The organism is Enterobacter genomosp. O, assembly GCF_001022965.1.
GTDB classification, from domain to species: Bacteria; Pseudomonadota; Gammaproteobacteria; order Enterobacterales; family Enterobacteriaceae; genus Enterobacter; species Enterobacter cloacae_L.
Window position 1 is genome coordinate 1 of the sequence record NZ_LECZ01000024.1, and the last position, 57,499, is coordinate 57,499.

The window sequence follows — 57,499 nt, forward strand, 5'->3', positions numbered from 1 at the left end:
TGACATACGGATTAACAGTCCGCCGTTCTACCGACTGAACTACAGAGGAATCGTGTGAACGGGGCGCATATTATCGATGCTCCCCCATGATGTCAAAGGCAGAATGCATATTTCCGATCGTTTGCCGAATAATTCTCCATTTCGCGCAATTGTCAGGCATTTTTCCGCGGATATTTCCACAGCCAGCGCCCGCTAACCATACGCCAGTAGAACAGCGCGCCCCGCACGGCCCAGTCAAGGAACATCCCCAGCCAGACGCCGATAACGCCCCATCCGAGCATCACCCCGAGCGTATACCCCGCGATAACGCGACAACCCCACATGCCGAGCATCGATACCCACATCGCAAAGCGGGCATCGCGCGCGCCTTTCAGCCCGGCGGGCAGAACCCATGAGGCCGCCCAGATGGGCATAAAGGCCGCGTTGAGCCAGATGAGGATCTTAACGACCTCTTTAACATCATCTTCATGGGTATAGAACGAGGCCATCAGCCCGGCAAACGGCGCGGTGCCCCAGGCGATCAGGGTCAGCCCAATGGTCGACAGCCAGAACACGTGACGCAGCTGCCGCTCCGCCTGCCCTATTTGCCCTTTCCCGAGCCGTTTACCCGTGATGATGGTCGAAGCCGAACCCAGCGCGTTACCCGGCAGGTTAATCAGCGAGGCGATCGAAAAGGCGATAAAGTTACCGGCGATGACGTCAGTCCCCATCCCGGCGACAAACATCTGCGTGAGTAGCTTCCCGCCGTTAAACAGCACCGATTCAATGCTCGCGGGAATGCCGATCCCCATCACTTCCCAGATAATGGCGAAATTAAAGGGGCGGAAATAGCTTTTCAGCGTAAGACGCAGCGAAGGCGTGATCCCCGCCATCAGCACCCCGATGATGGCCACCGCGCCAATATAGCGTGAAATGGTTAACCCCAGTCCGGCACCGACGAACCCCAGCCCTTCCCAGGAGAACACGCCGTAGATCAGCACGCTGCTGATGATGATATTCAGGATATTCATCCCGCCGTTGATCAGCAGCGGGATTTTGGTGTTGCCTGCCCCGCGCAGCGCGCCGCTACCAATCAGCGCAATGGCCGCCGCCGGATAGCTTAAGACGGTCATTTCCAGGTAGGTCAGCGCCAGGTCTTTAACCTCGTTCGTGGCTTCCCCGGCGACAAAGTCGATAATCTCTTTACCGAAATAGTGGATCACCGCCGCCAGAACGATCGAAAAAATGGTCATGATCATCAGCGACTGACGGGCCGCCTCGCGCGCGCGCTTGGGGTCAAGCTTGCCGAGGCTAAAGGCCACCACCACCGTCGTTCCGAGGTCTATGGCGGCAAAGAACGAGATCACCACCATGTTAAAGCTGTCCGCCAGCCCGACCCCAGCCATCGCCTCTTTCCCCAGCCAGCTCACCAGGAAGGTGCTCAGGACCCCCATCAGCAGAACGCAGGTATTTTCCAGAAAGATAGGCACAGCAAGAGGGGTGATTTCACGCCAGAACAGAACACGATAGCTTTTACGTTTTGCATACCATGGCGTGCGCGTTATCGCCTGGCGTAAGGAGGCAGTGACGTTCAAAATGGACCTTAGAGAGAAAAGTTGAAACTACATTTCAAATGATGGGGGACAAATGCTCATCCTGCAAAGTATTTTCCAGAAAAAGATGTGTGGATTTACAACAAACTGACGACAGAATCAGCAATCGGTCGATTTTCTCTAAGATCAGGTTTGACAAAACTTTTTTCGCCGCTAAGATAAGCCTCCACAACGATTCCTCTGTAGTTCAGTCGGTAGAACGGCGGACTGTTAATCCGTATGTCACTGGTTCGAGTCCAGTCAGAGGAGCCAAATTTAAAAAGCCTGCTTTTAAAGCAGGCTTTTTGCTTTGCGGGTGAGGGAAAATGAACGCTCTGTTTGTCTACGGCACGCTGCGTCCGGGCCACTCTAATGCGCATATTCTTGAAAACATTGGCGGTGAATGGTTGGCTGGCTTCGTATCCGGCACGTTTTACGAGCGAGGTTGGGGTGCTGCGGCAGACTTCCCGGGGATTGTGCTCCACCCTGACGGACCCCGCGTTGAAGGCTATCTGTTTATCTCGGATAACCTTGCCGCACACTGGCAAATGCTGGATGAATTTGAAGACGGCTACGATCGGGTTGAGGTCACGGTAACCACCCTCGAAGGCAAACAGGTTAATGCCTGGATTTATCAGCTACAGCCGCGTTCTGAATCATAAAAAAAGGCTCTCTGTCACCAGAGAGCCTTTTTCACTATTCGCTGCGATTATTCGCTTTTTGCTTCGCCGTTCTTGATTTCGCCCATCACTTTCAGCTTCTTAGAGATGTCACGACGCTCTTTGGACAGCTCAGCGTTTTTGATGATGTAGTCATCAACGCGGTCTTCATAGTCGCTCTTCATGCTGGCGATGATGCCCTGAATAGCTTCAACGCTCATACCTGGCTTGATGTAGTCGCTCAGGTTGTCGAGCAGCAGAACACGCTTCTGGTTGTCACGGATCTTCTTCTCAACGTCCTGGATTTCACGCTGCAGTTTATTTTTGCGGCGGAACAGGCGGACGAATTCCAGAACATCCTGGAACGAAGGCTTGGTAGTTTCCATTTTTACACCCCTGATAATGTGAGATTCGGATTCGTTAAGGCAACCGTTGTAACAATAACCTTACTGACAGCGGCTGCGAATGACAATGAGTATATCGTTTAAAGCTATCATAACCCCAATTGCTGCTGAATCGAAGCAGCAGGCGTCACATACGCCTTTTATTTGCGCAGCGCCCGGCAAATAAGATGCGATAGCAGCTCAAGCTGACGCGCCAGTTCCATACTCAGCCAGACATAGCCGTGAATAGGCGTTTCTGCCACGTTATCGCTCTGACGTTCATTGATTAACTGCTTCAGCTCCGCAACGATCTCATTCAGCCGCTCGCTGTTCGCCAGTATCGGCTGCGGGTTACCTTCATAGAGCGCATGGGCGATGGTCAACAACGTTTGCTGCGTCATCTGCTGGGTCTCTTTGAGGGTCTGCGCGTTAAGCATCAGCAGATGGCTGGGGCGCGAGGCCCAGTGCGCGTTGATTTGCAGTTCAAGCATGCAGACCAGGTTGCGGCTTACCGTCTGGATGGCTTCGAAAATCGCTTTCTGAATATGGGTTTCTTTGCTGGCGGGCGTGATCAGGCCGCGCATTTTGACCACGTCGTTGAGGATCGTTTGCAGATGCTTTTCCAGCCGGGGACGCTCAACCAGGTTGGGGGAAAAACCGGCCTGATAGACGCGGTTAAACGCGGTGACGTAGTTGGCCATCTGAATGCGCCAGTGCAGAAAAGCGCGCTGCGGCCAGATACCGGTAAAGAGCATAGCCAGCAGTGACCCCAGAATGACATCCCCGCTTCGCCACAGCGCGGTGGTCATATCTCCGGCGGGCGCACCAACCACCACCGCGAGAGTAATCCCGATCAGCAGCGCCTGATACGGTCTTTTGCCCAATGCCAGCCAGCCGCACAGGAACATGGCGGCACCGCACCATGCCAGCATAACCGGAAACGAGATAAGCTCCAGCTTCAGGGCGATAAGCCCAAGTGCAGAGCCTAAAACGGTCCCGCCAATTCGCTCGAAGGCGCGCGGGACAACGTTTCCCCAAAACGAGATGGGCCCCATCACCACCACCAGCGTGATCAGCGGCCACGTCCCTTCCGGAACATCCAGCAAGCGGACCAGGACAAACGTCAACACGAACGCCAGCGCGATGCGACATCCATGCACCACGCGGTAGTGTTTGTACAAGCGAATTTCAAAAGGGGTTAATGATTTGTCGGGACGCACACCCGCTCTCCAGCTACACGGCAAATCACAATTGTACTGTGTTTTCAGCCGGGCGGATCGCTCCCGGCTGAAAAACCCTTCATTTAGCAGGCTTAAACCGCTTTGTGCTCTACTGCGATAAACATTTCGATATCCCAGTAGCCGTCCGCATTACCGTCATTGAGATAGCGCTCGAAGCAGGGTTTAAGCGCCATCTGGTATTTATTGTCCTGCAGGAGGGAATTAAAGAACTGATACCACGGCGTGGCGAAGTCGTAGTTTTCCACGCGCGCCGTCGCTACGGCATAATCACCGGCCGCGATTTCCGTCATCATGACGCCTTCGCTGTTTTCCGGGATAACGAAATCGTCCGGTACCGTGACGGCCGTATCGCAGCGCAGTTTTTCTGCCGGGACCTCATCCGGGTTATCGTAGTAGACCGCAACCCACTCCAGCGGCTCAATGTGACGCCCGTCGACCCACATCACCAGCTGTTCAAAGCCCTGTTTTACCGTTTGTTCCCACGGTCCGACCAAATGAAAACCGGCAATTTTACGTTTCTGTTGCTGCTTAATGCTGTAGTCCATGCTGCCTCCATTTATTACTGTATATTTATACACTATAAAGCGGATTCTGGCCGATCGGCAAACGTGAAGTGTTTATTATGTGAGCAGACTCGCAACCCTGCCAGTCTGCTCAGCAGCAGTTAAAGCGTGTGGTGCAGATAATCGCTCATGCGGGAGAACAGGCCGCCTTTATCAACGGCTTCCAGCGTCACCAGCGGCCAGTGGGCTACCACCTTGTCGCGGTCATAGAGCTGGATCTCCCCGACCCGCTGATGCGCGGCAATTGGCGCTTCCAGCTCTTTTTTATCCAGCACGTATTTGGCTTTGATATTCGGCACTTCCGCTTTCGGCAGGGCCAGCCAGAAGTCCTGGTCGGTACCCAGCTTCACCTGCTCCTTATCGCCGTACCAGATACGCTCGGTCCCCACTTTTTTACCGTTGTGCAGGATCTGCACCGTATCGAAATTCTGCTGCCCCCAGTGCAGCAGTTTCCGGGCCTGGTCCTCGCGCCCTTTCGGGCTGTCCGCTCCCATTACCACCGCAATCAAGCGACGCTGGCCGTCAACGGCGGACGCAATCAGGTTAAAGCCTGCCCCCGAGGTATGCCCCGTTTTAAGCCCATCCACGTTCATGGTTTTATCCCACAGCAGGCCGTTGCGGTTTTGCTGGGTGATCCCATTCCAGGTGAGGCTCTTTTCGCTGTACATATGGTAAAACTCAGGCTCGCCGTGGATGATGGCCCGGGAGAGTACGGCCAGGTCATAGGCAGAGCTGTGCTGGCCCGGCGCGTCGAGGCCGTGGACGGTTTCAAAGTGCGTATCGCGCAGGTTCAGCTTTTGCACGTAGTCGTTCATCATTTTCACAAACTGCGGCTGGCCGCCCGCCACGTGATCGGCCAGCGCCACGCAGGCATCGTTACCGGAATCGACAATCAGACCGCGGCTCAGATCGCGCACGGAAACGCGATCGCCCTCTTTCAGGAACATCAGCGACGAACCGTCAAAAACCGGGTTCCCTTTTGCCCAGGCATCACGTCCTACAGTGACAATGTCATCCGGCGTAATGCGATGGCTATCAATGGCCCGATCCACCACATAGCCCGTCATCAGCTTGGTAAGGCTCGCCGGATTGCGTTGTTGATGTTCGTTGCCCGCCGTTAAGATCTGACCAGTCGTGTAATCCATCAGCACCCAGGAGCCCGCCTGAATGGCCGGAGGCTGCGGCGAAAAATCCAGTGGTTCGGCCGCAAAAGCAGATGAGATACTCGAAGCGAGTAAAGAAACAGCAATAAACAGACGGCGTTTCAACGGTATATCCTCAGGTCATTAAAAATCGATGACCTTTTTACGGGAGTTCTGATGTCGTTACCTGGCTTAATTGCAAAAAAATGTGACAGGACGCAGATTTTCCGCTGAAGCTGGCGCGCAAATTTGTGTCACAACGGCGCTTTTTATTCGGTCTGACCCGCGCGATCGTTTACCATAGTGACGTCATTTTTTAACAGGATGGTATTACTGGTGTCTGACTCTGCCGCACGCCCGACTTTTTTGTTCCACGACTACGAAACCTTTGGCACTCACCCGGCGCTGGACCGACCGGCGCAATTTGCCGCCATCCGCACCGACGACGAATTCAACATCATTGGCGAGCCTGAGGTCTTCTACTGTAAGCCCGCTGATGACTACCTGCCGCAGCCGGGCGCGGTCATGGTCACCGGGATCACGCCGCAGGAAGCGCGGGAAAAAGGCGTTAGCGAGGCAGAATTCGCCCGCCGCATCCACGACCTGTTCACCGTTCCCCATACCTGCGTGGTCGGTTACAACAACATCCGTTTCGATGACGAAGTGACGCGCAACATCTTTTATCGCAACTTCTACGATCCCTACGCCTGGAGCTGGCAGAACCGCAATTCGCGCTGGGATTTACTCGACATCATGCGCGCCTGCTATGCCCTGCGTCCTGAAGGCATCAACTGGCCGGAGAATGAGGAAGGGCTGACGAGCTTCCGGCTGGAGCACCTGACGCGCGCCAACGGCATCGAGCACAGCAATGCCCACGACGCGATGGCCGACGTCTATGCCACCATTGCCATGGCGAGGCTGGTAAAAAGCGCGCAGCCAAGGCTGTTTGAGTATCTGCTGAGCCATCGCAGCAAGCAGAAATTAACCACGCTGATTGATGTGCCGCAGATGAAGCCGCTGGTGCATATTTCCGGTATGTTTGGCGCCTGGCGCGGCAATACCAGCTGGGTCGCGCCGCTGGCGTGGCATCCGGACAACCGTAATGCGGTCATCATGGTGGATTTAGCCGGCGACATTTCGCCTCTACTGGAGCTCGACAGCGATACCCTGCGCGAGCGGCTTTACACCCCGAAAAATGAACTCGGCGATCTGCCTGCGGTGCCGGTCAAACTGGTGCATATCAATAAATGCCCGGTACTGGCGCAGGCGAATACGCTGCGCCCGGAAGATGCCGACAGGCTGGGCATTAACCGCCAGCACTGCCTCGATAATCTGAAAGTGCTGCGGGAAAACCCGCAGGTGCGCGAAAAAGTGGTCGCCATCTTTGCTGAAGCCGAGCCGTTCGTGCCGTCAGAAAACGTGGATGCCCAGCTGTACAACGGTTTCTTCAGCGATGCCGATCGCGCTGCCATGAATATCGTTCTGCAAACCGAGCCGCGTAACCTGCCGGCGCTGGATATCACTTTCGCCGATAAGCGCATTGAAAAGCTGATATTTAACTACCGCGCGCGTAATTACCCCGGCACGCTGGATGAAGCGGAGCAGGAACGCTGGCTGCAGCATCGTCGCAACGTGTTTACGCCGGAGTATCTGCACAACTACGCACAGGAGCTGGAGATGCTTTACGGTCAATACGAAGGGAACGAAGAGAAGCAGGCGCTGCTCAAAGCGTTATTCAAGTACGCGCAAGAGATAGTCTGAGTGATGAGTATAAAAAAGCCGGAGGCGATGTCTCCGGCTTTTTTTGCCCCCTACGGGGTTTGTAGGTCGGGTAAGGCGTAGCCGCCACCCGACACAGTATTACGCGACGTCTTCGTACTGAGGTACCGGGTTACGGAAGCTCTTCGTGACGCAGGCCAGGTAAACCAGGCCGATAGCCGCCCAAATCAGACCAAGCACCATAGAGCTCTCTTCCAGGTTAACCCACAGCGCGCCCACGGTCAGGGCACCGCACATCGGCAGGAACAGATACTGGAAGTGATCTTTCAGCGTCTTGTTACGCTTTTCGCGGATCCAGAACTGAGAGATAACCGACAGGTTAACAAAGGTGAACGCCACCAGCGCACCGAAGTTAATCAGCGCCGTTGCCATCACCAGGTCAAAGTTAATCGCCAGAAGCGCAATTGCACCGACCAGGATGATGTTCATCGCCGGGGTACGCCATGTTGGGTGAACGTAACCGAAGAAGCTTTTCGGGAATACGCCATCACGGCCCATGACGTACATCAGACGCGCAACGCCTGCATGCGCAGCCATACCGGACGCCAGTACAGTGATGGTGGAGAAGATCAGCGCGCCAACCTGGAACGCTTTACCCGCCACATAGAGCATAATTTCCGGCTGAGACGCATCCGGATCCTTGAAGCGAGAGATATCCGGGAAGTACAGCTGCAGGAAATAGGTCGAGAAAATAAAGATCAGACCGCCAATCAGCGCCGTCAGGAAAATAGCACGCGGAATTACGCGCTCTGCATCCTTGGTTTCCTCAGACAGGTTGCTGATCCCGTCAAAACCGGTAAAGGAGAAGCAGAGAATGGTTGCCCCGGTAATCATCGGGATCACGTGTGCATCACCTGACCAGAACGGCTTGCTGCTCGCCAGGGTGCCAGCGCCTTCGCCGTGGAACACGCCGTAGATCACCATGCCAAGAATAACGGCAATCAGAACAACCTGAAGCACAACGATAACGGAGTTAAAGTTGGCAACGGACTTGATGCTGCGCAGGTTAAAGGCAGTCATAAAGGCCACCAGCGCCACGACGAACATCCAGGATGGAATCGACGGCACCAGCGCTTCAAAATAAATTTTTGCCAGCAGAATGTTGATCATCGGTGCGAACAGGTAGTCGAGCAGCGAAGACCAGCCCACCATAAAGCCAACTGTCGGGCTGATGGATTTCTGGGCATAGGTGTAGGCGGAACCGGCAGACGGATAGCGACGCACCAGTTTACCGTAGCTGAGCGCGGTAAATAGGATCGCAATCAGCGCGAAGGCGTAAGCCGTCGGCACATGACCGTCCGTGAGGCCTGATACGATACCGAATGTATCGAACAGCGTCATTGGTTGCATATAGGCCAGGCCCATCATAACAACCGGAATCAACGTAAGCGTTTTACGTAATTCCACGCGAGAGGTGTTTGGAGTTGCGTTATGCGACATAGTTATTCTCCTTTACGGTGATAACCGCCACGTAAGCGAAAAATTGCCCCATTTCTTTCTTCCTCAGCGACAACAACTGTCGGATTTTAGTAAATATCTATCCGGTACGAAGCCCGGCCTCTTGGTTTTTAGTTTCGTTTCGTACATGCAAAAAAAAATAACCGACGCCTTTTATATCGTCGATTATTCATTTGGTTGCAGCGCCGGCATTTTGCCCCACATCGGATACAAAAGGCAATACTTTGCAAAGCACGGGACAATTTTCTTTTTACTAACTGGCTGATTTCTGGACGTCGGGCTGAGAGTAAACGGCGGCGATAGCACTATTTGCTAAAATTTCGTCCCGCCACCAGGCGCTGGCCAGCCCGGCAGTTTGTTCATTCCAGCCGACCCACACCGATTCATTACTGCTTTGAGCAAGTACCTGTTTTTCAACAAGCGCACCGCTGTCAATAAACCGCTGCGCCAGATAGCGGGGTAAATAGCCGCAGCCCAGACCGCTTATTTGCAGCTCCAGCTTGGTTTTAAAGTCAAAAACGGTAATGGCTTCCTGCTCATCAAGCAGCTGCGAGGAAACCGCACACTCTGGACGAGAACTGTCCCCAACCACTATCGCGCGGTAGCTCTTAATTACGCGACGATTTAAGGGCTCTGGCTCCTGGGCCAGCGGATGATGGGGTGCCACAGCGAACACCTGCTCCAGCACGCCCAGACGGGCAAAGCCAAACTCGCTCAACTGGGGTGGTTCATGGAGTGCGCCGACAAAAATATCCGCCCTGCCCTGGGTTAAGGCATCCCAGGAGCCACCCAGCACGCCGTTGATAAAGATAAGCCGGGTCACGCTGTGATGTTGATAGAAGGCTTCAATGAGCGGCGTCAGGAGAGAAAACGGAAAGGTATCATCCACGCCAATAACAAGCTCATTTTCCCACCCCTGGTGGAGTTTGACGGCCTGTTTTTCCAGCTCGCGAACGGTATGGAGGACTTCACGTCCCTTTTCCAGCAGCATTTGCCCGGTACGGGTAAACCGCGCGCGGTGCCCGGAGCGATCGAGGATCTGGATATTGAGATCGCTTTCCAGTTTTTGAACGGTATAGCTCAGCGCCGAAGGGGTTTTAAAGAGCTTTGCCGACGCAGCCGCAAAGCTCCCCTCTTTTTCCAGTGCATCCAGAATAATAAGAACATCCAGCAGCGGTTTCATATTCGCCCCCTTCCGGTACGCGATCGTCTCCGCTGCGGGACTTATTCCATGGGCATCACCAGCGGATCGGGATACTGATACTCAAACCCCAGCTCATGACAAATGCGATTGCCATCAACAACTTTGCCTTTACTGTCATCCTTTGTCTCACCAAAAACCGGCGGGGCCAGACCCAGCTGACGCGCCATCAGCGGGTAAAACGTGCTGCGCGCGGGATGAGACGGTGCACATATATTATAGATGTGTCCACCTTTTGGAGCCTGTAAGAGGAGTTCGATCGCGCCAATAACATCGCCAAGATGCACCAGATTGACGACATGCTGGCCGTCTGGCGCAGATTTCCCGGCAAAAAAGCGTCCCGGATGACGCCCGGGGCCGACCAGTCCCGCCAGACGGACGATATCGACCTGCGTACCGGGAAGATTATGCAGCCAGTCTTCCAGCTCTTTCAGGACCTGACCGCTCGCGGTAACGGGACGGCGCTCGGACGTCTCTTTCACTACACCTTCAACCTCGCCGTAGACCGATGTCGAACTGGTAAAAATAATGCGAGGAACATGGTGCGCCAGCGCGCTGTCGACAATCTCCTGCATCGCCTGCAGGTAAAATGACTCGCCCGGCCCGCTGCGACGGGCGGGTAAGGTTATCACCAGCGCATCGACGTTCATCAGCGTGTCCAGATCGTCAGCATCACACACCAGCTGCGGCTCAAGGCGCAGCTCAACGCCGTCAATACCGCACATGCGCGCTGCCTCTACCCCATCCGCGGTGGTTTTGCTCCCGGTCACCTGCCAGCCTTTTGCGGCCAATGACATCGCCAGCGGCATTCCCAGCCATCCTAAACCGACAATCGCGACCTTTTTCATGCGAATTCTCCTGACTCTCACTCGTCTTTTATAAGGCTACGCCAGCCCGGCAGAACACACAATTCATAGCATCAATATGAAATGAATTAATGATCAAAAAAAGCCCTTGCAATATGTCGTACAACTGGTTTAGGTTAAAAGACATCAAATGAATAAGCATTCATCGAGAATTTATATGACACGCGTTCAATTTAAACACCACCATCATCACCATCATCCTGACTAGTCTTTCAGGCGATGTGTGCTGGAAGACGTTTGGATCTTCCAGTGGTGCATGAACGCATGAAAAAGCCCCCGGAAGATCTTCTTCCGGGGGCTTTTTTTTGGACCAAATTCAGACAGGTTAAAACAGGTTAATGAGGAATAAAGAATGTTAGATAACTCACGTTTACGCATAGCTATTCAAAAATCAGGCCGTTTGAGTGACGATTCACGCGAACTGCTGGCCCGCTGCGGGATTAAAATTAACCTGCACACCCAGCGCCTGATTGCTCTGGCTGAAAACATGCCCATCGATATTCTGCGCGTGCGTGATGACGATATTCCAGGCCTGGTCATGGATGGCGTCGTTGACCTCGGCATCATCGGTGAAAACGTGCTGGAAGAAGAGCTGCTGACCCGCCGCGCTCAGGGTGAAGACCCGCGTTATTTCACCCTGCGTCGCCTGGACTTCGGCGGCTGCCGCCTGTCGCTGGCAACGCCGGTTGATGAAGCCTGGGACGGCCCGGCCGCGCTGAACGGGAAACGTATCGCTACCTCCTACCCTCACCTGTTAAAACGTTACCTGGACCAGAAAGGCGTGCAGTTTAAATCCTGCCTGCTGAACGGCTCTGTTGAAGTTGCCCCGCGTGCGGGTCTCGCGGACGCCATCTGTGACCTGGTCTCGACCGGCGCCACGCTGGAAGCGAACGGCCTGCGCGAAGTGGAAGTGATCTACCGCTCCAAAGCGTGCCTGATTCAGCGCGATGGCGAGATGGCCGACGCTAAGCAGCAGCTGATCGATAAACTCCTGACCCGTATTCAGGGCGTGATCCAGGCTCGTGAATCCAAATACATCATGATGCACGCTCCGACCGAGCGTCTGGATGAAGTGATTGCCCTGCTGCCGGGCGCTGAGCGCCCAACCATCCTGCCGCTGGCGGGCGATCAGCAGCGCGTGGCGATGCACATGGTCAGCAGCGAAACCCTGTTCTGGGAAACCATGGAAAAACTGAAGGCGCTGGGGGCAAGCTCTATTCTGGTGCTGCCAATTGAGAAGATGATGGAGTAACGGCCATGGGTTTTAACACAATCATCGACTGGAATACGTGTAGCGAAGCGCAACAGCGCGAGCTGCTGATGCGCCCGGCGATTTCGGCTTCCGAAAGCATTTCACGCACCGTGGCAGAGATCCTTGATAACGTCAAAGCCCGCGGCGATGACGCGCTGCGTGAGTACAGCGCAAAGTTTGATAAGACGGACGTCGGCGCATTGAGGGTGACCGAGCAGGAAATCATCGATGCCAGCAATCGTCTGGGTGACGACATCAAGCAGGCGATGGCCGTCGCGGTGAAAAACATTGATACCTTCCACACCGCGCAAACGCTGCCGACCGTGGATGTCGAGACCCTGCCTGGCGTGCGCTGTCAGCAGGTGACGCGCCCGGTTGCGTCCGTCGGCCTCTATATTCCCGGCGGCTCTGCCCCGCTCTTCTCCACCGTATTGATGCTGGCGACTCCAGCGCGCATCGCCGGGTGCCAGAAAGTGGTGCTTTGCTCACCGCCACCGATTGCCGACGAGATTCTGTATGCGGCAAAGCTGTGCGGCGTGCAGGCGGTCTATAAAGTGGGCGGCGCGCAGGCGATTTCTGCCCTGGCGTTTGGCACCGAATCCATTCCTAAGGTCGACAAAATTTTTGGCCCGGGCAACGCCTTCGTGACTGAAGCCAAACGCCAGGTCAGCCAGCGTCTGGACGGTGCGGCAATTGACATGCCTGCCGGTCCGTCTGAAGTGCTGGTCATTGCCGACAGCGGCGCAACGCCGGATTTCGTGGCGTCCGACCTGCTTTCTCAGGCTGAACACGGCCCGGACTCGCAGGTGATCCTGCTAACTCCGGATGCAGATATGGCCACGCGCGTCGGCGAAGCCGTCGAGCGCCAGCTTGCCGACCTGCCCCGCGCCGAAACGGCACGTCAGGCGTTATCGGCCAGCCGCCTGATTGTGGCACGCGATCTGGCGCAGTGCATTGCTATCTCTAACCAGTACGGTCCGGAGCACCTGATTATTCAGACCCGCAACGCGCGCGATCTGGTTGACAGCATCACGAGCGCGGGCTCGGTGTTCCTCGGCGACTGGTCACCGGAGTCCGCGGGCGATTACGCCTCCGGCACCAACCACGTTCTGCCGACGTATGGCTACACCTCTACCTGTTCCAGCCTGGGGCTGGCGGATTTCCAGAAACGCATGACCGTGCAGGAACTCTCCCGTGAAGGGTTTGCCTCGCTGGCGTCCACCATTGAGACGCTGGCCGCCGCCGAGCGCCTGACCGCCCACAAAAATGCCGTTACGCTGCGCGTTGCAGCCCTGAAGGAGCAAGCATGAGCATTGAAGAGTTAGCCCGCGAAAATGTCCGTCGCCTGACGCCTTACCAGTCTGCTCGCCGTCTGGGCGGTAACGGTGACGTCTGGCTGAACGCCAATGAATTCCCGACGGCGGTGCAGTTTGAGCTGTCGCAGCAAACGCTGAACCGCTATCCGGAGTGTCAGCCGAAAGCGGTTATCGAAAACTACGCGCAGTACGCGGGCGTGAAGCCAGAGCAGGTGCTGGTCAGCCGCGGCGCAGATGAAGGCATTGAGCTGCTGATCCGCGCCTTCTGCGAGCCGGGCAAAGACGCGGTGATGTACTGCCAGCCGACCTACGGCATGTATAGCGTCAGCGCAGAAACCTTCGGCGTGGCGTGCCGCAACGTGCAGGCGCTGGACAACTGGCAGCTGGATCTTCAGGGTATTGCCGACAATCTCGAAGGCGTAAAAGTGGTGTTTGTTTGCAGCCCGAACAATCCGACCGGGCAGATTATCAACCCGCAGGATATCCGCACCCTGCTGGAGATGACGCGCGGCAAAGCCCTGGTGGTAGCCGACGAAGCCTATATCGAGTTCTGCCCGCAGGCGACGCTGGCAGGCTGGCTGGAAGAGTATCCGCATCTTGTGGTGCTGCGCACGCTGTCGAAGGCTTTCGCCCTCGCGGGTCTGCGCTGTGGATTCACCCTGGCGGATAAAGAGGTCATCGACCTGCTGCTGAAAGTGATCGCTCCATATCCACTTTCCACGCCCGTCGCTGATATTGCTGCCCAAGCGCTCACGCCTCAGGGCATTAATGCGATGCGCGAGCGCGTGGCGCAAATCCTCGTGGAACGTCAGTACCTGGTGACCGCGCTGAAGGACATTCCTTGCGTGGAGCAGGTGTTTGACTCTGAAACGAACTACATCCTGGTGCGCTTCACCGCCTCCAGTGCCGTATTTAAATCTTTGTGGGATCAGGGCATTATCTTACGAGACCAGAATAAACAACCCTCCCTGAGCGGCTGCCTGCGTATTACCGTAGGCACCCGTGCAGAGAGCCAGCGCGTGATTGACGCCCTGAAAGCGGAGAAAGTATGACCCAGAAGATCCTTTTCATCGATCGTGACGGCACCCTTATTTCGGAGCCACCAGCAGATTTTCAGGTCGATCGTTTCGACAAGCTGGCGTTTGAACCAGACGTCATTCCGGTGCTGCTCAAGCTGCAAAAGGCCGGCTTTAAGCTGGTAATGATCACCAATCAGGACGGTCTGGGCACCGACAGCTTCCCGCAGGCGGACTTTGACGGCCCGCATAATCTGATGATGCAGGTGCTGACCTCTCAGGGTGTTGTATTCGACGAGGTGCTGATTTGCCCGCACATGCCGGCCGATGAGTGTGACTGCCGTAAGCCGAAGGTGAAGCTGGTAGAGCATTATCTGGCGGAAGATGTGCTGGATAAGACCAACAGCTATGTCATTGGCGATCGCATCACCGATATTACGCTGGCGGAAAACATGGGCATCGCGGGGCTTCGCTACGACCGCAACAGCCTTAACTGGGCGAAGATTGGCGAGCAGCTAACAAAGCGTGACCGCTATTCCCACGTAGAGCGCAACACCAAAGAGACGCAGATAGACGTGAAGGCCTGGCTGGACCGTGAAGGCGGCAGCAAGATCCACACCGGCGTCGGTTTCTTCGACCATATGCTGGACCAGATTGCGACCCACGGCGGTTTCCGCATGGAGATTGCGGTGAAAGGCGACCTGTACATTGACGATCACCACACCGTGGAAGACACCGGCCTGGCGCTGGGCGAAGCCCTGAAGCTGGCGCTCGGCGATAAGCGCGGCATTAACCGTTTTGGCTTCGTTCTGCCGATGGACGAATGCCTTGCGCGCTGCGCCATGGACATCTCGGGTCGCCCGCACCTGGAATATAAAGCCGATTTCACCTACCAGCGCGTTGGCGACCTGAGCACCGAAATGGTGGAGCACTTCTTCCGTTCACTGTCCTACACCATGGGCCTGACGCTACACCTGAAGACCAAGGGCAAGAACGACCACCACCGCGTGGAGAGTCTCTTCAAGGCCTTCGGCCGTACCCTTCGCCAGGCGATTCGCGTGGAAGGTGACGCCCTGCCTTCATCGAAAGGAGTGCTGTAATGAATGTGGTGATTCTGGATACCGGATGCGCCAACCTGAACTCCGTAAAGTCTGCCATCGCGCGCCACGGCTATGAGCCCGTGGTCAGCCGCGACCCAGACGTGGTGCTGCGCGCTGACAAGCTATTCCTGCCGGGCGTTGGCACCGCGCAGGCGGCAATGGTTCAGATCCACGAGCGCGAGCTGGTTGAGCTTATCAAAGCCTGTACCCAGCCTGTGCTGGGCATTTGCCTGGGCATGCAGATCCTGGGCCGCCGGAGCGAAGAGAGTAACGGCGTCGATCTGCTGGGCATTATTGACGAAGACGTGCCGAAAATGGTCGACCACGGCCTGCCTCTGCCGCATATGGGCTGGAACCGCGTTTACGCAAAAGCGGGCGACCGCCTGTTTCGCGGCATTGAAGACGGCGCGTATTTTTACTTCGTGCACAGCTACGCCATGCCGGTGAACGCAAATACGATCGCCCAGTGCAATTACGGTGAGGCGTTTACGGCAGCCGTGCAGAAAGACAACTTCTTCGGCGTGCAGTTTCACCCGGAGCGCTCTGGCGCCGCGGGCGCGCAGCTGCTGAAAAACTTCCTGGAGATGTGATGATTATTCCCGCTTTAGATTTAATTGACGGCACGGTTGTTCGTCTCCACCAGGGCGACTACGGACAGCAGCGTGACTACGGGAACGACCCGCTGCCGCGCCTGCAGGAGTACGCCGCGCAGGGCGCGCAGGTCCTGCATCTCGTGGATTTGACCGGCGCGAAGGACCCGGCGAAACGTCAGATCTCCCTGCTTAAAGAACTGGTTGCCGGCGTTGACGTGCCCGTCCAGGTTGGCGGTGGCGTGCGTACTGAAGATGACGTGGCAGCGCTGCTGGACGCGGGCGTGGCGCGCGTGGTGGTCGGTTCAACCGCGGTGAAAGATCCTGAGACCGTCAAAGGCTGGTTTCGCCGCTTCGGCGCCGACGCGCTGGTGCTGGCGCTGGACGTGCGTATTGATGAACAGGGTAACAAGCAGGTGGCGGTCAGCGGCTGGCAGGAAAACTCCGGCGTGACGCTGGAAGCGCTGGTCGAGATGTATCTGCCCGTCGGCCTGAAGCACGTGCTGTGCACGGATATTTCCCGCGACGGCACGCTGGCGGGCTCGAACGTTTCTTTATATGAAGAAGTCTGCGCCCGTTATCCGCAGGTGGCCTTCCAGTCTTCGGGTGGAATTGGCGATCTGAATGATATCGCCGCGCTGCGCGGAACGGGCGTGCAGGGTGTGATTGTGGGCCGGGCCCTGCTGGAAGGAAAATTTACTGTGACGGAGGCGATTCAATGCTGGCAAAACGGATAATCCCTTGTCTTGACGTACGCGATGGTCAGGTTGTGAAAGGCGTGCAGTTCCGCAACCACGAGATCATCGGTGACATCGTCCCGCTGGCAAAACGCTATGCCGAGGAAGGCGCAGACGAGCTGGTGTTTTACGATATCACCGCCTCCAGCGACGGCCGTGTGGTTGATAAAAGCTGGGTTGCGCGCGTGGCGGAAGTGATTGATATCCCCTTCTGCGTGGCGGGCGGGATCAAATCCGCTGACGATGCGGCCAAAATTCTCTCCTTTGGTGCCGACAAGATTTCCATCAACTCCCCTGCCCTGGCCGACCCGGAGCTCATTACCCGACTCGCCGATCGTTTTGGCGTGCAGTGTATTGTTGTTGGGATCGACACCTGGTATGACGCCGCAACGGGCAAGTACCACGTCAACCAGTATACCGGCGATGAGAGCCGAACACGCGTGACGCAGTGGGAAACGCTCGACTGGGTGCAGGAAGTGCAGAAGCGTGGCGCGGGCGAAATCGTGTTGAACATGATGAACCAGGACGGCGTGCGTAACGGTTACGATCTCGAACAGCTTAAAAAAGTCCGTGCGGTCTGCCACGTGCCGCTGATCGCCTCCGGCGGCGCGGGCACCATGGAACATTTCCTGGAAGCCTTCCGCGACGTGAACGTTGACGGCGCGCTGGCCGCATCCGTGTTCCACAAACAGATTATTAATATTGGTGAGTTAAAAACGTACCTGGCCGGCCAGGGCGTGGAGATCAGGGTATGTTAACAGAGCAACAACAGGCGCAGCTGGACTGGGAAAAAACTGACGGATTACTGCCGGTGGTTGTGCAGCATGCGGTTTCAGGCGAAGTGCTGATGCTGGGGTATATGAACCAGGACGCGCTGGCAAAAACGCTCGACAGCGGCAAAGTCACGTTTTTCTCGCGCACGAAACAGCGTCTGTGGACCAAAGGCGAAACCTCAGGCCATTTCCTGAATGTAGTGAGCATTACGCCAGACTGCGATAACGACACCCTGCTGGTACTGGCAACCCCCATCGGCCCGACCTGCCACAAGGGCACCAGCAGTTGTTTCGGTGATGCAAGCCACCAGTGGTTGTTCCTGTACCAACTGGAACAGCTGCTGGCAGTGCGTAAAACCGCGGACCCTGAGAGCTCCTATACCGCGAAGCTGTACGCCAGCGGAACCAAGCGTATTGCGCAGAAGGTGGGGGAAGAAGGCGTTGAGACCGCGCTGGCCGCGACGGTGCATGACCGTGAGGAGCTGACCAATGAAGCGTCTGATTTGATGTATCACCTGCTGGTGCTGCTGCAGGATCAGGAGCTGGATTTGACGGCGGTGATAGAGAATCTTCGAAAGCGGCATAAATAAAAAAACCGGGGAATTTCCCCGGTTTTTTTATCTGAGGTGAATCAGGCTTTAGGTTTGTAGTTTCGCAGTGCGTTTCGACCCAGTACCACACCAGAACCGATAACCCCACCAAGCAAGACCGCCAGAATTAACGCAATGGCCTTTTTCGGGCTATCACGTCGGATAGGGAGATCCGGCTTCATGACGTAACGATAAACGTGGATGGTATCCGGCTTCACGTTCAACTTCTCAATATCTAGTAAGTTTTGTTTCGTCTGATAGTAAGCACCTGAGAAGACCAGCGGGCGAGACGCCTCGTTATCGATCATCGATTTCAGCGCTTCGCTTCCCAGTAAGAACATCGTTTCCTGAGTCACGTCCTGAGTTTGCTGGATCTGCGGAGTGGTAATTTTCGCTGCATCAGCGTTCTTAAGCGCTTCAGTGATCTGCTTGATACGCAGATCTTTCTGCTCCTGAGCAACCTTCTCCTGGTTTTCCAGAGAGTCATTTAGCGTGGTGATCTGCTGCTTAATGTTATCTTTGAGGTCGAGAGCAAGCTCCTTCGCCGTTTGCTCATCTACCTGCTGGATGTACTGTGCCAGCTGTTTTTGAGCAGCTTCCGCAGATTCACCGGTATAGGATACGCTTAACGGTAGCGGTTGGCCCTTAACTGTTGTATCGATGGTCAGCTTCTCAGATATTTCCTGGTTTTCGAGCGCCCGGGCTAAAGCAGAAAATGAGGAATTGAAACGGTTAATGGCCCGGTTTTGGATATCCGGCATTGAAGGTGCGGCGCTACCGTACAGGATATTCAGTGCATTGGCGTAAGTGGCAATTTGCGCCGCATCCGGCTGAGCAATGATCGCGGAAGAGGTCCATTTCTCTTTTGCTACAGTGATATAAATACCCGCCAGGACAATAAAAACAGCGACAAAAGCGCCAATTACCCACTTTCCACGCCACAGCTGTAGCGCTAAATCAAGTAAATCAATTTGCTCCGGAACATTACTGCTATTAACCGGAGTATTGTTGTTCTGCGTCATACAATCCCTAACAGATGAAAAAGGGCAAAAATAATCATGTTCACATAGTGTATCTGTTGCCAGCGATTTTTCTATCAGAATCCGATGAGTTATATCGGAAAGATGGGTTATATAACTCGCGGTCAACGCGCTATCATATAGCAATTCTGATGCCGCAGGCATCGACAAGATAGAAAAGTTAATGAGGGAAGTTATGAAATTTTTGGTTACGGGCGCGGCAGGGTTTATCGGTTCTCATGTCAGCAAACGCTTGTTGGATGCCGGGCACCAGGTCGTCGGGATTGATAATCTCAATGACTACTATGATGTGAACCTCAAGCTGGCACGTCTGGACTTGCTCCAATCCGGGAATTTCACTTTCCACAAGCTGGAGTTAGCCGATCGTGAAGGGATGGCGGCGTTATTTGCCCGCGAGAAGTTTGATCGCGTGATCCATCTGGCTGCACAGGCAGGTGTACGCTACTCTCTTGAAAACCCGCATGCCTATGCGGACGCCAACCTGGTGGGTCATCTTAATGTGCTGGAAGGTTGTCGTCATAACAAGGTGCAACACCTGCTGTATGCATCATCAAGCTCTGTTTACGGTCTGAACCGCAAGATGCCATTCTCTACAGACGACTCCGTAGACCACCCGGTGTCACTTTATGCGGCGACCAAAAAAGCCAATGAGCTGATGTCGCATACCTACTCCCATCTGTATAACCTGCCGACCACAGGTCTGCGCTTCTTTACCGTGTATGGTCCATGGGGCCGTCCAGATATGGCACTGTTTAAGTTCACCAAAGCGATGATTGAAGGCAAAAGCATCGACGTTTACAACTACGGCAAGATGAAGCGTGACTTCACTTACATTGACGACATCGCCGAAGCCATTATTCGTCTGCAGGACGTTATTCCTCAGGCCGATGCAGACTGGACCGTAGAGACCGGTTCACCGGCGACCAGCTCCGCGCCTTATCGTGTTTACAACATTGGTAACAGCTCTCCGGTCGAGCTAATGGATTACATTACGGCGCTGGAAGAAGCTCTCGGCAAAGAAGCAGAGAAAAACATGATGCCGATTCAGCCGGGTGACGTACTGGAGACCAGCGCGGATACGAAAGCGTTGTATGACGTTATTGGCTTTAAACCGCAGACCTCGGTCAAAGACGGGGTGAAAAACTTTGTCGACTGGTATCGCGCTTTCTATAAGGTCTGAAAATAAAAAAACCCGGCAACATGGCCGGGTTTTTTACGTGCCTTAAGAGTAATCAATCACTTCCGAACAGATCGCGGGTATAGACTTTATCCGCTACGTCCGCCAGCTCTTCCGCCATGCGGTTAGAGATGATCACGTCCGCTTCCTGCTTGAACGCATCCAGATCGCGAACCACGCGGGAGTGGAAGAACTCATCTTCCTGCATCGCTGGTTCATAAATAATAACCTGAACCCCTTTCGCCTTAATGCGCTTCATGATGCCCTGAATGGAAGAGGCACGGAAGTTATCTGAACCGCTCTTCATGATCAGACGATACACGCCCACAACTTTAGGCTGACGCGCAAGGATGGAGTCAGAGATGAAATCTTTACGGGTGCGGTTAGCGTCAACAATGGCTGAAATCAGGTTATTCGGTACTGCCTGATAGTTGGCCAGCAGCTGCTTAGTGTCTTTTGGCAGGCAGTAACCGCCGTAACCGAATGATGGATTGTTATAGTGATTGCCGATACGTGGATCAAGGCAGACACCTTCAATGATCTGACGGGTGTTCAGGCCGAGGCTTTCTGCATAGCTGTCCAGCTCGTTAAAGTACGCCACACGCATGGCAAGATAGGTGTTTGCGAAGAGCTTGATCGCTTCCGCTTCCGTAGAGTCGGTAAACAGTACCGCGATATCTTTCTTAACAGCACCTTCCTGAAGCAGTGCGGCAAAACGCTCGGCGCGTTCTGAACGCTCACCAATAACGATACGAGAAGGATGCAGGTTATCGTACAGCGCCCTTCCCTCACGCAGGAATTCTGGCGAGAAGAAGATATTATCAATACCAAACTTCTCTTTAACAGACCTGGTGAAACCTACCGGAATAGTTGATTTAATAACCATCACCGCCTTTGGATTAATCGCGATAACGTCTTTGATCACCGCTTCCACCGTAGAGGTGTTGAAGTAGTTGGTTTTTGGATCGTAGTCCGTTGGCGTCGCGATGATAACGTAATCCGCATCGCGATAGGCGTCATCTTTATCGGTGGTTGCACGGAAATTCAGCGGCTTGTTCGCCAGATACTCCTGGATCTCTTTATCGACAATCGGGGATTTCTTCTGGTTAAGCATGTCCACTTTGGCCTGCACAATATCCAGCGCGACTACTTCATGGTTCTGCGCAATCAGGATACCGTTTGAAAGGCCAACATAGCCTGTTCCGGAAATGGTTATTTTCATTCGTTTGGCTTCTTCAGTATGAGTTTCTGATGACATTCAAACAGTCACCACAATGATTAACTGGTGGTTTTTTATCGCTAACGCTATTTGACTGTCAAGGTTATCCCAGGGCGGATAAACGCACTTCCCCCTGACTGAGGGTTGCCTGAACAGCGCTCAAAGCGCCTTTCTTCCAGCAACATTGCGCTTTTTCACGATGCAGCAGACGTTATCACAAGCAGGTTCAAATCAGACTAATCCCTTAGTCAGATTTAGCAGGTATTGCCCATAGCCGGTCTTTTTCAAGGGCTCTGCAAGTGCACGAAGTTGTTCCGCATCGATAAAGCCTCTGCGAAATGCAATCTCTTCGGGACAAGACACTTTCAACCCCTGACGCTCTTCGATAGTGGCGATGAAATTACTTGCCTCAATCATGCTCTGGTGCGTCCCCGTATCCAGCCATGCATAACCGCGTCGCATCATCGCAACGGATAATCTTCCCTGCTGCATATAAAGCCGGTTGATATCGGTTATTTCCAGTTCGCCCCGCGCTGAAGGGCTTAAGCTCTTCGCCATCTCAATGACATCGTTATCGTAAAAATAGAGGCCCGTTATGGCGTAGTTACTTTTAGGCTGCTGAGGTTTTTCTTCAAGACCTATCGCTGTACCCTCTTTGTCGAACTCAACCACGCCGTAACGTTCTGGATCGCTGACATGATAGGCAAATACGGTCGCCCCATCTTCCTGGCTGGCGGCGCCCTCAAGCAATCGGGGGAGATCATGACCATAAAAAATATTATCCCCTAAAACCAGAGCACAGTTGTCCTCGCCGATAAACTCTTCGCCAAGGATGAACGCCTGAGCTAAACCGTCGGGGCTCGGCTGTATCTTATATTGGAGGCGCAGCCCCCACTGACTGCCATCACCCAGAAGTTGCTCAAAGCGAGGGGTATCCTGCGGTGTGCTGATGATAAGAATATCTTTAATTCCTGCGAGCATCAGCGTTGAAAGCGGATAGTAGATCATCGGCTTGTCATAAATGGGCAACAGCTGCTTACTCACCGCCATTGTTACGGGGTAAAGTCGAGTGCCCGAACCGCCCGCTAAGATAATACCTTTACGCTTTGTCATTACCTGCGCTCCCCATAATTCTGTTCAATCCAGCTTTTATAGGCACCACTTTTAACATTAGAAACCCATTCTGAATTGTTTAAATACCACTCAACCGTTTTACGTATACCGCTCTCAAAGGTTTCCTTGGGCGTCCAGCCCAGTTCACGACTAATTTTATGCGCATCGATAGCATAACGGCGGTCGTGGCCAGGACGATCTGTGACATAGGTTATCTGTTCGCGATATGATTTTTCTTTCGGAACGATTTCATCCAGCAAGTCGCAAATGGTGTGTACAACCTCAATATTTTTCTTCTCGTTGTGACCACCGATATTATACGTTTCGCCGGGTTTGCCTGTTGTCAGAACGGTATAAAGCGCGCGGGCGTGATCTTCCACGTACAGCCAGTCGCGTATTTGATCGCCCTTCCCGTAAATCGGTAAAGGCTTGTTCTCAATGGCATTAAGAATGACAAGCGGGATAAGTTTTTCCGGGAAGTGGAAAGGCCCATAATTGTTTGAGCAGTTAGTCACTATTGCCGGCAGGCCGTAAGTACGGACCCACGCCCGGACTAAATGATCGCTGGACGCTTTAGAGGCGGAATACGGGCTACTCGGTGCGTATGAGGTTGTTTCTGTGAAAAGCGGTAATGGCGTGGAAACAGCTTGCTCATCAGGATGCGGTAAATCACCATAAACTTCATCAGTCGATATATGATGAAAACGGAATGCTGCTTTTGCAGCATCATCCAGTGATGTCCAGTAAGCGCGGCAGGTTTCCAGCAGGACGTAAGTACCGACAATATTGGTTTCAATGAACGCCGCCGGCCCGGTAATAGAACGATCGACATGGCTTTCTGCCGCCAGGTGCATTACTGCATCCGGCTGATGAGTGGCAAAAATGCGCTCCATGGCCGCTTTGTCGCATATGTCAGCATGTTCGAATACGTAACGTGCGTTATCGCTGACTTCGCGCAATGATTCCAGGTTACCGGCATAGGTCAGTTTATCAACGTTAACAACGCTATCCCGAGTATTGCTAATAATGTGTCGGATAACTGCGGAGCCGATAAAACCGGCTCCGCCAGTAACAAGAATTTTCACGCAATCTATTCCGTTAAAAAGTGAGTGGATTGGGCGGGATAAAAAAACCCGGTATCGCTACCGGGCTTGATGGAATGGCAACAACTAAATCAGATTAATCGAGCCATTCGGTGTGGAACACACCTTCTTTATCAGTGCGTTTGTAGGTATGCGCACCGAAAAAGTCACGCTGCGCCTGGATCAGGTTGGCAGGCAGAACGGCAGCACGGTAGCTGTCGTAATAGGCCACTGCAGCGGAGAAGGTTGGAACCGGAATACCGTTCTGCACAGCGTAGGCAACCACGTCACGCAGCGCCTGCTGATATTCGTCCGCGATTTTCTTGAAGTACGGAGCCAGCAGCAGGTTCGCAATGCCCGCATTTTCAGCGTAGGCATCGGTGATTTTCTGCAGGAACTGGGCGCGAATGATGCAGCCCGCACGGAAAATCTTAGCGATTTCACCGTAGTTCAGATCCCAGTTATTTTCGTCTGAAGCAGCACGCAGCTGAGAGAAGCCCTGTGCGTAAGAAACGATTTTACCTAGGTACAGTGCACGGCGTACTTTCTCAACGAACTCAGCTTTGTCGCCTGCTGGTTTGGCCTGCGGGCCAGACAGCACTTTGGATGCCGCAACGCGCTGCTCTTTCAGAGAAGAGATGTAGCGAGCGAATACGGATTCAGTAATCAGAGACAACGGTTCGCCCAGATCCAGAGAGCTCTGGCTGGTCCATTTACCGGTACCCTTGTTTGCTGCTTCATCCAGAATCACATCAACCAGGTATTTACCGTCTCCATCTTTCTTGGTGAAGATATCTTTGGTGATGTCGATCAGGTAGCTGTTCAGCTCGCCTTTGTTCCACTCGCTAAAGGTCTCAGCAAGTTCTTCGTTGGAGAGGTTGAGGCCGCCCTTCAGCAGAGAATAGGCTTCTGCGATCAGCTGCATGTCACCGTATTCGATGCCGTTGTGAACCATCTTCACATAGTGACCTGCGCCATCCGCACCAATATAGGTTACGCACGGCTCGCCATCTTCAGCAACGGCTGCAATTTTGGTCAGGATAGGTGCGACCAGTTCGTACGCTTCTTTCTGGCCACCAGGCATAATGGATGGGCCTTTCAGAGCACCTTCCTCACCACCGGATACACCGGTACCGATGAAGTTGAAGCCTTCGGCAGACAGTTCACGGTTACGACGGATGGTGTCCTGGAAGAAGGTATTGCCGCCATCAATGATGATGTCGCCTTTATCCAGATAAGGTTTCAGGGAGTCGATTGCTGCATCTGTACCTGCGCCCGCTTTCACCATTAACAGGATACGACGAGGCGTTTCCAGGGACTCAACGAACTCTTTAACCGTATAGAAAGGAACCAGTTTCTTGCCTGGGTTTTCGGCAATCACTTCTTCAGTTTTTTCACGGGAGCGGTTGAAAACGGAGACGGTATAACCACGGCTTTCGATGTTGAGCGCCAGGTTGCGCCCCATCACTGCCATACCGACAACGCCGATCTGTTGCTTGGACATTACATACTCCTGTCAGGTGTGGTCGCCGCGACAACTGCGCGGCTTGAATGTGGCTTAGATGTTAACTCAGTATAGGCCCGAGTAGATAGCGGAAGATGCGATTCAGAGGGGCTCTAAATGAATGCCTTGGCAAAGGAGGGGTCAAATGGTCCCTCTTTTACTTCCATCATAAGAGCCCTTGGAGAGAGACACTCGACACTGTGTATGTCGCCAGGAGCAAACTCAACAACACTAATTTCGGTATTCTCACCAGCAACAAATTTCTTAATAACTTCACCATCCCTATTATAAAGGCAGATCTGAAGTTGCCCCTGCATAACAATAAACATTTCCCATTGATGAGAAAGTTCATGATAATGAGGTTCAACATAGCTCCCCATAACCAATGCAATGAGCAATCTTTGCACCTTATCCTGGTGCGAACTGTGCATTAGAAGGTGTGAACGCAGACGAACAGATCTGCCAGCCTGCTCGTATAAGGTTTCGAGTTGGTCAGTATCAATTAGTCGCATTGAATGCCTCTAATCTCATTTCTATAGTTTGAGCCGCAGACTCAACGGAGAACTGTTCTTTCAATAATGCACTCGCACCCAAACCTAATTTGTGGCGCGCAGCAATATCATGAAGCATTAACAGTGCGGACTCATAAAGTTTGTCGTCCTCACCATTGATATGAATTAATCCTGCCTTATTTTTATTAACGATATCGAGCAAATCGTTACCAGCATTCACACTGCCCAATATAGGTAAAGACTGAACCATATAACCTAGCAATTTACCTGGAAAATTGTGCGAAGAGTGTCTGGCAGAGAGCGAAAATAGTCCGATATCCATTTCCGACAGAATAAATTTAAATTCATCTTGATTGACAGAAGCTAGGTATGTGAAATTCGGCAGTGCCCACTCGGCAGCTAAAGAATTGATTAGTTCAACTTCATCGCCCTGACCTATAAACAGAAAATGGGCTTGTGGATGCCCTACCATGTTTCGGACAAGACGCATCAGATTTGCCATGTCCTGCGCATGCCCAATATTCCCTCCGTAGAAGAAAATAACCTTGTCTTCAAGACCAAGACGTTGACGCAATGGTACATAACCCTCAGGTAGAACTGTCGGCGCGAGGGATGCCCAGTTACGAAGGACTTCGCATGGATAACCCTTATTGGTCACACGAAAGACATCAAGATTCTTATCAGACATGAGACCAATACGGTTTGCCTGCCGATAAGACGATTTTTCAAAGAGACGGAAATAACGTTCAATGGGGGAACCTGCTTTTAACATGCCAGCGTCAATCACCCATTGAGGGAACATATCCCTCAAAATCAGATAGGCCGGACACTGGCAGCGGGTTTTAATTTTTTTAACTAAAGGCCCCCAAAATATGGAAGGTGAGTAATAAATCACCCCATCAAAAGTTTCTTTTTTTATCTGGCCTTTAATGGAGTTCCAGGCCCGATAGGAAAGAAGCGTTTCATTAATGGCACGTTGAATTTTACTCACGTCCTTGAGAGGCCCGCTTTTGAAACGCCATGTTTTGACCCCCTGGTAGGTGTCAAAAGACACATCTTCCTGGATATGGGTGTCAGGTGTAATGACCGTAACATCATGCCCACGGCGAATAAATTCCTGAGCCAACTCATGAAACATTTTTGCACCAACTCGTGTACTATTGGGCAGGTAATCATCTATGATTAAAGCAAGTTTCATCAGTATTCTTTCCAGACGACTCGCTTGACATAATCTGTATAAGAGTGAACGATTCTGACGACTTTATCCGACACATTAGGCATGCTGTAGTCACTGACTTGTCGTAAAAGACGGGTTTCGCCACGAGACTGTGTTGCCAGAATATCTAGTGCCTGTAGAACACGCCCACACTCAAGACCCACCATCATGACAGAGGCTTCTTCAAAGCCCTCTGGTCGCTCATGTGCTTCCCGAATATTTAACGCAGGAAAATTCATAATGGAAGATTCTTCAGTGATCGTACCGCTATCCGACAGCACAGCACGTGAGTTTTTCTGCAAATGGTTGTAATCATGGAAACCTAACGGTTTCAGCAAGTTAATATTTGGGTGGAATTCAATTCCTTGCTCGTTAATACGATTACGTGTCCGCGGATGAGTGGATACAATAACCGGCAAATCATATTTTTCAGCAATAGTATTGAGAATGGTCGCAAGCTTGACAAGCTGTTTTGGAGAATCAACATTCTCTTCACGATGCGCGCTGACGACGAAAAATTCGCCCGGACGCAAATTCAGACGCGACAGTACATCCGAATTATCGATTTGAGACATGTAATGCGTAAGTACCTCAAACATTGGGCTACCGGTTTTAATAATTCGGTCCGCTGGGAGGCCTTCAGCCAAGAGGTATTCACGTGCAATATCACTGTAGGTCATATTAATATCAGCGGTATGGTCTACGATGCGTCGATTGGTCTCTTCCGGGACGCGCTGATCGAAACAACGGTTGCCGGCTTCCATATGGAAGATAGGCACTTTACGGCGCTTGGCCGGGATAGCAGAAATACAGGAGTTAGTATCACCCAGCACCAACATTGCTTCAGGCTTTTCGGATTCAAGTACCTCATCAACTTTGATGATAACCTGACCGATAGTTTCTGCCGCATTTTTCCCGGCAGCATTTAAAAAATAATCGGGTTTTCGTACACCAAGGTCATTAAAGAACACTTCGTTTAGCTCATAATCATAGTTTTGACCAGTATGGACAAGAATATGTTCGCAGTGTTCATCAAGCTTAGCGAGAACGCGTGACAGACGGATAATCTCAGGACGCGTACCAACTACAGACATAATTTTTAATTTTTTCATTAGAGAGGTCTCGCAATAGTATCAGGCTCATCACGATTGAAAATTTCGTTTGCCCATAGCATGACTATCAATTCATCATTTCCAATATTTGTAACGTCATGCGTCCAGCCGGGGACTGTCTCAACGATTTTGAAATCATCTGAGGAAACATTCAGCTCATATCGCTCACCGGTAATCACATGTTCAAACTTGAAGCATGCCTGGCCGCGAATAACCAGAAACTTCTCATTTTTGGTGTGATGATAATGACCACCACGTGTAATACCGGGATGCGCTGTGAAAAATGAAAACTGTCCCGCTGAAGGGGTTTTTAGCATCTCGCAAAAGACCCCTCGGGCATCCTCGTAAGAGGGAACTGAGTACGCAAACATATCGGCTGGTAGATAACTCAACCACGTCGAATAAAGCGCACGGGTGAACCCTGTACCTACAGCTTCGGTGACAAGAGTGGAACGGCTTTCTTTGAAGCGATAAAGTAATTCCGCCACCTCACCTACTGTCGTCGAATATACTGGCTTAATAGTTTTGTACCCGCTTTCAACATTTTCAGACAAGAGCTTTATCGCATCAGTACAAACATCATCAATATAAACAAGATTAACAGGCGCAGAGGAGTCATTGATCGTAATATCGATGTTGTTGGCAATATTATGACAGAAAGTCGCCACGAACGAATTGTAATTAGGCTTACACCATTTACCAAAAACATTGGGATAACGATAAATAAAGTATGCTGCCCCGCTTTCAGCTGCATAGCGTTCAATTTGTTTTTCAGCTGCAGCTTTACTTTGACCATAAGCATTACCCAGTTCAGCCTGAATGGAAGAACTGATCATAATAGGTGTGCTTTTATGCTTGGCTAAAAGAGAATCGACAATCTGCTGAGTCAGATTGCTATTCCCTTCGGCAAACTCTTCGACATTTTTAGGTCGATTAATACCCGCGAGATGATAGACAAATTCAGCATCTTGCAGGCCATTTTCCAGCTCAGCCGCACTTGAACCACGGTCAATCTTAACAAGGTCACTGTACCCTGCTTCCTGAAGGCGTAAGCACAGGTTACGTCCGATAAAGCCATCAGCTCCAGTAATCAGGATTTTCATGTCAGGCATCCAGATCGTAATGTTCACCCGCGCGCAGTGCGCGAATAAACGGTAATTTCAGCAGAAGTGATTTCATCCCTTCAACATCCAGTCTCTGCGTATTATGCGAGTTATAATCCTCTACAATAGAGATACGGCTATCACCTTGTTCTACATATTTTCCATAGTTAAGATCGCGCAGGTCAGGTGGAACACGGTAATAATCCCCCATGTCGATGGCGGCAATCATCTCTTCACGGCTAAGCAGCGCTTCATAAAGCTTCTCACCATGGCGCGTTCCGATAACATTGACAGGATGTTGCTCAACATTAAGAAGGTCTTTCAGAGCAATAGCTAATGTTTCAATCGTTGCAGCAGGCGCTTTTTGAACAAAAATATCGCCATTATTGCCATGTTCAAACGCATATAGGACCAAATCTACAGCATCTTCAAGCGTCATCATGAAACGGGTCATATTTGGGTCAGTGATCGTCAACGCTTTACCCGCTTTGATCAAATCAACGAACAAGGGAATGACAGAACCGCGGGAAGCCATCACGTTGCCGTAACGAGTACCGCAAATCACAGTTTTGTCGCTATTAACATTACGTGATTTTGCGACCATCACTTTTTCCATCATTGCCTTAGAAATACCCATAGCATTGATAGGATAAACTGCTTTATCAGTGCTTAAGCAAACGACACGTTTAACTTCGTTGGCAATCGCAGCTTCGAGAACATTTTCAGTACCGAGGACGTTAGTCTTAACAGCTTCCATCGGATGGAATTCGCATGAAGGAACTTGTTTTAATGCAGCGGCATGGTAAATAAAATCGACGCCGCGTGCAGCGCTTAGAATGCTGGAATAATCCCGTACATCCCCAATATAGAACTTTAATTTTGGATTACTGTATTTTTTCCGCATGTCGTCTTGTTTTTTTTCATCACGAGAAAAAATTCTTATTTCTTTAATATCAGTTTCAAGGAAACGATTAAGCACAGCGTTACCGAAAGATCCTGTCCCGCCAGTAATAAGTAAAACTTTATCTTTAAACATATTTAACACCTCAAATCCACTATTTATAACAAGTTTGATTTTATTATATCCATATATTGTAACGCTCTTGATTTCGCAGAGGGAAATCGTTGATAAATTTCTGAACCCAGATTCAATTTATGGATAAGAGCTTCTTTGTTTTGAAAGCCATTAACAAGAGTATCCCTAATATTTTCAACATCATGAGGAGCAAAGTAAAATGCTGCATCTTTGCATACAGTGTGCGCAAAAGGCAGATCAGAAGTAAAGATGATTTTTTTCATGTACATTGCTTCCAAGTAAGATGCACTAAAGCACTCTAAGAGTGTTGGCATGAATAATCCATCACAAACTTCATACAATGGAGCACATTGACTAAGAGTTGCATTACCTATGGTGATGACTCGTTCTCTATGCTCTTTGGGGACTAACTGCGAAAAATCACTTGAAACAGTTAAAATAAACTTATAACAAGATGGTAATATTGTAATTAACTCTCTAATTACTTCTAAGTTCTTATGAGGATAGTTATGCGAAATAGTTACTAACCAAATATCATCTAAATTTTTAGCAGGCAACCTGTCCAAGATGCTATAATCATAACTGCCAGAATTTTTAAATAACCCATTAAGAGTATTTGAAACAGTATAGACTTTCTTTTTATCAAAGCTAAGCAACTTTGTTACCCGCTCATTTACGTCATCAGTTTCAGTAAAAATTAAATCGGCATTTTTCTTAAAGTAATAGGGTTGTAATAGCTTCAAGATGCGGAATTTAAATTTCTCTTTAAAGTTCAACTTATTATATGTATATTTAACATCATAAATCAACCATGGAAGTGCAAAACCAATTGCATGTTTGGTATTTTTAGGAGACCAATAGCTAGGGCCAAAGATTGTGAATACCACTGAGATATCATTTTTTTTAACTATATCGTCGAGCTGCCTCCTAGCTTTGAAATTCAACATTTTTGATGGTGATGAGTTAATCACGATACAACATGATGCAGCATCCTCACTCAATTGTGAATAAACGACAGGAGAAACAGCCGCAATAAACGAAAATGATGAATCAGATAACTCTTCCAATACAGAAATCGCTACCTGGACTCCCCCACCAACATACAGATTACTAGCATTAATCAAAAGATTCACTGCAATAATTCCTTATTGCTGAAATAATATCTCACGTCCCACCCTCTATCACTATAACTGCCTGGACTTAAAAATTCAGATATATAATTCTGATAAGGACTGTAAAAATTATTAAAATAATAGCCATCCATAATACCGAAATAATTCACAGTAAAGTAACCCATGACAATACAGAAGAAAAGAAAACGACTCACACCCTGTTTGAATTCATTTATCAAATAATTTAGAGCTACTAAAAAACATGGTATGAAGTACACATCAAGCCTAGTACTAATAGTACCAAACCTTCCAAGATAAACGTCCATAAAAATCATCAAATAAACCGAAGTATAAATAAAATTATATGCCCTCGGATTAGCGAGATAATCACTATTAGATTTTATAAACTTAGATCTGCTGTCGAATAAAAACACAACAAAAACTTTGAATATTAATGAAACTGTAAGTACCGATCCTGCAAAATCATCCTGACTATACCATTTTATTTTTTCGAGATAACCACCAGTTGGAAGCATTGAAAGCAACTTTATTAAATTATCAACAGGATAAACGTTAAAAACTGCCAAGGCGAGACCAATTATCGTCAGAATTTTTAATACGTATATATTCCCGCGCCTTGAAAAGGGAATAATCATTAAGACGATTAGCGCAGACACATGAAATAAAGTAGCTAAAACAGCAAGTACATAAAATTGAAAATTCTTATTCTCGTAAAATTTTTTATACGCAATTAAAATAACTGACAGAGAAATTATTTGTCGTAGTGCTTCCGTGACAAATATAAACTGGTATAAGAAGAAGATGCCTATACAAAACAAATAGTTTGTAGCATTTTCATAGAAGAATCTTTTTAAACATATTATTAGAAAGACCGTTATTAATGCCTGATAAACCCAATACCCCATTAAAAAAGATGATATGAAAGAAAGTAAATAATATCCCGGTTCAATGGCTAATGAAAAGCTTTCGCCATTAAATAGGTCATTATAAAATAACCAGTCAAGCCCAGTTTGATATCTTAAACCGATGAAGATCACTATCAGCGTAAATAGTATTATATAAAGGAAAAAACGACTCCTGGCATCAGAAATAATAAAAATATCTAAAAATGCAAGCAAGAATACAAAAGCTATAAAAAAATGATATATGGACACTGTCATTCCTTTAATTGATTATAGATTTTAGTTCTCATAAGAATGATGAGGATAATAAAACAGATCACTATCTTTATAGATAAGGAGATCCATAGCGGTAAAGAATCAAGATAAATTACAAAGAAATAAGAAATCAATAATAAAGCCGAATACCACAATAACAAAAACCATGATACTGGGTTTGCCTTTAACATGACTGTCGCTATGAGATAATGGAAAAATGCTAGCATGAAATAAGCTAATACTGTAGCCCATGCAGCTCCATGGATACCGTATATTGGTATGAGAAGATAATTCAACGCTACATTAATTGCTACAGCAAGTAACGTACCAATTGAAACAAATATTGTTTTTTTCTCATAGAAGGTAAAGTTAACATAACTTAAATAAATATGTATTAAAGAGTTGCCAATCAATATGACAGGGACTACTGATATACTTTCCCTATAGCGATGGTCCGCAAGAATTTCAACCATTTGTTTTGAAAAAAGAATAGATAAAAATGATATTATTAATAATAACATGGAGCTTATATCAATAATTCGTATTATTTTTTCATTATCCTTCGAATCAAGAAATTTATATAATTTAGGCTGCCATGAAGAGTTCCAGGCCATTACAACAACTAATATACACATTCCGATATTATATGCGAAAGAATATATACCAGCTTGCCCCTCCCCTAACATCTTTGCAATAAACAATCTGTCAACTTGTGAAAGCAAAGCATTTGAAAGAACATGTATAATTAATGGAGAACTAAATGCTAGAGCAGATATAAAATATCTTACATTAAATTTTAATACAGCTATCTTTTTTAATTTCCTCAAGACATAGGCCAGTAAAACAAAACTGATCACTAACTGAGCATAAACCTTTGCAAGATATTTATCTTGGGTTAAATACCAAGCGAATAAAAAAATGACAATAACTTCTGATACTTTGCTTACTATATTCAATTTGACAAAGCTAGAGCTAAGCCGAGCACCTTGTAGATAGCTTGTATATATATATATGTAGCTTAGCAGAATACAGATAGCGACAACCCAATAAACATCATATGTGCTAATACTTAGTAACGCACCAAGCGGAACAGCAAAATATATACATAAAGCGACTAACAATACTTGCGCGACGGTCAGTCCCCATAAAACGCTTCCAAGATATACTGGAAAATCAACTTCGTTTTTCATATAGGCGTTGATTACAGCATTTTGGAGATTTAAACTTATAAAAACATATAAAATCATGACTGCTGAATTTATAAGGGACATCCGCCCATAATCTTCCGGCGACATGATTCTTGAAAGCAGAGGTAGCGAGATAAACATAAATCCTTTGACAAAAAGATCCCCTAAAAAGTAATTTATAAAATCTTTAAATGTCTTGTTTTTTTTACTCATCAGATGCTACCTACATAAGCATCGACCTGTGCTTTTGCTATTTCTATTGCATTGAATTCGCTTGCACCACGGAGATAGCGCTCATAATTGTTTTCCATTATCATCAATGCATCAATAAAGGATTGTGTATCGTTTACATCAAAGATAATACCATTTCTCTCATTGACTAAATCACTGTGACAGCCCACATGGTTACTAACTATTACAGGAAGCCCCAAAGTTAAAGCCTCCTCCACAACTAATCCCCATGGTTCAGATAAAGATGGGAGTATAAAACAATCACTTTTGAGTATTTCTTTTGATAACTCTTTATTGTCAATATAGCCTAAAAATTTGATATTGTTGTATTTTTTATTATCTAGCTGTTTTTTTAAGGGGCCATCTCCGATAAGTATCAATTCGTAAGGAAGGTTTTTGAAAATATTCACCATAAAATCTATATTTTTTTCCGGTGAAATCCTTCCAATGTAGATGAACCGAAGAGGTCTATTTATTTTATATTCTTTTTTATTCAGTAAACAGGTTTCTTTAAAATTAGAGAGGCCAACGCCATGGGTAATAACAGTTTCCCCTTTAAAAGAGAACATTTCCAAAATTGCTTTTTGCAATTGACCTGAAGGATAAGCTAATGACATACGCCCGACCGCTATTTTTTTCAGAAACCAAGTTAAACCACTTTTCTTCGTTTCAATAATGCTACTTTCGATCACTATTGCATTTTTATTCCTCTTATTAAACAACGCTGCTAAAGTGACTTCTTTAACTTCCCACCCTGAAAATACAATTTTTTTGTATGAAATTGTACTTAACTTTTTAAGTAAGTTGAATAGTGTTTTTATTTTATTCCTATCTTCAAAACTTCCTCTGTTAAGAAAATAGTGATCAAATTCAAAATTAAATGAATAGAAATCTTTGTTTCTAATTTTCGACTCATCTGAAACGAATATTACAAATATATTTTTCTTTTTTTGAATTTCGTTAAACAAATTTACTTTATAGAAAGCAGGTACATTAGTAAGAAATACTGCATCGTATTGTTTTCTATTAAATTTCATTCAACAACTCTCGCCATTTTGCAATTACGTTTGATTCTTTAAATTTATCAATAGACGCCGTAGCGTTATTTTTTAACCGTTTTCTTTCTTCTTCGTTATTTATTAAAAAAGAGATAGCTTTTGACAATTTAATTGTATCACCGGTTGGAACTAACAACCCATTATCACTTGTGATTATGCTTTTAGGACCAGCCGGGCAATCAAAACTTATGCATGCCAAGCCGCTGCTAAGAGCTTCTAAAAGCACCATTCCCAGGCCTTCAAAGCGAGAAGAAAGCACGAATATTTCTGCAGAAGAATAATATTCATGTATATTATTTTGAAAGGGTATTATTTCAGCATTAGATATTTTTAAGTCGGTAATTAGAGCGTTTAAATTGTCATGCTCTTCTCCGTCACCAATGATCTTTAAGCACCAGTCATGAGCATTTACTTTAGCCCAAGCATTTAGAAGTAAATCAAAACCCTTTTGATGAGTTAATCGCCCCACAGCAAGTACAATTTTTCGTTCTATATTATTATTAGGCGTATTATTCGTCTCAAAACTTATAATATTTGGAATGATTTTATGTTTGTCACGGGGTAACCATTTCAAATATTTTATTTGATCTTCGTTTGTTTGCGATACAACAGCTGATAATTTAGGATATAGTGCTCTCCTAATCATTCTTAACGCTGAGTTACCTATATCATGTTCAAAATGTTCAATCGCTATAATTTTACTTTTCTTTGCTAACAAGAATAATAGCAAAGACATTTTTATATCACATGAAATAAGAACATCGTTTTCACTCAGGTCTAATTTTTTTCTCTTGAGCTGCTTTAACTTCCTAATAAGATATAAAAAATCAAACTTTAATCCTGCGATAGCTCCTAGATTCCGATTATACATACTTTTTTCAAAGTCATCGTACAAATAGATTACTTTTACTTTATCATCTGGGACAAATGATAAGGTTCTAGTTGCACGATATAAACTAATGACAGTTACATCATAAAATTTAGCCAATCCATTGGCTAAAGCAACTGAAACACGCTCAATACCACCTTTCGAACTTAAATCTCCTAAGAAAATGTATATTTTCATGATAAACTCTTCATCAGTTCAATGACTCTCTGGCTATTATTAGCATCCGTATATTTGTTTATTATTAGATTTATTTGCTTTCGCCTTTCAGTATGTTCATCAACGCCCGTGATAATTTTATCGATAGCTCTTAATAATGAATTCTGACTGTTTACCTTATCGCCAGGTGTCCAAAAATCAAAAGGTTCTAAAGTAAACCCACCGCGTGAAGAGCTATAAGCCTCAACATCAGGAACTAAGAAAATTAGAGGCTTATTTAGAATCAAGAAATCTAAATAAATTGATGAATAATCTGTTATTAAAACATCAACTACAGAAAGCAACTGATTCAAATCGATATTTTTTTGAGTGAGTTCTTCAGAGCTTATGATAGTTATATTCGAACTCAATGTTGCGACCCCTCGAAAATATTCTTCCTCATATGGATGCAATTTTAATATTAAATGAGTATTGTTTTGCTCGAGAAAATTATCTATATCTTCCATACAGAAATCATTTACTCGAAGAAAGTTGTTATCAATAATTCCCTTACCATCAGAGTATCTCTTATCTTCATTATTCATCCGGAATGTAGGTGCAAACATCACTATTTTTTTGTTCTTGCTTGATTTAACACCAACATCTGCCAAGCTGATTGGCTTGAATAAAAAATCATTGCGAGGCTGGCCAGTAATATATACATTATTAGCTTTTTCACGAAAGCTTGCCGAAATTATAGAACGCATAATTTCTGACGTGGCAATCCTAATAGCTGAATAATCTATCATTCCTAGATGATCATTCTCTCCAAGGTAACAGATTTTTTTAAAAGGCATTCCATGCCACAAACTAATGTACTTTTGATTTTTTGCAATTGGACCTATCATTTCATTATGCGTAGTAATAATATACTTACTTGTAAAGTAGTAGAATAATTCTCTTAAAGAACCAATTGCAACTGTGGTTATTTTTTTTTGATCAATTTCTTTTTTTATAGACCAAACGATATGATATGGAAGATCATTTTCTATAATATAATCGCTTAGCGCCTTACAATTGCCCGAGTAATCAGGTTTGCTTTTAAAAAAAATTCTATTTTTTTTCTTTGGGATAAGATAGTTTAACAATGAAATGATTTTACTGATTGTTATTCTGAATGATTTTTTTAAATTTGTCATCTGAGGGTCTTCACAACTTCAATAATTTCTGTAGTAGATACTGATGGTGTTCTTGGTAAATATATCACATCACAAATGTCATTTACCCAATCAAATCGGCCAGTCCAATCATCCCCCATAACTAAAACATCAGCTTTGTACTGACTTATATACTCTTTTTTTTGCTCTAAGGATTCTTCAATAAATACGTCGGTAACTACTCTAAGAGAACTTATTATACGGCAGCGATCATCCTGGTTATATATAGGGTAACGCCCTTTTTTATTGAAATTTAATTTATCTGAACTTACACCTACAATAAGACAGTCACCAAATGAGGCTGCACGCTCAAGGATATTTACATGACCAACATGAAAAACATCAAATGTACCAAAAGTAATAATTCTCTTCATCGTTCTCTCGCAATTAAGTAAGCTACCGCCCCTGGCTCAACAGCTACCAGTGCACTGAATGACGCATGAATGTCTCATTTTCAGTTGTCTGCTTGCGGATAAAACTGCCGCTAGACAACTGCAATACAACTCTGTTAATTGTCGTCCTAAATGACCTCAGAAACAAGCACAAATCGTTACAAATCAGTCCACATTTGAATCAGATAACTCCATGTTATCACTAGAATTAATAACAAAAAACGGCAGTTACCATTTTGGTTATGTTTACACACACCAAATGATAACTGCCGCTTTTTCAAATAAACAAAGACGGATCAGTCGTTAGCCAGCAACTTCTCAATCCGACTTCTGAACTTCGCCCCTTCCTTCAGGTTGCGCAGTCCATAGTTCACAAACGCCTGCATATACCCCATTTTCTTACCGCAGTCATAGCTATCGCCGGTCATCAGCATCGCATCAACGGACTGCTTTTTCGCCAGCTCGGCAATTGCGTCGGTCAACTGGATACGGTCCCAGGCACCTGGCGCGGTTTTTTCCAGCTCGGCCCAGATATCTGCGTTCAGAACATAGCGGCCAACCGCCATCAGGTCGGAATCCAGCGTCTGCGGCTGATCCGGTTTTTCGATGAACTCAACGATGCGGCTCACCTGCCCTTCCGTCTCCAGCGGCTCTTTCGTCTGGATAACGGAGTATTCGGAGAGGTCGCCTTTCATGCGTTTTGCCAGCACCTGGCTACGGCCCGTTTCATTGAAACGTGCGACCATTGCCGCCAGGTTGTAGCGCAGCGGATCGGCAGACGCGGTATCAATGATGATGTCCGGCAGCACAACGATGAACGGGTTATCACCCACAACCGGACGGGCGCACAGGATAGAGTGACCCAGCCCCAGCGGCTGCGCCTGGCGCACGTTCATGATGGTCACGCCCGGCGGACAAATTGACTGTACTTCCGCCAGCAGCTGGCGTTTGACGCGCTGCTCAAGCAGCGCTTCGAGTTCGTAAGAGGTGTCGAAGTGGTTCTCTACCGCATTCTTGGACGAGTGCGTAACCAGGACGATTTCTTTGATCCCTGCAGCAACAATCTCGTCGACAATGTATTGAATCATCGGCTTGTCGACGATCGGCAGCATCTCTTTAGGAATGGCTTTTGTGGCTGGCAGCATATGCATGCCCAAGCCTGCTACCGGAATGACTGCTTTCAAATTAATCATTATATCTTCCACCTTAAAATGGTTGACGAATTATAGCTCTTAAACCCGTTTTCGCCAGCATGATTTGCCGTGATTATTAGGTAATGTTACGCCCTGGCTACACAAATTTCTGTAGTTGTAATCTGATTAGATGGCACTTTTGTGCCAGGAATAGTCCCAAAATCGACAATTGTCGATTATCTGTGCGGAAGCGCAAAATTCAGCCGCTCGGTATTCACCACCTGCTGATCAACCCGGTCGATATCCACTGAGCTCTGCCCCTTCTCATTGACGGCTTTTATGTTCGCCAGCGACAGCAGCGTCTCGTCTTTAGCCATAAATTTGCCCCGCACGTCCTTGCGCAGGTCGAAATTGATCTTCAGGGCAGGTCCCACGGCAGCTTCCTGCATCACATTGATATTTCGTAAGAAAAGATGCTGAGGTTTATTGTGCAGTTCCAGGGTAGCGCGCTGCATCTCGACGTTAGTAATCGCAACAAATGACGTGGCGTTGCCGGATGAAATTTGTATTCCGCGCAGCTTATACGCAAGCTGGCGATTATCGAGGTGAATATTGTTGAGCTTAAAGTTTTGTGGAATGGACAAATAATCGCCTTTAATCACGCCGTAGCCGATGAGCATTCCGGCACTATTTACCATATCGACATTATCAATAATGAAATTATCACAGCCATAAATTGCTACCGTGGCGTTGTCTATTCCCGCCTTTTTACTGAAGTCGGGCGTAATATTTTTGGCCTTTATATTACGGATAACAAAATGCTTGCCGTTTTCAACATGTACCAGCTGACGGCAGTTGCTGCCGGTGATGTTGGCCACCACGAAGTTCTTAACAGTTTGCTTTTCCGGATAGTCATTATCGTAGGTGCTTCCGGCGAGGCCAATGCCAATGCCCCAGTTGATCTTGCCGTTCGTGCAGTTGATGTTGTCGATCACATGGTCGGAAATCAGGATATTGCGGTCATTAATGGCGACGTTCCACTCGATCGCATCGCCCTGCAGGTGGCTAAATTTGCTGTTGGTGATGCGTGCACCGTCCACCTGGTTATGGAACCCCTGGCGCAGAATGGCATAGTTGGCCTGGCTCACGCTAATGTTATCAATGACAAGATTGCGCATCACGCTGGGCTTCTTGCCGCCGATGTAGATCTGCGTCACCGGACCAAACCCGCTCATCGCGAGTCCTTTGATCGCACAGTCAGAGCCGCGAACGTCCAGGGTAATATTTTCCGTGCGTCCCGCGCCTTCGCCAATGACCTTACTGCCCTCCTGCAGGACGAATCGGCCGCGTCCGTTGCCGGTTAACGCCCCGCGGATCAGCAGCGTTTTCCCGTCAGGAATGAAAATGCCCGTATTGATGTTTTCGCAGGTGAGCCCCGCAGGGACAACAACCGTGTCCCCATCTTTAAACGCCTGCTTAAAGGCGGCGATCCAGTCGTTGTTATTGTACTGATTCACAGAAACCGTTCTTCCGGTTGCAGCCCGCGCAAGGCGGGACGACAGCAGCGGCGCGGCGGCCAGAACGGACAGAGAAGAGACGAAGGTGCGTCGGGTAATCTTTTTCAGCATACAACCTCGGCGTTACAACGTTTGCAGCAGGCTCGCTAACTGGCGATTAATCACCTGCTGGTTAAAATCGGTTTCTACTTTTTGTCGGGCGTTGTGAAGCACGGGCTCCAGCGCCTGCTGGTCGATGTCGCTGAATGCCGCTAGCCGATCGGCCAGGGCCATGGCGTTATTTTCCGGCACCAGCCAGCCGGAATAGTCAGACTGGATAAGCTCCGGGATCCCGCTGTGCAGGGTCGATACCACCGGAATGCCTACAGCCATCGCCTCCATCAGCGCCACCGGAATGCCTTCCATATCGCCATCGGTGCCCGTCACGGAAGGCAGCAGAAACACATCCGCCTCATCGAGCATGGCCTTCACCTCATGGCTCGGCTTGAAGCCCGGCATCTCGACAACATCTTCCAACTGATACTGTTCGATAAGCGTGCGCAGACGACGCTCCCACGGCCCAATGCCCAGAATGCGATAGTGGAAATCCACCCCGCGCGCTTTCAGCTGGCGGCAGGCTTCAATGGCCACATGCAGCCCTTTCTTCTCGGTCAGGCGAGCGACGGAGATGATCTGCAGCGGTTTGCCCGGCACCTTCACCGGACGGCGAGTGAAGCGGGTAAGATCCACCCCCATACGCGAAACGGCAATTTTCTCTCCCGGGCAGCCCATGTTTTTAAGCCGTCCGGCCCACAGTTCACTAATGGGAAGCATCACGTCACCGCGTCGGAAAAGCTGCTGATACTCCGGCGTGTAGTGGTTCAGCACTTCACGGCTGGAGATATCAATGCCGTGGAAGATGGTCGCGATTTTACCGTCAATCACCCCCAGCTCGCGCAGCTTCGCGGCGGTGACGCCCGCCGGGCCAAAGTGGGCGATAAACACGTCCGCACGATACGGCTGCGCCGTTTGCCCGCAGATGGCCGACAGGATCAAATTGCGGGACTCTGCGCCATAGCGGGACACATTCAGCGCGCGCCAGGTCGACGCGCGATGGATCCCACGTAATGTCCGGCTGGCCCGGTGGCGCAGCTTGCTCACCTTCCCGGAAGGCTCATCCTGCAGCCAGCGGGTTTTCGCCTCCAGCCCATACTGGGTATAGGCCGCATGGGTATTTTGCGTATCGCCCTTTTGCAGGGCGATAATCTCCACGTCATATCCCATACCGATAAACGCGGTGATTTGGTTCAGGACAAACGTTTCAGACGACAGCGGAAATTTCAGCAAGAAGAAACCAACCTTCATTTCCCCTCCCGCACGCGATCCAGTACCGATTTCACCATCCCGATGCCCTTCTCGCGCTCGGCTTTCACCGCCACGGCCAGGCGTTCATTGATGGCCGGCAGCTGGCCCAGGGTGTCCCCCACCATCGCGCCGAGCGAACCATCCAGCAGATGACGGATATCCACGGCCATTTCCGGCATGCCGAGCTGCTGCATAATCCCGGCGGATTTGTGCTCATAGTTGATGGCAATGGCCGGCGTACCAAAGTTCATGGAGATAATCGCCGAGTGCAGACGGGTACCCACGGTCAGGTCACAGGCGGAGAGCAGCTTGCCCATCTCCAGGTCGTTCAGTTCGTCCATCACCACGTGATAGCGGGACGGGTCGTTGACAAGGTTGCGCAGGTTCAGCGCCACCATGCGGTCATCTTTGTTGTAGCTGTCGATACCGGTGCAGGTGGACAGCGCAAGCACCTGATAACCGCTGTCCAGCACGCGGTTCACCACGTCAGCGAACGCTTTCTCATACGCCGCCTGCGTCGTGCCTAAACGCTTATCGAAGGGCGCCAGCTCGCGCAGGGTGATGGCGACAGTTTTCTGTTTCGCCGCCACATCGAGCCAGTGCTGCACCGCGTAACTTGCCTGGAAGCTGTCGTCCTGGTGATCCACCAGCCAGGCCGTGTCCACGCCGTGCTCAACTTTTGACGTGTCGATCTCGCTGCGCTTCATCATCTCAAGGCTCACGGACTCGCGCAGGATCAGCGCGTCGCAGTGACCAAACACGTAATTCGCCAGCTGGTTAAACTGCGGGTCCTGGAAAGGCCCCACGCTGTGACCAATCATAAACAGCGGCTTTTTCGCCATGAACGTACAAAGCGCATGCTCGAACTGCGGCACGCCGTAGAGATCGACGAAGAACGAACCGCCGACCTGAATAATGGCGTCATAGCCGGACAGCAGACGCACAAAATCGGTAAAGCCCTGCGCGATAGCAATATTGCGCAGCTTGCCGGTGTCGGTCACGCGGGAAAGCAGCACCTGGTGCTGGTAGCGACGGCGCAGCACTTTTTTCACGCGCCCCATCACGCCCGCGGCGTTGTTATGCTGTTTCATCTGGCTGTAGAGCGGGTCGCCCATCACCGGGCGGTTCAGTAACCAGGATGAGCTGACCGGATAACGGCTCATCACGTCCACTTCGGTCTCAGGCTTAAGGGTGTTAATCGCATCCAGTAAACCGCGCAGGATGGCGCTGTCGCCACGGTTGCCGCAGGTATGGTTGCCAAGAATTAATAATTTCATAATGGCCTCTTAAATAACTAGCCTGCGCGAAGCAGCGTTTTCATTTTTTCGTTACGGCAAAACTGGCGCTTCATCTCCACCACCAGCGCATTGCGCGACAGCACAATCATCACGACGAAGGCCAGCGCGCCCGCGGCGACCTGCACCGCCAGCAGCGCGGCCAGCGGCAGGTGGCCGCTGAGGATAATGCCCAGGGCGTAGCTCACCGCCAGGGTCGGCAATGAGAGATAGAACGGCAGCCACAGGCTCAGGATGTACTGACGGTAGCTGGAGCCCAGCACCGGCTTGATCATGATGAAGTAGCTCAGCACGGTGTTGATAATCTGCACCAGCAGGAAGCCTAGCGTGACGCCGATGGCGCCCGCCATGTGTCCACCAACAATAATTGCCGGAATAAACAGGAAGGTTTTAAAGACGTTGAACTTAAAGCTGATATCCACGCGCGCCTTCGCCATCAGCAGGGAACCAATCGGATTCCCCACGGAGCGCAGCAGCCCCACCACGCAGAGCAGCTGAAGGATCGGGATAATACCGTTCCACTTCTCGCCAAATACCAGCGGCACGAAGTTGCTGGAAACCACCATCAGCCCCAGCAGCACCGGGAAGTTGATAATCCCCACCACCGAAAGCAGCTTGTAGAAATTGACGCGCAGCTTCTCCGTGTCGTCCTGAATCTTGGCAAACGCCGGGAACAGCACGCGGGTAATAATCGGGTTCAGCTTCATCGGGGGAACGACCGCGACGTTATAGGCCAGGTTGTAGCCCCCTGCCACGCTCGCCCCGAGAATACGTGCCAGCACCAGCGTTGAAAGGTTGGTGTTCACATAGTTGATGATACTGTCCGCCGTCAGCCATGCGCCAAAACGCAGGTTGGAGGAGACGGAAGCCAGCGAGAAATGCAGCCCCGGACGGTAGATTTTGCGGCCAAAATAGCCGAACAGCAGCGTGCGCACGGCAGAGTTAACCAGATACCCCAGAATGGCCGTCATCGCCAGCGGCCAGAAATGGGCGCTCACCACGGTGAAGGTAAAGCCCGCCAGCACGGCGCTGGTCTCGATCATGCCGATCTTGTTGAACTCCAGCTCTTTCTGCATCAGCGCGCGGAACTGCTGCCCGTGCGGGATCACCACGAAAGCAAACGACAGCGTACGCATCAGCGGCGCGAGATCCGGGTTGTGCAGCACGCTGGCGATGGTATCGCTCAGCAAGAACACCAGCACAAACACGAAAATCCCCAGCCCCACGTTCAGCCAGTAGAGCGTGGTCAGCTCCAGATGGCTAATCTCTTTGCGCTGGATAATTGAGTTGGCGATACCAAAGTCAGATAGCGTATCGGCCAGCGCGATAATCACCAGCGAAACGGTCAGCAGACCGAACTGGTGATTATCGATAATGCGCGCCAGGACTGTCATCTGCACCAGGCCAAGGCCAATGATGACGATGGTCGCCATCGCTGACCACTTCGCGCCGCTGATGGTTTTTTCACGTAAGCTCATCTTAATACGCCGCTTTGTTCACGAAACCTTTGAAGATGGTCAGAAAAACAATCTTGATATCGAACCAGACGCTCCACTCACGGATGTACTCCAGATCGAACTCAATACGTTTTTCCATTTTTTCCAGCGTGTCGGTTTCACCGCGCCAGCCGTTGATCTGCGCCCAGCCCGTGATGCCCGGCTTCACCTTATGGCGCAGCATGTAGCCTTCAATCAGCGAACGGTACTGCTCGTTGTGCGCGACCGCGTGCGGGCGAGGCCCGACAATCGACATCCCGCCGGTGAACACGTTGATGAACTGCGGCAGCTCGTCCAGCGAGGTACGGCGCAGGAAGTTCCCCACGCGGGTGACGCGCGGATCGTTCTGCGTTGCCTGGGTTACCACCTTGTCGTTTTCCATCACCTTCATGGAGCGGAATTTCCACACCATAATCGGCTTACCGTCCATGCCGTAGCGGGTCTGACGGAAGATTACCGGTCCGGGAGAGCTCAGCTTCACCGCCAGGGCGATGCAGCACAGTACCGGAGAGATAAGCAGTAAAATCAGCGAAGAGAGCACGATATCTTCCAGACGCTTCAGCACGCGGTTAATACCTGACAGCGGCGTGTCGTACAGCGGTACGACCGGCACACCGTTCACCTCTTCAATGCGGGAGTGAAGGATGTTGAACGTAAACACGTCCGGGATGAGGATCACCGAACAGGTGGTATCCGCCAGCTCGCGCATCAGTTGCTTAATGCGGGATTCGTCTTTCATCTGCATGGCGATGTAGACGTTGTGAATTTTGCCGGCTTTCGCGTCTTCAATAAGCTGCTCGTAATTGCCCGCCCAGTCCGCAGGCACGCCGCCAGGCTTCGCGTCGTGATAAATCCCCACCACTTCAAAACCTAACCACGGCTCTTTGCGGAAGCTGTCGAGCAGCACCCGCCCGACGGGCAAATCCCCTGCCACGGCAACGAAGCGACGGTTATAACCCCGGTTGCGCAGCCAGCCCGCGCCAAAGCGGATAAGTGAGCGACACACCACCATGCCGACGCAGGTCAGCAGATACCAACAGAGATAGGTCACCAGACGATTGTCAAAATCATGGCTGAACGCCACCAGGCCCGCGCTGAAGATCAGGCTCAGGGTCCAGTTCTGCAGCAGCAGCATCAGTTCAGTGGTCATTTTGACGCCGCGCCACGAACGATAGAAATCCGTCATCCCGCCGATCATCTGAAACACGACCAGCGCAATCAGCGCCATCAGCAGATGCATGTATAAGAACGATTGCCCGCTGATCCGACACACCGCCCACAATCCACCGACCATGATGGTGATATCAGAAAAACGCTGCACCATAGAGATTAACGATGCATTCGTTCTCGCTCGTTCGCGTTTTTTTAGATTCGTCATCGTTGTTCCTGTATTCAGTTCCCCCTCCCACCGGGAGGGGCAAATATTACTGATTCAACAGCGCCAGAATGTCCTTCGTTCGGGCTTCCATCAGCGCGGTGTCAGCGCGGGACTCCACGTTCAGGCGCACCACCGGCTCGGTGTTGGACGAGCGCAGGTTAAAGCGCCACTGCGGGAACGCCATGCTGATGCCGTCGGTACGGTCAATTTCCAGTGCGTGAATGGCAAAGTGCTGCTCCACGCGGGCAATGGCCTCGGCTGGCTGCGCCAGCTTGCTGTTGATCTCCCCGCTCGCCGGGAACGCCGCCATACGGTCCGCTACCTGCTCGCTCAGCGTTTTCCCCTTCAGGCACAGCAGCTCGGTCACCAGCAGCCACGGGATCATCCCGCTGTCGCAGTAGGCAAAATCACGGAAGTAGTGGTGGGCGCTCATCTCGCCGCCGTAGATGGCGTCTTCTTCGCGCATGCGCTCTTTGATGAAGGCGTGGCCGGTTTTGGACATTACCGGCGTGCCGCCTGCCGCGGACACCACGTCGACGGTGTTCCAGGAAAGACGCGGGTCATGAATTATCTTCGCGCCCGGGTTTTTCTCAAGGAACGCTTCCGCCAGCAGGCCGACAATGTAGTAGCCCTCGATGAACTGCCCGTTCTCGTCGAACAGGAAGCAGCGGTCGAAATCGCCGTCAAAGGCGATGCCCATATCCGCGCCGTGCTCGATCACCGCGTTGCGGGTATCGTCGCGGCACTCCGGCAGCAGCGGGTTAGGAATACCGTTCGGGAAGTTGCCGTCCGGGGTGTTGTGCACTTTGACGAAGGTCACCGGCACGTTCAGTTCTTTAAAGCGGGCTTCGAGAGCGTCCACCACCGGGCCGGCCGCGCCGTTGCCGGAGTTAATCACCAGCTTCAGCGGCTTGAGGTTCGCCACGTTGATGTAGCCCAGCAGGTGGTCGATGTACTCTTTTTGCAAAGTGATCTGCCTGTAGCTGCCGCGCTTCGCGTCGTTCACCGGCGGGAAGTCATTGGCTTCCGCCAGGCGCTGCACGTCGCGCAGGCCGGTATCGCCGCTGATTGGGCGAGCGCCCTTGCGCACCAGCTTCATGCCGTTGTAGTCCATCGGGTTGTGGCTGGCAGTCACTTCGATACCGCCGTCCACGCCGAGGTGGAAGGTGGCAAAGTAAATCTCTTCGGTCCCGGAAAGGCCGATATCCAGCACGTCCACGCCCGCGTCCTGCAGCCCTTTCGCCAGCGCCAGCTTCAGGGATTCACTGGTCAGGCGCACGTCGCCGCCCAGCACGATGGTTTTTGGCTTGAGATATTCGCCGTACGCGCGGCCGATGCGCCACGCGATATCTTCGTTCAGCTCTTCGCCCAGCTTGCCGCGAATATCGTAGGCTTTAAAACAGGTTAATTTTTCCATGATGACCCCTTTTTCAGGCAACAGTCGGCCCTGACCACTAAATGGCCAAATTGATTTTTTTGTCATTCGTAGGCCCGGCAAGCGCAGCGCCACCGGGCATGATGCGGAGTGCTACACCCGCCCGTAGCGGTCCTGGAAGCGCACGATATCGTCCTCTTCCAGATACGAGCCGGAGCGCACCTCAATTAAGTCGAGAGGAATTTTCCCCGGGTTCTCCAGACAGTGCGTCGCCCCCAGCGGAATATAGATGGATTCGTTTTCACCCAGCAGCTTGACTTCACCGTCGATGGTGACTTTCGCCGTACCGGCGACCACCACCCAGTGCTCGGCGCGGTGGTGGTGCATCTGTACGGACAGCCCCTCACCCGGCTTCACGGTAATGCGTTTCACCTGGTAACGCTCGCCCGCGTCGATGGAGTCATATTTGCCCCACGGACGGTACACTTCGCGGTGAATGTGGTGCTCGTGGCGACCATCCGCCTTGATTTTTTCCACCACTTTTTTTACGTCCTGCACGGCGTTACGGTCGGCAATCAGCACGGCGTCTTTGGTCTGAACCACCACCAGGTCTTTCACGCCAACCGTTGTCACCAGGCCGGACTCGGCATAGACGTAGCTGTTTTCCGTTTTGTGGCTAATCACATCACCGTGATGGACGTTACCCTCCGGGGTATGGGCGCTGATCTCCCACAGGGAGGACCAGGAGCCAACGTCGCTCCAGCCCGCATCCATCGGTACCACGACGGCATCTGCCGTGCGTTCCATCACCGCGTAGTCAATCGACTCTTCCGGACAGGCGAGAAACGCCTCTTCGTTCACGCGGATAAAATCGAGGTCCGGATCAACCGTGGCCATCGCTTTCTCGCAGGCGCTGAGAATGTCCGGGCGATACTTCTGCAATTCTTCCAGATAGCGTCCGGCACGGAACAGGAACATCCCACTGTTCCAGTAGTACTCCCCGCTGGCGACGTACGCCTGCGCGGTTTCCAGATTCGGTTTTTCAACAAACTGCGCCACGTCAAACGCCACGCTGTCGCCTTCACCCGGCGTCACGCTGCCGCGGCGGATATAGCCATAGCCGGTTTCAGGCAGATCCGGCACGATGCCGAAGGTCACCAGCTTACCGCTGTCGGCATAAGGAATGGCCGCACGAACCGCGTCGCGGAATGCGTCTTCCTGCTGGATAACGTGGTCCGCCGCCAGCACCAGCATCAGCGGGTCGCAGTTCGGGCTGCTGCGTTTTGCCGCCAGCGCCGCCAGGGCGATCGCAGGGGCAGTGTTACGACCGGCAGGCTCCAGGATGATGTTTTCTGTGAGTTTGTTCAGCTGGCGCAGCTGCTCGGCAACAATAAAGCGGTGCTGTTCGTTACAAATCACCACCGGGCTTTCACACTCCACGCCGTGCAGACGGTTCACCGTCGTTTGCAGCATGGTGAGTTCCCCTTTCAGGCAGAGGAACTGTTTTGGATAGAGCACGCGGGACAGCGGCCACAACCGGCTACCAGAGCCACCAGCCATCACAACCGGATACAAAGTGGTTTGACTCATGATTTATCCCCGTATATCTGCAATAAATTGGCTCAGCACGTTCTCTTTCTCGAGCGTGCGTTCGGCATATTCACGTGCCACCGTGTTCAGTTTTGGCATGGCGAGTGCCAGTTCAATGCCGGTGACCAGCGCCGGGACCGATTCCGGCTCCACGCACACCGCAATCCCCGGGTAGCTGTCACACAGCTGGCCTAATTCTGTTTCGGCTTCTGCCGTAATCACCGCGTTACCGCCCACTGCCAGAATGTTGGTCAGCTTGGACGGCAGCACCGCATCCGCCGCGCCGCGTTTTTGCACCACCAGATGGCAGTCGCCCATCTTCAGCAAAGCTGGCAGTGCCTCGTAAGACTGAAGCGGGAAGAACTTCACGTTGGTCAGGCCGCGAACGCTTACCATTTTTTCCAGCCGCGCTTTCCCACCGCCCTGCCCGACAATCACAAACGTCCACGGGTGCTGGCTCAGCTGCTGGGCCGCTTCGATCACGCTCTCCAGCCCCTGCTTTTCGCCGATATTTCCTGAATAAAGAATGATTTTTTGGTCATCAGGCAAACCGAGCTGCGCGCGCAGCGCCTGAGCGTCTTGCTCACTCACGTCGCGAAAACGCGCCACTTCGGACCAGTTCGGGAAGAAGATCACCTTTTCCGCCGGGACGCCCTTCTCCTGCGCCTTGTTCATCATGGATCGCGAAATAGTCGAGACGTAATCCACGTTGTGTAAGCCACTGCGCTCAAACGCGCTGGCGAGCTTCGCCACCTTGCCGCCTTTGCTTTTGCCTGCCATCCCCAGGCCCAGCATGGCGTCAACTTCATAATCCTGAATGTGCAGCAGGGTGCGCGCGCCGGAGAGTTTGCCCAGCAGGCGCATGCCCGGCGTGCAAAACAGCGTCGGCACCACGCCAATGATGCGATCCGGCTTCCAGCGACGCTGCGCCATCAGCGGGAAGAAACTGCTCAGCGCAAAGCTGCCGAGGTGAATCAGCCGCTTCAGCGTCGAGGGCTGCTTAGGCACATACAGCGGGCAGCGCCAGACGGTCGCCGCTCCCTCTTCGCGACGGTAGCGCCAGCTTGAGTAGCGCTCCCCCACTTTCCATTCCGGGTAGTACGGCGGCGCGGTAATGACCCGCACGTCATGTCCCTGGCTCGCCATCCACTCGACCATCTCGCCGGTGTATTTCCCGATACCGGTTAGCTCCGGCGAGTAGTTGATTCCGTATACGAGGATCTTCATAGTCCCGGCACCTCAGACTGACGATCGGCCAGGAAATAGGCACGGCTGTTGTCGTGCACATTGTCGCTGGCCAGCAACGCCTCTGGCGTCTGCCAGCGGTAGTCGTCATGCTGAGAATCAGGCAGACGCAGGTCTGCCTCACTCACCTTCAGGCGGAACCCCAGCACGATGTAGTGCGTGGTGAACCCGGTGCCCGAAAAGTTATCGTCATAGAAGTGCTGCCAGACCCCGTAAAACTGGCCCGCTGCCATTGGCAGCTGCAGGCCCAGCTCCGCCAGAGTGAGACGCTCAAACGCATCGCTCAGCGTCTCATCCTTCTGCACGCGCCCGCCGGGCACGAACCAGAATCCCTGTGCAGGACGGTTGGTTCGTTTCCCCAGCAAGAACTCGCCGCGTTCGTTCTCCACGATCAAATCAATTGAGATGAGCGGAGTGGAACGCACCACCGTGGCAAAATCTTCCTGACTTAAAAACATCATTACCCCCGGAAGCGGTGCTGGTTTTCCAGGAACCACTGGTAGGTACTGGCCAGCCCCTGCTCCAGTGACACCTCGTGATACCAGCCCAGCTGATGCAGACGGGTCACGTCCAGCAGCTTGCGCGGCGTGCCGTCCGGTTTGGTCGCGTCAAACACCACGCGGCCTTTGTAGCCCACAACCTGCGCGATAGTCTGCGCCAGCTCGCGAATAGTGCAGTCCACGCCGGTGCCCACGTTGATGTGCGACAGCATCGGCTCGGTGTTCTCCTGCCACACTTCGCGATCCAGCTCCATCACGTGGATGCTGGCGGCAGCCATGTCGTCCACGTGCAGGAATTCGCGCATCGGCGTGCCGCTGCCCCACACCACCACGTCCGGTGCGTTCTCGGCAGTCGCCTCGTGGAAGCGACGCAGCAGCGCCGGGATCACATGCGAATTGCTCGGGTGGAAGTTGTCGTGCGGCCCGTACAGGTTGGTCGGCATCACCGAACGATAGTCGCGGTTGTACTGACGGTTGTAGGACTCGCACAGCTTGATCCCGGCAATCTTGGCAATCGCGTACGGCTCGTTAGTCGCTTCCAGCGTGCCCTGCAGCAGCTCGCTTTCGGCGATCGGCTGCTTCGCCATTTTCGGGTAAATACAGGACGATCCTAGGAACAGCAGCTTGTTCACGTTGTGCAGATGCGCCGCGTGAATGATGTTGCTCTCAATCATCATGTTTTCGTAGATGAAATCCGCGGGGTAGGTGTTGTTGGCAACAATGCCGCCCACCTTCGCTGCCGCCAGATACACCTGGTCAATGCGTTCGTTAGCAAAGAAGTCCTGTACCGCACGGCTGTCGAGCAGGTTCAGCTCGTCGCGGGTGCGGACAATCACTTCGACGTCACCGCGCTGCTCCAGCTGGCGTACAATCGCGGAACCCACCATTCCGCGATGACCGGCGACAAAAATACGTTGTTTTGTCATTCTCAGGACTCCAGCGCGATGGCAACCTCGTAGCCATGAGACTTGAGCAGGGAGTGTTTTTTCGCTGCTTCAAGATCTTTGGCCACCATCTCAGAAACCATCTCCTGCAGAGTGATTTCTGGTTTCCAGCCCAGCTTCTCGTGCGCTTTGGTTGGGTCGCCCAGCAGGGTTTCCACCTCAGCAGGACGGAAGTAGCGCGGGTCAACCTGAACAATAACGTCGCCCGGCTTCACGCCCGGTGCGTCATGGCCGGTCACGGACACCACGATGCCCTTCTCTTCCACGCCGGTACCTTCGAAGCGCAGCTTGATGCCCAGCTGCGCGGCAGCCATTTCCACGAACTGACGCACGGAGTACTGCACGCCTGTCGCGATCACGAAGTCTTCTGGCTGTTCCTGCTGCAGCATCATCCACTGCATTTTCACGTAGTCTTTGGCATGGCCCCAGTCACGCAGGGAGTCCATGTTGCCGAGGTGCAGGCACGATTCCAGACCCTGCGCGATGTTCGCGATAGCGCGGGTGATTTTGCGGGTCACGAAGGTTTCGCCGCGGCGTGGAGACTCGTGGTTGAACAGGATACCGTTACAGGCGTACATGCCGTAGGATTCACGGTAGTTTACGGTGATCCAGTAAGCGTACAGTTTTGCGACTGCATACGGAGAACGCGGGTAGAACGGCGTGGTCTCTTTCTGAGGAATTTCCTGCACCAGGCCGTACAGCTCAGAGGTGGATGCCTGGTAGAAGCGGGTTTTCTTCTCAAGGCCGAGGAAGCGAATGGCTTCCAGCAGACGCAGGGTACCCATGGCGTCAACGTCAGCGGTGTATTCCGGGGATTCGAAGGAAACCGCTACATGGCTCATCGCACCCAGGTTGTACACTTCATCCGGCTGAACTTCCTGCAGGATACGGGTCAGGTTGGAGGTATCGGTCAGGTCGCCGTAGTGCAGATGGAATTTCGGGTTTGCCGCGTGCGGATCCTGATAGATGTGATCCACACGTTCGGTATTGAAAGAAGACGCGCGACGTTTAATACCGTGAACTTCATATCCTTTTTCCAGCAGAAACTCTGCCAGGTAAGAACCATCCTGCCCGGTAACGCCGGTGATGAGAGCGACTTTAGACATGTTTATATTCCTCTACTTATGAATTTAATCAGTTTCAACGCGTTCGCGTATCACCACTGCGGGGTTGCCACGGCAAACTTTATTTGCCGGTAGCGATTTAAAAACGCTGCTGCGGGCACCAACGACCGTGCCATCGCCAACAGAAACACCTGGTGCAACAAAAACATCCGTTGCCAGCCAGCATTTTTCACCAATCACAATAGGCGAAGCGGTAATATCAAAATGCTGACTCATAAAGTCGTGGCTGCCGGTGCACAAATAACACTTTTGTGAAACCACCGAATTTGCGCCAATCGTAATCTCGCCAAGGGTATATAACACCGCGTCATCCCCTACCCAGGCGTAATCCCCAAGCGTTAATTTCCAGGGGTAGGTAATTTTTACCGAAGGTCGGATGACTACGTTTTTTCCTATTTTTGCGCCAAACAGGCGCAATAAAAATGCTCGCCAGCGGTACAGTATTTGCGGTGACCAGGCAAATAAGGTGGCCTGAACGGCCCACCACAGCTGCACTTTAATACCGCCCGCGCCCCGAAAACCTTTCGGTACGGAGAAACCGTTCAGATCCTGCATTACGTTTCCTTATATTCAGGCTTTGTTATATAAGGCTTTCGTTTTACCCGTGGTGCGCACGCGTAATAAATAAGACAATTCCGCCCAGAATGCCGGCACGCGTAATATTCTGCGCTGCACGTTTTTGGCATCCTTACACAGCTCGAGGTTATTCGACGTTGACACGCCGCCCATCGAAAATTCAGACACCAGTCCTTTCATGCGACGGAACGGGTAGCCTGATTTATACAGGCTGGCGGCCAGGGCATAATCTGATGACACTTTATACTGCAAATCGTAAGGGTGTTTTTTCAGACCTTTTACCGGGAAGAAAATGGCCTGATGGCTGGCAGGTAAACTGTGATAGATATACCAGCCTGGCTTCGCGCTGCGGCACACTTTATGTCCATCGCCAAAATCGAGCAGCGCATCGCCAATATACATGGCGTCCTCTTTCTGGCGCGCCAGCTGACGGGCAAACAGCGCCACATCGTCATGGAAGATATCGCCGGAATTCAGGAAAATGGCATAACGCCCCTGTGCCATGCTAATGCCCTTGTTCATTGCATCGTAGATGCCTTTATCTTTCTCGCTGATGTAGCGTAAGTTGAACTCACCGTTGAGTTTTTCCAGAAACTCCGCCGTGCCATCGTTCGAACCACCGTCGACCACAATCCACTCAAAGGTGAGGCTGGGATCGCGCGCCAGGTTACGCAGCGAGCGCCAGGTTTTTACCACCCCTTCGTAATTACGAAAAGCGACAGTAATGACGCTAAGAAACATAAATCACCTCATTTCGTCATGCGTTCGTAATATTAAGCGCTTTGCGCAGAATAAACGGACAGACAATCAAGAAAGCATATTCCGGGCTAAATATTGACCCGGTAAAAAACAGCGACACCGGAGTAAACAGATAAAGCTGCACGCGAAAGTTCTGGTTATCACCAAACGCGTTAATCATCATTTTGAAAACTTTAAACAGATACCACAGCGTCAACAGTACGGCGAACCACGAAAAATAAATAATTAACAGATACAGACCATTGTCTATGGTTTTACCGACATCCGCACCGTTAAAGATTCCGAATGATGCAACATATTCGTAAAGTGAGCCGAATCTTACTACACCATCAATATGGGTTAAGGAATAACCCACCATAACCAGCGGACCAATGATGCGATAATAGGACGAGGACCCTTCCGTTCCCAAATCACCCAGACGTTCTGAGATGTATGGGAAAGCAAATATCACGCCTACCATAAATACCGTCAGGGAGATAATCGCCAGCGGCAGTTTTTTCTTAATCGCATCTTTGTTCAGGTACTGGAACGCCCACTCCAGCAGGTAAAACAGGATAAATGTCATTACCCCTGAGAACGACCCAGACAGAACGATTCCTGCAAGAATCATAGCATCGGTCTTAGGCGTTTTGATACCAAACTGTTTGATGCTGAGCCAAATTGAGATTAACGCCAGAGCGAAAAACGCCGGTTCAAAATAGAGGGCTGTAGTACGCTTCCCGCCAAACTTAATGAAGTTCAATACATAGCTGTTACTGTAAATGAGATATTTCGAAATTATCTCCATCAGGCTACTGCCGCCGGTGAGAATAATTTGTGCCATCTCCATAGCAGCAAGCATGACAATTAACGCAACGGCAATATAAAAGAACCTAAGGATTTTCCGATAATTGTGCGGAGAAATAGTTTTAAACCGAATACTCCAGACCATTCCGATAATAATGACAATATAAACAAACAGCATGGTCGACGTGACGTATTTACTGGCATCCAGCGACTGGCCAAAGATGTAGTTAAACAGCGTCAGGCCCGTGCCCAGCCCCAGGGCAATCATCAGCTTCTTCAGGTTGATTTTATCGACATACAGCAGAAGCAGAACGGGCAAGAAGGTAACGATGGTTATCGGGAAGCTTTCGCCGAGCTGGGCAATTTTGACATTGACCAGCAGGTAGATCAGCGGCAGCAGCAGATAACTACAGATTCTGATAGAACGAGACATACTCCTCCAGCATCTGTTGTCCACTGTAGGCCTTGCGGCTGCGGTTGCGGAACGATTCCAGGTCAGTGCCAAAAACGGCCTCGGCGATCTGCGCCTTCGGCAGCTGGACCAGAGGCAAGACCTCCTGCTCCGCAAAGGTTTTCCCGCCGGATTTTTCCAGCACTTCACGCGCCGCATCGCTGTGGGTGGCGATGACCGGCACGCCGATGGAGAGCGCTTCGCAGAGGATCAGCGGGTAGTTATCCACGCGCGAGCTAAACACCAGCGCATCCATAGCATTCAGCGCGCTCATTAGTTTGCGCTTGTCGGTTTCAAACCCGTGGTTCACCACGTTGGCCCCTTCGAACGGCGAAAACTTGCCGAAGGTGTGAAGCTCTATCTTGTCGCCCAGCGCCATCATGTCGCGCACCAGCTGCTGGTTGGTTTTACCGTCGTAACGCAGGTCGTGCGCAACGACAGCGATTTTCGGTTTGCCTGCGGTTTCCGCTACCGGCGTCAGTTCCGCAAGGATGGCTTCCGTCGCCACGTCGATGCCGTTGTTGATAATCTGGCAGCGCCCTGCCCCGTACAGGCTGTTGAAGGCATCGGCCACGTGCTGGCTCGGAGAGATGAACGTACAGCCGAGCGAGAGCATATCGCGAAACAGCTGGCGCTTTCCGTCCACCAGCTGATGGGCGCGGTCCACCTTCACCGGCGGGTAGTTACTCAAGGTCGGGCATTTCTGGCAGTTATCTTTCCAGCCTTCGCAGCCATCGGTAAACGCGCAGCGGCCCGTCACGCTCCAGTGATCGTGCAGCGTCCAGACGAAGCGGGTGTCGGGCTTGTGGGCCTGCACCTTCTGACAAAACGCCACCACCTCTTCCAGATTCAGCCAGTAGCTGTGCAGCACGTGAAAATGCAGCACGACCGGGCCAGGCGTGCGCGTCACGGTACGATAAAGGGTGTTCAGGTTGCCAAAGAGGTCGCGGTTAAAGAGACGGAACAACGCAATGTTGGCAATCGAGGTCAGACGCGGCGTGTGCTTGTGCACCTGCGGGTAGCTATCGTGGCTGACGCTTTTCTTGCCGCCTTTGCCATAGCCGTAAATAAACCGGGACTGAAGACCTTTTTGCAGCGCGCGCTGGTGCAGATCCAGCGCCACGCCTGCTGCTCCGCCTTCTGCGAGGCGTACGTTAAATTGCAGAATGTTCATTTAATCACCTTCACGCGGGCTTTTTCTCCCACCACCAGCGCGTTATCCGGAATGCTGTCCAGCACCACGCTGCCAGCACCAATCGTGACGTTGTTACCTATCGTGATGTCACCAACGATCACCACGTTCGCGCCCAGCTCGACGTTGTTGCCGATGACCGGGCAGGCCAGGCTGTCAGGCCCGCGGTTGCCAATGGTGACCGCATGACGAATGGTGAAATCATCCCCGGCGACCACGAACTTGTTGATCACCACCGCATAGCCGTGGTGGATGGTGAAGCGGCGGCCAATGGTGGCAGCGGCCTGAATCTCATAGCCAAAAAAGCATTCGGTAATGATGCGGTACAGGATCAGCACCGGTGCCGCCCAGATATTGTTCAGCACGTTTTTCTTACGCCACACCGAGCAAAAATGCGCGATACGGTAGGCCAGAACCATGCAGCACGGGCGCAGGCTCCAGCTGTTAGCGCGGCAATCTTCCAGAAACATTATTTCCCCCGAAGTCCATCAGCCAGGCGCTTGCCGTTACGCACGGACAGCAGCGTCAGCAGCGTGCGCCAGTTCATGCGCTTATTGCGGATCTGATAGAGGGTAAAGAGCTGATATTTACGGCTGGCGCGGTCAAACTTGTCCTTGTGCTTGCGGTAAAAATGGAAGTAGCCGGAGAATTTCTTCGGCGAGGAGGTGATTTGCATCTCCCCGTGGTTGATATGCAGGATCTGCGTGGCCTCTTCCACTTTCCACGGCTCGCCGTACTCCACGACCATGCGCAGGAAGATGTCGTAATCCTGCGCGGCCTTCAGTTCGGTATCGAACAGGCACTCTTTAAAGCGCCATGCCCAGGTAAAGACCTGGTTACCAATAATGTTGCGCTTGTAGAACAGGCGACGGGAGTACGGTGATTTCGGGTACAGCGGCAGGCTGGCAGGCTGCGAATAAACCTCGCCCTGGCAGACATAGTCGTTGGCATACAGGAAAGCGTGCGTCACCAGCTGCTCTTTGTGCGACAGGAAGATAGACAGGCGGTTCGGCGTCCATTCGTCATCGTCGTCAATGCCGGTCA

56 protein-coding genes, 1 tRNA gene and 1 other annotated feature (1 of these 58 cut by a window edge) are annotated in these 57,499 nt (G+C 50.9%); of the genes, 13 read left to right on the forward strand and 44 right to left on the reverse strand.

From position 1 onward, the window contains the following. Positions 1-152 precede the first annotated feature (152 nt). Entirely contained in the window at positions 153-1,577 is a 1,425-nt protein-coding gene (emmdR, locus tag ABR39_RS07665; protein WP_240477061.1) for a multidrug efflux MATE transporter EmmdR, read from the reverse strand. Positions 1,578-1,768: 191 nt separating this feature from the next. Between emmdR and ABR39_RS07670 the strand changes: the two genes are divergently transcribed. Together ABR39_RS07670 and ABR39_RS07675 are read left to right on the forward strand one after the other, a co-directional pair. After that, a tRNA-Asn gene (locus tag ABR39_RS07670) sits at positions 1,769-1,844 on the forward strand. Between the two features lie 53 nt (positions 1,845-1,897). Beyond that, positions 1,898-2,233 (forward strand): gamma-glutamylcyclotransferase family protein, encoded by a 336-nt coding sequence (locus ABR39_RS07675; protein ID WP_047346450.1) that lies wholly within the window; start codon positions 1,898-1,900, stop codon positions 2,231-2,233. A 47-nt stretch (positions 2,234-2,280) separates the two neighbouring features. Here ABR39_RS07675 and ABR39_RS07680 read toward each other — a convergent pair whose 3' ends face one another. From ABR39_RS07680 to dacD, 4 genes are all read right to left on the reverse strand, one after another. Continuing rightward, complete coding sequence (locus ABR39_RS07680) at positions 2,281-2,616, reverse strand: DUF496 family protein (RefSeq protein ID WP_008499467.1); 336 nt, start codon at positions 2,614-2,616, stop codon at positions 2,281-2,283. Positions 2,617-2,774: 158 nt separating this feature from the next. After that, on the reverse strand, positions 2,775-3,833 hold the full coding sequence (locus ABR39_RS07685; protein WP_047346451.1) for an FUSC family protein: 1,059 nt from the start codon (positions 3,831-3,833) through the stop codon (positions 2,775-2,777). Between the two features lie 92 nt (positions 3,834-3,925). After that, positions 3,926-4,399, reverse strand: a complete 474-nt coding sequence (gene sbmC / locus ABR39_RS07690; RefSeq protein WP_047346452.1) for a DNA gyrase inhibitor SbmC — start codon at positions 4,397-4,399, stop codon at positions 3,926-3,928. A gap of 119 nt (positions 4,400-4,518) precedes the next feature. Further along, positions 4,519-5,685, reverse strand: coding sequence for a serine-type D-Ala-D-Ala carboxypeptidase DacD (dacD, locus tag ABR39_RS07695; protein WP_047346453.1), 1,167 nt, complete (start codon positions 5,683-5,685; stop codon positions 4,519-4,521). Positions 5,686-5,883: 198 nt separating this feature from the next. Between dacD and sbcB the strand changes: the two genes are divergently transcribed. Next, positions 5,884-7,320 carry an exodeoxyribonuclease I gene (sbcB, locus tag ABR39_RS07700; protein ID WP_430748972.1) on the forward strand — a complete coding sequence of 479 codons (1,437 nt, stop codon included), beginning with the start codon at positions 5,884-5,886 and terminating at the stop codon, positions 7,318-7,320. Positions 7,321-7,419: 99 nt separating this feature from the next. Here the strand turns inward: sbcB and plaP are convergent, their stop codons facing one another. The 4 genes from plaP to ABR39_RS07715 form a co-directional block, all read right to left on the reverse strand. Then, positions 7,420-8,778, reverse strand: a complete 1,359-nt coding sequence (gene plaP, locus ABR39_RS07705; protein WP_047346455.1) for a putrescine/proton symporter PlaP — start codon at positions 8,776-8,778, stop codon at positions 7,420-7,422. Further along, positions 8,768-8,830: a membrane protein YoeI gene (gene yoeI, locus ABR39_RS25600; protein WP_099458931.1), complete on the reverse strand. Its 63-nt coding sequence runs from the start codon at positions 8,828-8,830 to the stop codon at positions 8,768-8,770. Before yoeI ends, plaP begins: the two co-directional genes overlap by 11 nt. 219 nt (positions 8,831-9,049) lie before the next feature. Next, positions 9,050-9,979, reverse strand: coding sequence for a LysR substrate-binding domain-containing protein (locus ABR39_RS07710; protein ID WP_047346456.1), 930 nt, complete (start codon positions 9,977-9,979; stop codon positions 9,050-9,052). Positions 9,980-10,020: 41 nt separating this feature from the next. Then, positions 10,021-10,845, reverse strand: coding sequence for an SDR family oxidoreductase (locus ABR39_RS07715; protein WP_047346457.1), 825 nt, complete (start codon positions 10,843-10,845; stop codon positions 10,021-10,023). A 175-nt stretch (positions 10,846-11,020) separates the two neighbouring features. On the opposite strand from ABR39_RS07715, the gene hisL reads away from it, so the two are divergent. The 9 genes from hisL (at position 11,021) to hisIE (ending at position 18,237) form a co-directional block, all read left to right on the forward strand. Beyond that, positions 11,021-11,071 (forward strand): his operon leader peptide, encoded by a 51-nt coding sequence (gene hisL / locus ABR39_RS25605; RefSeq protein ID WP_001364200.1) that lies wholly within the window; start codon positions 11,021-11,023, stop codon positions 11,069-11,071. Further along, positions 11,047-11,170, forward strand: a sequence feature (His leader region). (Overlaps the previous gene by 25 nt.) A 45-nt stretch (positions 11,171-11,215) precedes the next feature. Further along, positions 11,216-12,115: an ATP phosphoribosyltransferase gene (hisG, locus tag ABR39_RS07720; protein WP_000886595.1), complete on the forward strand. Its 900-nt coding sequence runs from the start codon at positions 11,216-11,218 to the stop codon at positions 12,113-12,115. A gap of 5 nt (positions 12,116-12,120) precedes the next feature. Continuing rightward, positions 12,121-13,425: a histidinol dehydrogenase gene (gene hisD / locus ABR39_RS07725; protein WP_047346458.1), complete on the forward strand. Its 1,305-nt coding sequence runs from the start codon at positions 12,121-12,123 to the stop codon at positions 13,423-13,425. Further along, positions 13,422-14,483, forward strand: coding sequence for a histidinol-phosphate transaminase (gene hisC, locus ABR39_RS07730; protein ID WP_047346459.1), 1,062 nt, complete (start codon positions 13,422-13,424; stop codon positions 14,481-14,483). Before hisD ends, hisC begins: the two co-directional genes overlap by 4 nt. Beyond that, the gene (gene hisB, locus ABR39_RS07735; RefSeq protein WP_047346460.1) at positions 14,480-15,547 is read left to right on the forward strand and encodes a bifunctional histidinol-phosphatase/imidazoleglycerol-phosphate dehydratase HisB; all 1,068 of its coding nucleotides are present in this window, start codon (positions 14,480-14,482) and stop codon (positions 15,545-15,547) included. The genes hisC and hisB overlap by 4 nt, the downstream gene beginning before the upstream one ends. Continuing rightward, positions 15,547-16,137 carry an imidazole glycerol phosphate synthase subunit HisH gene (hisH, locus tag ABR39_RS07740; RefSeq protein ID WP_047346461.1) on the forward strand — a complete coding sequence of 197 codons (591 nt, stop codon included), beginning with the start codon at positions 15,547-15,549 and terminating at the stop codon, positions 16,135-16,137. Before hisB ends, hisH begins: the two co-directional genes overlap by 1 nt. Next, positions 16,137-16,874, forward strand: coding sequence for a 1-(5-phosphoribosyl)-5-[(5-phosphoribosylamino)methylideneamino]imidazole-4-carboxamide isomerase (gene hisA / locus ABR39_RS07745; RefSeq protein ID WP_047346462.1), 738 nt, complete (start codon positions 16,137-16,139; stop codon positions 16,872-16,874). The genes hisH and hisA overlap by 1 nt, the downstream gene beginning before the upstream one ends. Continuing rightward, positions 16,856-17,632 (forward strand): imidazole glycerol phosphate synthase subunit HisF, encoded by a 777-nt coding sequence (hisF, locus tag ABR39_RS07750; RefSeq protein ID WP_047346463.1) that lies wholly within the window; start codon positions 16,856-16,858, stop codon positions 17,630-17,632. The genes hisA and hisF overlap by 19 nt, the downstream gene beginning before the upstream one ends. Next, a complete protein-coding gene (gene hisIE / locus ABR39_RS07755; RefSeq protein ID WP_047346464.1) occupies positions 17,626-18,237 on the forward strand; it encodes a bifunctional phosphoribosyl-AMP cyclohydrolase/phosphoribosyl-ATP diphosphatase HisIE in 612 nt (203 codons plus the stop codon). The genes hisF and hisIE overlap by 7 nt, the downstream gene beginning before the upstream one ends. A 41-nt stretch (positions 18,238-18,278) precedes the next feature. On the opposite strand, the gene wzzB is transcribed toward hisIE, so the two are convergent. Next, entirely contained in the window at positions 18,279-19,259 is a 981-nt protein-coding gene (wzzB, locus tag ABR39_RS07760; RefSeq protein ID WP_047346465.1) for an LPS O-antigen chain length determinant protein WzzB, read from the reverse strand. A gap of 193 nt (positions 19,260-19,452) precedes the next feature. Between wzzB and ABR39_RS07765 the strand changes: the two genes are divergently transcribed. After that, positions 19,453-20,457 (forward strand): NAD-dependent epimerase, encoded by a 1,005-nt coding sequence (locus tag ABR39_RS07765; protein ID WP_047346466.1) that lies wholly within the window; start codon positions 19,453-19,455, stop codon positions 20,455-20,457. A 52-nt stretch (positions 20,458-20,509) separates the two neighbouring features. Here the strand turns inward: ABR39_RS07765 and ugd are convergent, their stop codons facing one another. The 34 genes from ugd to wcaA all read right to left on the reverse strand — a co-directional run. Next, positions 20,510-21,676: a UDP-glucose 6-dehydrogenase gene (gene ugd / locus ABR39_RS07770; protein WP_047346467.1), complete on the reverse strand. Its 1,167-nt coding sequence runs from the start codon at positions 21,674-21,676 to the stop codon at positions 20,510-20,512. Positions 21,677-21,904: 228 nt separating this feature from the next. After that, positions 21,905-22,786 (reverse strand): glucose-1-phosphate thymidylyltransferase RfbA, encoded by an 882-nt coding sequence (gene rfbA, locus ABR39_RS07775; RefSeq protein WP_047346468.1) that lies wholly within the window; start codon positions 22,784-22,786, stop codon positions 21,905-21,907. After that, entirely contained in the window at positions 22,786-23,871 is a 1,086-nt protein-coding gene (gene rfbB / locus ABR39_RS07780; protein WP_047346469.1) for a dTDP-glucose 4,6-dehydratase, read from the reverse strand. Before rfbB ends, rfbA begins: the two co-directional genes overlap by 1 nt. A gap of 94 nt (positions 23,872-23,965) precedes the next feature. Further along, on the reverse strand, positions 23,966-25,372 hold the full coding sequence (gndA, locus tag ABR39_RS07785) for an NADP-dependent phosphogluconate dehydrogenase (RefSeq protein WP_047346470.1): 1,407 nt from the start codon (positions 25,370-25,372) through the stop codon (positions 23,966-23,968). A gap of 113 nt (positions 25,373-25,485) precedes the next feature. Next, positions 25,486-25,884 carry a WbuC family cupin fold metalloprotein gene (locus ABR39_RS07790; RefSeq protein ID WP_047346471.1) on the reverse strand — a complete coding sequence of 133 codons (399 nt, stop codon included), beginning with the start codon at positions 25,882-25,884 and terminating at the stop codon, positions 25,486-25,488. After that, positions 25,871-27,082: a glycosyltransferase family 4 protein gene (locus tag ABR39_RS07795; protein ID WP_047346472.1), complete on the reverse strand. Its 1,212-nt coding sequence runs from the start codon at positions 27,080-27,082 to the stop codon at positions 25,871-25,873. The genes ABR39_RS07790 and ABR39_RS07795 overlap by 14 nt, the downstream gene beginning before the upstream one ends. Next, positions 27,082-28,212, reverse strand: a complete 1,131-nt coding sequence (gene wecB, locus ABR39_RS07800; protein ID WP_047346473.1) for a non-hydrolyzing UDP-N-acetylglucosamine 2-epimerase — start codon at positions 28,210-28,212, stop codon at positions 27,082-27,084. The genes ABR39_RS07795 and wecB overlap by 1 nt, the downstream gene beginning before the upstream one ends. Beyond that, positions 28,212-29,315 carry a UDP-2-acetamido-2,6-beta-L-arabino-hexul-4-ose reductase gene (wbjC, locus tag ABR39_RS07805; RefSeq protein ID WP_047346474.1) on the reverse strand — a complete coding sequence of 368 codons (1,104 nt, stop codon included), beginning with the start codon at positions 29,313-29,315 and terminating at the stop codon, positions 28,212-28,214. Before wbjC ends, wecB begins: the two co-directional genes overlap by 1 nt. Before the next feature lies 1 nt (position 29,316). After that, positions 29,317-30,351, reverse strand: coding sequence for a UDP-N-acetylglucosamine 4,6-dehydratase/5-epimerase (gene fnlA, locus ABR39_RS07810; protein WP_047346475.1), 1,035 nt, complete (start codon positions 30,349-30,351; stop codon positions 29,317-29,319). 23 nt (positions 30,352-30,374) lie between these two features. Next, complete coding sequence (locus tag ABR39_RS07815; RefSeq protein ID WP_047346476.1) at positions 30,375-31,484, reverse strand: hypothetical protein; 1,110 nt, start codon at positions 31,482-31,484, stop codon at positions 30,375-30,377. Beyond that, positions 31,481-32,638: an EpsG family protein gene (locus ABR39_RS07820; RefSeq protein ID WP_047346477.1), complete on the reverse strand. Its 1,158-nt coding sequence runs from the start codon at positions 32,636-32,638 to the stop codon at positions 31,481-31,483. Before ABR39_RS07820 ends, ABR39_RS07815 begins: the two co-directional genes overlap by 4 nt. Before the next feature lie 2 nt (positions 32,639-32,640). Further along, positions 32,641-34,041 (reverse strand): oligosaccharide flippase family protein, encoded by a 1,401-nt coding sequence (locus tag ABR39_RS07825; RefSeq protein WP_047346478.1) that lies wholly within the window; start codon positions 34,039-34,041, stop codon positions 32,641-32,643. Further along, the gene (locus ABR39_RS07830; protein WP_047346479.1) at positions 34,041-35,096 is read right to left on the reverse strand and encodes a glycosyltransferase family 4 protein; all 1,056 of its coding nucleotides are present in this window, start codon (positions 35,094-35,096) and stop codon (positions 34,041-34,043) included. The genes ABR39_RS07825 and ABR39_RS07830 overlap by 1 nt, the downstream gene beginning before the upstream one ends. Beyond that, complete coding sequence (locus ABR39_RS07835; RefSeq protein WP_047346480.1) at positions 35,086-36,183, reverse strand: glycosyltransferase family 4 protein; 1,098 nt, start codon at positions 36,181-36,183, stop codon at positions 35,086-35,088. Before ABR39_RS07835 ends, ABR39_RS07830 begins: the two co-directional genes overlap by 11 nt. Beyond that, positions 36,180-37,340, reverse strand: coding sequence for a CDP-glycerol glycerophosphotransferase family protein (locus tag ABR39_RS07840; protein ID WP_047346481.1), 1,161 nt, complete (start codon positions 37,338-37,340; stop codon positions 36,180-36,182). The genes ABR39_RS07835 and ABR39_RS07840 overlap by 4 nt, the downstream gene beginning before the upstream one ends. Continuing rightward, complete coding sequence (locus ABR39_RS24770) at positions 37,337-37,732, reverse strand: adenylyltransferase/cytidyltransferase family protein (protein WP_072059226.1); 396 nt, start codon at positions 37,730-37,732, stop codon at positions 37,337-37,339. The genes ABR39_RS07840 and ABR39_RS24770 overlap by 4 nt, the downstream gene beginning before the upstream one ends. 314 nt (positions 37,733-38,046) lie before the next feature. Next, positions 38,047-38,943, reverse strand: coding sequence for a GalU regulator GalF (galF, locus tag ABR39_RS07845; protein ID WP_047346482.1), 897 nt, complete (start codon positions 38,941-38,943; stop codon positions 38,047-38,049). 176 nt (positions 38,944-39,119) lie between these two features. Then, positions 39,120-40,511: a colanic acid biosynthesis protein WcaM gene (gene wcaM / locus ABR39_RS07850; protein WP_047346483.1), complete on the reverse strand. Its 1,392-nt coding sequence runs from the start codon at positions 40,509-40,511 to the stop codon at positions 39,120-39,122. Positions 40,512-40,523: 12 nt separating this feature from the next. Then, positions 40,524-41,744 carry a colanic acid biosynthesis glycosyltransferase WcaL gene (gene wcaL, locus ABR39_RS07855; RefSeq protein ID WP_047346484.1) on the reverse strand — a complete coding sequence of 407 codons (1,221 nt, stop codon included), beginning with the start codon at positions 41,742-41,744 and terminating at the stop codon, positions 40,524-40,526. Then, entirely contained in the window at positions 41,741-43,021 is a 1,281-nt protein-coding gene (wcaK, locus tag ABR39_RS07860; RefSeq protein ID WP_047346485.1) for a colanic acid biosynthesis pyruvyl transferase WcaK, read from the reverse strand. The genes wcaL and wcaK overlap by 4 nt, the downstream gene beginning before the upstream one ends. A 17-nt stretch (positions 43,022-43,038) precedes the next feature. Then, positions 43,039-44,517 carry a colanic acid undecaprenyl disphosphate flippase WzxC gene (wzxC, locus tag ABR39_RS07865; RefSeq protein ID WP_047346486.1) on the reverse strand — a complete coding sequence of 493 codons (1,479 nt, stop codon included), beginning with the start codon at positions 44,515-44,517 and terminating at the stop codon, positions 43,039-43,041. Between the two features lies 1 nt (position 44,518). Further along, positions 44,519-45,913 (reverse strand): undecaprenyl-phosphate glucose phosphotransferase, encoded by a 1,395-nt coding sequence (wcaJ, locus tag ABR39_RS07870; protein WP_047346487.1) that lies wholly within the window; start codon positions 45,911-45,913, stop codon positions 44,519-44,521. Positions 45,914-45,959: 46 nt separating this feature from the next. After that, complete coding sequence (gene cpsG, locus ABR39_RS07875) at positions 45,960-47,330, reverse strand: colanic acid biosynthesis phosphomannomutase CpsG (RefSeq protein ID WP_047346488.1); 1,371 nt, start codon at positions 47,328-47,330, stop codon at positions 45,960-45,962. 111 nt (positions 47,331-47,441) lie between these two features. Beyond that, entirely contained in the window at positions 47,442-48,878 is a 1,437-nt protein-coding gene (gene cpsB, locus ABR39_RS07880) for a mannose-1-phosphate guanyltransferase (protein ID WP_047346489.1), read from the reverse strand. A 3-nt stretch (positions 48,879-48,881) separates the two neighbouring features. After that, on the reverse strand, positions 48,882-50,105 hold the full coding sequence (gene wcaI / locus ABR39_RS07885) for a colanic acid biosynthesis fucosyltransferase WcaI (protein WP_047346490.1): 1,224 nt from the start codon (positions 50,103-50,105) through the stop codon (positions 48,882-48,884). Continuing rightward, positions 50,102-50,581 (reverse strand): GDP-mannose mannosyl hydrolase, encoded by a 480-nt coding sequence (locus ABR39_RS07890; protein WP_072250627.1) that lies wholly within the window; start codon positions 50,579-50,581, stop codon positions 50,102-50,104. Before ABR39_RS07890 ends, wcaI begins: the two co-directional genes overlap by 4 nt. Before the next feature lie 2 nt (positions 50,582-50,583). Next, on the reverse strand, positions 50,584-51,549 hold the full coding sequence (fcl, locus tag ABR39_RS07895; protein WP_024908102.1) for a GDP-L-fucose synthase: 966 nt from the start codon (positions 51,547-51,549) through the stop codon (positions 50,584-50,586). Between the two features lie 2 nt (positions 51,550-51,551). Continuing rightward, positions 51,552-52,673: a GDP-mannose 4,6-dehydratase gene (gene gmd / locus ABR39_RS07900; protein ID WP_014884502.1), complete on the reverse strand. Its 1,122-nt coding sequence runs from the start codon at positions 52,671-52,673 to the stop codon at positions 51,552-51,554. 24 nt (positions 52,674-52,697) lie between these two features. Continuing rightward, complete coding sequence (wcaF, locus tag ABR39_RS07905; protein ID WP_045908623.1) at positions 52,698-53,246, reverse strand: colanic acid biosynthesis acetyltransferase WcaF; 549 nt, start codon at positions 53,244-53,246, stop codon at positions 52,698-52,700. A gap of 15 nt (positions 53,247-53,261) precedes the next feature. Beyond that, positions 53,262-54,008 carry a colanic acid biosynthesis glycosyltransferase WcaE gene (gene wcaE, locus ABR39_RS07910; protein WP_047346491.1) on the reverse strand — a complete coding sequence of 249 codons (747 nt, stop codon included), beginning with the start codon at positions 54,006-54,008 and terminating at the stop codon, positions 53,262-53,264. 16 nt (positions 54,009-54,024) lie between these two features. After that, positions 54,025-55,245: a colanic acid polymerase WcaD gene (gene wcaD, locus ABR39_RS07915; protein WP_047346492.1), complete on the reverse strand. Its 1,221-nt coding sequence runs from the start codon at positions 55,243-55,245 to the stop codon at positions 54,025-54,027. Then, positions 55,220-56,437, reverse strand: coding sequence for a colanic acid biosynthesis glycosyltransferase WcaC (gene wcaC, locus ABR39_RS07920; protein WP_047346493.1), 1,218 nt, complete (start codon positions 56,435-56,437; stop codon positions 55,220-55,222). The genes wcaD and wcaC overlap by 26 nt, the downstream gene beginning before the upstream one ends. After that, complete coding sequence (wcaB, locus tag ABR39_RS07925) at positions 56,434-56,925, reverse strand: colanic acid biosynthesis acetyltransferase WcaB (protein ID WP_047346494.1); 492 nt, start codon at positions 56,923-56,925, stop codon at positions 56,434-56,436. Before wcaB ends, wcaC begins: the two co-directional genes overlap by 4 nt. After that, positions 56,925-57,499: the 3' portion of a colanic acid biosynthesis glycosyltransferase WcaA gene (wcaA, locus tag ABR39_RS07930; protein ID WP_023312403.1), read on the reverse strand. 268 nt of this gene lie beyond the right edge of the window; 575 of the gene's 843 nt are visible here — the last part of the coding sequence; its start codon lies beyond the right edge, outside the window; its stop codon occupies positions 56,925-56,927. Before wcaA ends, wcaB begins: the two co-directional genes overlap by 1 nt.

What these genes read in the sequence shown, in the direction of transcription:
- ABR39_RS07675 (WP_047346450.1), top strand. Translation starts at nt 1,898, where the DNA reads ATGAACGCTCTGTTTGTCTACGGCACGCTGCGTCCGGGCCACTCTAAT.
- ABR39_RS07680 (WP_008499467.1), bottom strand. Translation starts at nt 2,616, where the DNA reads ATGGAAACTACCAAGCCTTCGTTCCAGGATGTTCTGGAATTCGTCCGC.
- sbmC (WP_047346452.1), bottom strand. Translation starts at nt 4,399, where the DNA reads ATGGACTACAGCATTAAGCAGCAACAGAAACGTAAAATTGCCGGTTTT.
- sbcB (WP_430748972.1), top strand. Translation starts at nt 5,884, where the DNA reads ATGGTATTACTGGTGTCTGACTCTGCCGCACGCCCGACTTTTTTGTTC.
- plaP (WP_047346455.1), bottom strand. Translation starts at nt 8,778, where the DNA reads ATGTCGCATAACGCAACTCCAAACACCTCTCGCGTGGAATTACGTAAA.
- ABR39_RS07710 (WP_047346456.1), bottom strand. Translation starts at nt 9,979, where the DNA reads ATGAAACCGCTGCTGGATGTTCTTATTATTCTGGATGCACTGGAAAAA.
- ABR39_RS07715 (WP_047346457.1), bottom strand. Translation starts at nt 10,845, where the DNA reads ATGAAAAAGGTCGCGATTGTCGGTTTAGGATGGCTGGGAATGCCGCTG.
- hisG (WP_000886595.1), top strand. Translation starts at nt 11,216, where the DNA reads ATGTTAGATAACTCACGTTTACGCATAGCTATTCAAAAATCAGGCCGT.
- hisD (WP_047346458.1), top strand. Translation starts at nt 12,121, where the DNA reads ATGGGTTTTAACACAATCATCGACTGGAATACGTGTAGCGAAGCGCAA.
- hisC (WP_047346459.1), top strand. Translation starts at nt 13,422, where the DNA reads ATGAGCATTGAAGAGTTAGCCCGCGAAAATGTCCGTCGCCTGACGCCT.
- hisB (WP_047346460.1), top strand. Translation starts at nt 14,480, where the DNA reads ATGACCCAGAAGATCCTTTTCATCGATCGTGACGGCACCCTTATTTCG.
- hisH (WP_047346461.1), top strand. Translation starts at nt 15,547, where the DNA reads ATGAATGTGGTGATTCTGGATACCGGATGCGCCAACCTGAACTCCGTA.
- hisA (WP_047346462.1), top strand. Translation starts at nt 16,137, where the DNA reads ATGATTATTCCCGCTTTAGATTTAATTGACGGCACGGTTGTTCGTCTC.
- hisF (WP_047346463.1), top strand. Translation starts at nt 16,856, where the DNA reads ATGCTGGCAAAACGGATAATCCCTTGTCTTGACGTACGCGATGGTCAG.
- hisIE (WP_047346464.1), top strand. Translation starts at nt 17,626, where the DNA reads ATGTTAACAGAGCAACAACAGGCGCAGCTGGACTGGGAAAAAACTGAC.
- wzzB (WP_047346465.1), bottom strand. Translation starts at nt 19,259, where the DNA reads ATGACGCAGAACAACAATACTCCGGTTAATAGCAGTAATGTTCCGGAG.
- ABR39_RS07765 (WP_047346466.1), top strand. Translation starts at nt 19,453, where the DNA reads ATGAAATTTTTGGTTACGGGCGCGGCAGGGTTTATCGGTTCTCATGTC.
- ugd (WP_047346467.1), bottom strand. Translation starts at nt 21,676, where the DNA reads ATGAAAATAACCATTTCCGGAACAGGCTATGTTGGCCTTTCAAACGGT.
- rfbA (WP_047346468.1), bottom strand. Translation starts at nt 22,786, where the DNA reads ATGACAAAGCGTAAAGGTATTATCTTAGCGGGCGGTTCGGGCACTCGA.
- gndA (WP_047346470.1), bottom strand. Translation starts at nt 25,372, where the DNA reads ATGTCCAAGCAACAGATCGGCGTTGTCGGTATGGCAGTGATGGGGCGC.
- ABR39_RS07790 (WP_047346471.1), bottom strand. Translation starts at nt 25,884, where the DNA reads ATGCGACTAATTGATACTGACCAACTCGAAACCTTATACGAGCAGGCT.
- ABR39_RS07795 (WP_047346472.1), bottom strand. Translation starts at nt 27,082, where the DNA reads ATGAAACTTGCTTTAATCATAGATGATTACCTGCCCAATAGTACACGA.
- wecB (WP_047346473.1), bottom strand. Translation starts at nt 28,212, where the DNA reads ATGAAAAAATTAAAAATTATGTCTGTAGTTGGTACGCGTCCTGAGATT.
- wbjC (WP_047346474.1), bottom strand. Translation starts at nt 29,315, where the DNA reads ATGAAAATCCTGATTACTGGAGCTGATGGCTTTATCGGACGTAACCTG.
- fnlA (WP_047346475.1), bottom strand. Translation starts at nt 30,351, where the DNA reads ATGTTTAAAGATAAAGTTTTACTTATTACTGGCGGGACAGGATCTTTC.
- ABR39_RS07825 (WP_047346478.1), bottom strand. Translation starts at nt 34,041, where the DNA reads ATGAGTAAAAAAAACAAGACATTTAAAGATTTTATAAATTACTTTTTA.
- ABR39_RS07830 (WP_047346479.1), bottom strand. Translation starts at nt 35,096, where the DNA reads ATGAAATTTAATAGAAAACAATACGATGCAGTATTTCTTACTAATGTA.
- ABR39_RS07835 (WP_047346480.1), bottom strand. Translation starts at nt 36,183, where the DNA reads ATGAAAATATACATTTTCTTAGGAGATTTAAGTTCGAAAGGTGGTATT.
- ABR39_RS07840 (WP_047346481.1), bottom strand. Translation starts at nt 37,340, where the DNA reads ATGACAAATTTAAAAAAATCATTCAGAATAACAATCAGTAAAATCATT.
- ABR39_RS24770 (WP_072059226.1), bottom strand. Translation starts at nt 37,732, where the DNA reads ATGAAGAGAATTATTACTTTTGGTACATTTGATGTTTTTCATGTTGGT.
- galF (WP_047346482.1), bottom strand. Translation starts at nt 38,943, where the DNA reads ATGATTAATTTGAAAGCAGTCATTCCGGTAGCAGGCTTGGGCATGCAT.
- wcaM (WP_047346483.1), bottom strand. Translation starts at nt 40,511, where the DNA reads ATGCTGAAAAAGATTACCCGACGCACCTTCGTCTCTTCTCTGTCCGTT.
- wcaL (WP_047346484.1), bottom strand. Translation starts at nt 41,744, where the DNA reads ATGAAGGTTGGTTTCTTCTTGCTGAAATTTCCGCTGTCGTCTGAAACG.
- wcaK (WP_047346485.1), bottom strand. Translation starts at nt 43,021, where the DNA reads ATGAAATTATTAATTCTTGGCAACCATACCTGCGGCAACCGTGGCGAC.
- wzxC (WP_047346486.1), bottom strand. Translation starts at nt 44,517, where the DNA reads ATGAGCTTACGTGAAAAAACCATCAGCGGCGCGAAGTGGTCAGCGATG.
- wcaJ (WP_047346487.1), bottom strand. Translation starts at nt 45,913, where the DNA reads ATGACGAATCTAAAAAAACGCGAACGAGCGAGAACGAATGCATCGTTA.
- cpsG (WP_047346488.1), bottom strand. Translation starts at nt 47,330, where the DNA reads ATGGAAAAATTAACCTGTTTTAAAGCCTACGATATTCGCGGCAAGCTG.
- cpsB (WP_047346489.1), bottom strand. Translation starts at nt 48,878, where the DNA reads ATGAGTCAAACCACTTTGTATCCGGTTGTGATGGCTGGTGGCTCTGGT.
- wcaI (WP_047346490.1), bottom strand. Translation starts at nt 50,105, where the DNA reads ATGAAGATCCTCGTATACGGAATCAACTACTCGCCGGAGCTAACCGGT.
- ABR39_RS07890 (WP_072250627.1), bottom strand. Translation starts at nt 50,581, where the DNA reads ATGTTTTTAAGTCAGGAAGATTTTGCCACGGTGGTGCGTTCCACTCCG.
- fcl (WP_024908102.1), bottom strand. Translation starts at nt 51,549, where the DNA reads ATGACAAAACAACGTATTTTTGTCGCCGGTCATCGCGGAATGGTGGGT.
- gmd (WP_014884502.1), bottom strand. Translation starts at nt 52,673, where the DNA reads ATGTCTAAAGTCGCTCTCATCACCGGCGTTACCGGGCAGGATGGTTCT.
- wcaF (WP_045908623.1), bottom strand. Translation starts at nt 53,246, where the DNA reads ATGCAGGATCTGAACGGTTTCTCCGTACCGAAAGGTTTTCGGGGCGCG.
- wcaE (WP_047346491.1), bottom strand. Translation starts at nt 54,008, where the DNA reads ATGTTTCTTAGCGTCATTACTGTCGCTTTTCGTAATTACGAAGGGGTG.
- wcaD (WP_047346492.1), bottom strand. Translation starts at nt 55,245, where the DNA reads ATGTCTCGTTCTATCAGAATCTGTAGTTATCTGCTGCTGCCGCTGATC.
- wcaC (WP_047346493.1), bottom strand. Translation starts at nt 56,437, where the DNA reads ATGAACATTCTGCAATTTAACGTACGCCTCGCAGAAGGCGGAGCAGCA.
- wcaB (WP_047346494.1), bottom strand. Translation starts at nt 56,925, where the DNA reads ATGTTTCTGGAAGATTGCCGCGCTAACAGCTGGAGCCTGCGCCCGTGC.